We start from the raw sequence: 57,277 nt of genomic DNA on the forward strand, positions 1-57,277 counted from the left end.
GCTACGCTACATTGACATCTCTTTTAAGAACTTATCGACCGTTAACCTCGCGGTTGGTCTTTTTATATATCTTCAAACTTCAGTTCGTTTAAGTCTTATTCGTCTTAAACATGTTTTCGTTTGTTTCAATCTTTTTTCGTTATCTTTCCGACATCCGCCGTTCCGATTTTCCCACTTCCTTTCGGTTGGGAGTGCAAAGGTAAGGATCTTTTTTAAACTTCCAAATAAAATAAATTTTATTTTCTCAGCCCCATTTTTTCACTCTTACCCTTATTTCAATAAGCTRATTTTATTCAGCTTYCCGTTCTTCCGAACCGGGCTGCAAAGGTAGYAATCTTTTCCACTYSCGCAATATTTATTTAAAATAAATCTCGCTCTCTTATCGCTCACGCCATCCTTTCAACAAAAACCCTTCCTCCGAAGCGGGATGCAAAAGTAGGAATTTTTAACACACAAGCAAAGCTTTTTTCCAGATTACCGAAGAACTTAACGTAAGTAGATGGTTTACAACTAGAAAAAATAATACAACAGGCAAAACTTTTTGTTATAATAGGTGTTAAAGCGGCCCAGCCATTTAGACTTCCGAAGTTTCCCAGGCTCCCCGCCCCTGAAAACTTCGGAAGTTTATGCCACCTAAACCCGACAGCAGTGGCAGCCCACGGTTTTTCTACTGGGGCTACAGCGAATTATAGGAATAACCCGTGTGCCCTGAATGGACTTCTGAAGACTCATGTGCAATTGGCAAGCATCTTATCGAAATTTTGAACAATAATTAATACTTTTATAGCTTTATTAAACCATCCATATAAATGAAGTTGATGCTCAAACTATACCTTTCTCTGCTATTTATCGGCATAGCAGAAATCGGTTATGCGCAAAATTATAAGAATGAGCTTGTTGTGATTTCTGAGAATGATGCTTATATCGATATTACGAGCGATCGTTATTATACAAATGGCGCTTTTATCAAATATAGGCATGCACTAAATGGAGAAAATTTAAAAGCAGGGAGAAGCAAAGAGATTATCGGTTTTGAACTTGGTCAAAAAATATACAATCCATACTATAGTTTTTTACCAAACCCCGCCCTACACGACCGCCCTTTTACAGCATATCTTTACGGCGAAGCAAATTATAGCCGTTTTTATACAAACAAACAAATGCTAAAGGTTTCTGCACAAATAGGACTTACGGGAAAAGACGCTTTGGGCGAAGAGTTTCAAAAAGCATTTCATAAACTGGTTGGTCAAAACCAGATTGAAGGATGGGAATACGGTTTAAACAGCGAACCAACATTAAGCCTAGGTGCAGAATACAATAAGCTTTTAGTGAGCACCAACAATAAAATATTCGATATTACAGGAACAACTTCTGCGGCAATTGGCAACGTGATTACGAAAGCAAATCTTGCTGCAATGTTCCGTCTGGGCAGATTTAATGATATGGATGGTTCCTCGGCTTTTAATAGCTTGGTGAGCAATAACAATACGAACAAAGCACAGCGCAAATACGAACTTTTTCTTTCGGTTAGCCCGCAGCTACATGCTGTTGCGTTCGACTCGAGTTTGCAGGGAGGATTATTTTTGAACAATAAAGGGCCAATCACCTTTAAGCCCAAACCGATTGTTTTTACCACTCAGGTGGGTTTAACTTTCGCCATTGCACGCTGGACAGCCAATTATACCGCCACTTTTACTTCGAACGAGGTTAAAAATAGTGCCACTGGCTACCGTTATGCCTTTTATAGTCTTGCTTACCGTTTTAGTAAAAGCTAATGAAAAAACAACTACTCTCTTTTATTCTCGTTATCATGGGTTGCACATTTGCTAAGGCTCAAATAGCTCCAGAAAATCATTCGATTATTTTTAAGCCTATTTTTGGCACACATATAAATAACGATCAGGGACACTTATTCCATGATCAGATTACAGGATTTGACGCTGCCTATTTCAAGGACATCAGCCAGAACAGCGATAAGTGGATCGGATTTAGTGGTGCCAAATCTTACGGGATCGGTTTTATTTTTAGAAATCTGAGCAAACTGAAAGGGACGCAAGATACCTCGACCAATGCATTTGGACAGGTATATGGATTAGTGGCACAAATGGATTTTCAGCTATTTAAAGTGGGGAAAGCCAAATTTAACTTTACACCAGGAGTAGGGTTAGGCTATACGAATAAATACTATTACAATAACACCAAAAATAGGTTTCTGGGAAGTCCGATTAATGAAACCATTAAAGCCGATTTAGGAATGGAGCTGCCAATGAGTAAATATGCGGATCTATTAGTAGGTTTCGGTTTTCTACATATATCTAACGGAGGCGCCACTGTTCCAAATGGAGGACTGAATACCGGAAACATTTATGTCGGGCTTAAACTCAATAATCCAAAAACATTAACTACAGAGCGAAAAAGCACCTACACCACTTTACAGCGTAATTCAATTGAACTTAGTGCGGGTTTAGGCGCAAGAGGTGTATTTGGAAATAGAACGAAAAGTTTATACAAAAGTGGTTTATATGCCGGCTACAACTTTTACCTGAATGATGTAATGTCGCTTAAGGCAGGGGCGGATGCGGTTTATTACTTTACCACCTTCGATCCAAACAACTATGGAGAAACCTTCCAGAATTATGGTAGTTCTTATGATAAGTGGCGGACAGGAATTAGCATTGGTGCCGATATCAATTTATGGCGTGTAACTGTTGCGGCACAGATTGGGAAATACATCCACTACAACAGGTTGATGGACAAAGCTTCCTGGTACTGGACATTCGGACCTACTTTTAACATTACTCCGCACATTGGTTTACAGGCAAAAACATATATGCACTTTGCACAGGCAGATTATGTAAACTGGGGCGTAGTTTACAGATTCTAATACTGACCAGTACTTAACAATACTAAAGTACAGGCTTCAACGGGTTCGATGTTGTGTTGTTCCAATAATTTTTCGAGCTTGTAGTTTTCAGTTCCTGGATTGAAAATTACACGTTTGGGTTTTGTTTCCAGGATATAATCGTGGTATTGAACCTGTAAGGATGGGCCAATGTATAAAGTTATGGTATCTATATCGGTATGAATCTGAACCGGTTTTTCAATTTCTACGCCTGCAACCTCTCCTGTTTTTATGCCCACGTTAACAATTTCGTGATTGAAGCGCTTGAGCATATTAGCCGCCTTATAGGCATATCTTGATGGGTTTGGCGATGCGCCGATAATAAGTGTCTTCTTCATAAAGTTGATTCCAAAAATTTATTAGACAGTTTAATTACTAAAATTTAGAAAGCAAAGCGATTTGACCAGAGTGATAAGCGTGGTGCTGTGCCAAACCACTTAAAAGCTCTACATTAGTTACCCCTGTTCCCAAAGCCGGATCTCGCTCACTCTTTACCTCATCATCCCATTGGTTATTTTTGATGGTTTCACAAAGCCGGATGAGTTCTTCATTTGCAATTTTAAAATTAAAAATAATACGCTCCCAAGCCTGGGGTGTCCCACTTTCGGGCACTGGCCAATCGCCCATTGCGGGTTCTGCTGCAGGTTTCCCACTCAGTCTTGAGGTAACCTCTTCTGTCCAGGCAGTTAAATGCATAGCAATTTCGGCAATAGAATGCGCACCTGGCACAAAGTGGCTAAACGCACTTTCAGGGTTAACGTTATTTAGTGTTTGCATTACATGGTTCCCATGCCAGGCATCTCCGTTAAATGCCTTTTTAATTTCGTTAGTGATATTAAACATACCAAAACAACAATTGGGGCAATATAAAGTTTGTTAAGATGCGTTTAATATTGCATTCGCACAGTTAATTCCATCTATGGCTGCCGATACAATTCCGCCGGCATAACCTGCGCCTTCTGCGCAAGGATACAAGCCCTTTACTTGAGGGTGCTGGTAAGTTTCTTTATCTCTCGGAATTCTGACAGGAGAGGAAGTCCTGCTCTCTACTCCTACCAGAATAGCTTCATTTGTATAATAACCTTTAATCTTTTTTCCAAACAGTGGTAATGCTGCGCGTAAGCTATCGGATACAAAATCGGGTAAAATATTATCCAGCATCGAACTTTTGGTACCAGGTAAATAGGAATTCTTCGGCAGATCGATAGATAACTTATTGTTCACAAAATCTACCATTCTTTGTGCAGGTGCTACCAAGTTTCCACCGCCGGCCTCAAAAGCCATTTTTTCAATTTCAGATTGAAAGTGCAACATTCTGAGCGGATCGTAACCTTGAACATCGTTTAAAGTAACCTGTACCACTGTTCCAGAATTGGCGTAAGGATTATTCCTTTTAGATGGCGACCAGCCATTTACCACAATTTCATTTTCCCCAGTTGAGCATGGCGCTATGATACCACCCGGACACATGCAAAAAGAAAATACCCCACGAGCACCAACCTGCTCAACCAAACTATAATATGCTGGCGGTAAAAACTCCGATCGGATATCGCAGTGGTACTGTGCGGAATCAATAATTCCCTGAGGATGTTCAATCCGCACGCCTAAAGCAAATGGTTTTGCCTCAATGAGGATATTTTTACTGTTCAACAATTCGTACACATCCCTTGCGGAATGTCCTGTTGCCAAGATAGCATCATCAGCGAACAACTTTTCTTCAAAATTTATCTCAATTCCTTTTACTTTCCCGAATTCGATTAAAATATCAGTCATCCGACTATCGAACATCACTTCGCCCCCAGCATTCAGGATCGTATCTTTTATAGAAGTGATAATATGTGGAAGTTTATTTGTACCAATATGTGGACGGGCATCGATAGCTATATCAGCTTCCGCCCCATGGTTCACAAAAACCTGAAGCACCTTATTAATATCACCCCTTTTATTGGATCTAGTATACAATTTACCATCCGAATAGGTACCCGCACCACCTTCTCCATAACAATAATTAGATTCGGTATTTACCAAACCCTGCTTATTTATGGCAGCCAAATCTCTCCGGCGTTGCTTTACATCTTTACCACGTTCGATAATAATGGGCTTTAATCCATTTTCAATACATTGTAACGCTGCAAATAACCCAGCTGGGCCAGCCCCGATAATAATTACGGGTTTAGCATCACTTACATTTTTATAGTTAATAGTGTATACTTCGGGAATGGCTTCCTCATCGACAAAAACTTTTACCTGAAGCCTGAATATCACTTTTCTCGAGCGGGCATCTATCGATCGCTTCAGGATTTCATAACCTTTAATTCTCGATCCAGGTAATTTTAAGGTTTCGGCCAGCTTCTGGTTAATTACCTCAGTTTGCTCTACCTCGTGTGGGAGCAGTGTAATTTCGATGTCTTTTTGCATATCATGTCAGGTTTTTATCCCGAACACTACAAAGATAAGTAACTATCAAGAATAATTAATAAGATTTACCTTTCTGCTGACACCATATGATAAAATTTATTTGTACACTCAGAAAGCAATTGCAGTATTACATAGGTCTTTTTCGTCCCGCTCTACCTCCTGCCCAGATAAAAACCTGTGAAACAAGCAAGCACACTATAGAATAATAAAAAAGCAGTGCTTAATCGGGGACATCCGTTCGATCTGGTTTAATTAGGTTATTTCTGTACCCCTATGTCGGTTTTCTGTGCCGCAACCCAGAGTACCTAGCCCCGATCGGAGCGGGCATCCCGATTTTTTCTATCGGGATAAGCGGAGAGCGGGACCAGCATAAAAAAAAGCGAAAAGTACTGCGCTCCAAAACAAAAAAACACCAATTAATCTCATTAAATTCAATGAGTAGCTTGTCAACCTGTCATATAATCATTCAAAGTGTAACATAGGCATGCAATTTGATATCTAATTCGTAAATTGACCATAAATCAATTCTATTAAAAAGACAAAAACCATAAAGATGAAAAGATTAATATTTGGAATTTTAGCTGCAGTTATTGCAGTGAGCACTTTAAGTTCATGCGGATATAACAGCATGGTTAAACTTGATGAGAACGTTAAATCGAAATGGGGAACTGTGCAAACCCAGTATCAAAGAAGAGCGGACCTCATTCCGAACTTGGTGGCTACTGTAAAAGGAGCTGCTAAATTTGAGCAGGGTACTTTAACTGCCGTAACCGAAGCACGTGCAAAAGCCACGCAGATGACGGTTAAAGCTGATGAATTGACTCCTGAAAACATCCAGAAATACCAGGCTGCTCAAGGACAATTGAGTCAGGCTTTGGGTAAATTATTATCGATCACAGAAAATTATCCTGAACTAAGGGCTACACAGCAATTCAGTGATTTATCGGCACAATTAGAAAGTACCGAAAATAGAATCACTGTTGCCCGTAAAGACTTTAACGATGCAGTACAAGAGTATAATGGCAAAATCAGATCGTTCCCTACCAATTTAACTGCTGGTATGTTCGGCTTTAAAGCTAAAGGATATTTTGAGGCCGATGCTACTGCAAAAGATGCCCCGAAAGTAGAATTTTAATATTCTCAACACAATATTTAAGGGTAGTGAATGTTTAGTAACTAAGCATTTATTACCCTTTTTACTTCATACAAAATAAGCACATGTCGTTATTTTCAGATATTGAACAAGAAAAAATAGCAAAAGCGATCTCAGATGCAGAAAGAGCAACTTCTGGAGAAATTAGAATTGCTATTGACAAACATTGCGCAGGCGATCCATACGAGAAAGCTATCGAGTATTTTACCAAGCTGGATATGGACAAAACAGCCAAGAGAAATGGGGTACTGATTTACCTGGCGCATGCCGATCATAAATTTGCCATTATTGGCGATGTAGGCATTAACCAGGTAGTACCTAAAAATTTTTGGGAAACAACCAAAATAGCAATGACTGCGCACTTTGCTAAAGGCGATTTAGCCGATGGCATTATTGCAGGGGTAGCATTGGCCGGAGAAAAACTAGCCTTATTCTTCCCCCCTCAAAAAGGCGACATTAATGAATTGCCAAATGATATCATTTTTATGGATAACCTAGAGCACAAATAAGCGATGAAGAAAATATTCCTTTTCTCGTTACTGAGTTTATTATTCACATTCGCCTTTGCACAGGATTTTCCAGAGAAGCCCAATACTTTGGTTAATGATTATTCGAATGTGCTGTCTGCCGATCAAAAGCAGCAATTGGAAACTAAATTGGTGGCTTTTAATGATTCGTCATCAACACAGATTGCTATAGCGATACTAAAATCAGTCGGCGATTATGATATTAACGAATACGCTGTAGAACTGGGCAGAAAATGGGGAGTTGGCCAAAGTGGCAAAAACAACGGTATCATGATTGTTGTGGCTGTTGGCGATCGGAAAATCTCTATCCAAACAGGTTATGGCTTGGAAGGCGCACTGCCTGATATTTATGCCAAGCGTATTATTGATAACGATATTAAACCCAATTTTAGAGCAGGAAATTATTATGCCGGCCTAGATGAAGCTACTACTTCAATTATAAAATATACCAGGGGCGAATATAAAAATGATAATCCAAAAGCTTCTTCAAAGAAAGGCGGCGGAGGTGGCAGTATTGTGATTATTATCATTATTGTAATCGTAATCATCATCTTTATGAGAAAAGGTGGCGGAGGCGGCAGTGAAGTAATTGGCGGTCGGGGTGCATCTAACGCTTTGTTCTGGGCCATGCTTTTTGGAAGCGGTGGCGGTGGCCGAAGCAGCGGTGGCTGGGGAGGCGGTTCTTCAGGCGGAGGAGGAGGCGGATTCGGTGGTTTTGGCGGAGGAAGCTTTGGTGGTGGTGGTTCTAGCGGAAGCTGGTAACTTTAGTCTTTAGTCTTTAGTCTTTAGTTCGGAACCGTTTTCATTTTGAACATTACACAACAATACAACTTTCCAACAGATTAAACATTACAACAATAATGTACAGAAGAGATTTAATTACAGCAGAAATACAGAAACTCGCACAGGTTTTGGCCCGTATTATGGGGCTAAAGTTAGAAGGTAAGTTGACTGAAGCCAATCAACTTTTTGACGAGACAATGGAAGGCGGCTTTCAATTGCCGAAAGAAATTCTGAAAAATGAAGATATGGCTGTTTTTGAAAACTGGTTAACTGAGGGTAACCTTCCTCCAGAAAAACTCGACTCGCTGAGCGAATTCCTATATTATGAATTAGGCATAAGTCCAGATAGAAACCAAATGATTGCTCCAAAGCTGAATTTAGTCTATCAACACCTGTCAGATCGACACAAGATTGTACATTTGGTAAACCTGCACCGTCAGAAAACTATACAGCAATATTTACGCTAAACACCACGCGCATGGCGCTAAACAAAATAATATAAATAAATGATTATAGAAAAGTGGCAAAAGCTTGCCTCTAAATACTTAGTAAGGGAAAAGTGGGCTACCTTGAGGGTAGACGAAGTTAAACTCCCCGATGGCATTATAAAAGACGATTATTATGTTTTAGAGTATCCGAACTGGGTTAATGCAATTGCAATAACCACTGAAGGAAAAATAATTATGGTTCGCCAGTACCGCCATGCGGCCGATATTGTTTCGCTTGAAGTTCCGGGCGGAGTGATTGACGGCGATGAAGCACCTGAGTTTGCTGTTAAACGTGAACTTTTAGAAGAAACCGGCTACAGTTTTAAAACCTGCAAACTTATTGCCGAGCTTTACCCTAACCCTGCAACATCGAACAATAAAACTTTTACCTATTTCTTAACAGGTGGGATTAAAACGCATGAGCAGCATTTAGATGAACATGAAATATTAAATGTTGAAGAATATACTGTTGAGGAGGTAAGGCAACTGGTTAAGGAAAATAAAATAGCACAGGCATTACACGTTGCTGCTTTACTCTATGGCTTAGCTGAACTGGAAAAGCTTTAATTTATGCTTAACAGAAAACTATACAATAAAGGCCAGATAAAATACCTGGCCTTTATTGTTAACGCATAAACTTTTGGACATGAACGAAAGATTTTATTTAAACCCTTCTATCTTTCTGTTCCTGAACTTAGTTTAGCTCATTTTTAATTTCTTTTGGATATCGTGTACGTAAGCTTTAAACTTTTTATCCGTATCAATTAAATCTTCTACGGTTTGGCAAGCATAAATCACTGTACTGTGATCGCGGCCACCAAAGAAAGCACCAATTGTTTTCAATGATGATTTAGTATGACTTTTAGAAAGGTACATCGAAATCTGACGTGCCTGAACAATTTCGCGTTTACGTGTTTGGGATTTTACCATATCAACAGGAACCTCGAAATACTCGCAAACCAATTTCTGGATGTATTCCATTGAAATTTCTTTAGATGTATTTTTAATGAAGTTCTTCAACATCTGCTTAGCAAGGGCTAAATCGATTTCTTTTTTATTCAAAGTGGCCTGTGCCAAAAGAGATACCATAGCACCCTCTAACTCACGCACATTGTTATCAATGTTGTGTGCCACATATTCTACCACCTCGCCTGGTAACTCAATACCATCAGCATACATTTTCTTTCTTAAAATAGCAATACGCGTTTCCAGATCAGGAATCTGCAGATCTGCAGATAAGCCCCATTTAAAACGGCTTAACAAACGCTCTTCCAAACCAGCTAAATCTTTCGGTGCTTTATCAGATGTTAAGATTACCTGTTTGCCCGATTGGTGTAGGTGGTTAAAGATGTGGAAGAAAATATCCTGTGTTTTTTCTTTACCGGCAAAGTTGTGTACATCATCCATAATGATCACATCCATCGCCTGATAAAAGTTAACGAAATCGTTAATGGTGTTGTTTTTTAATGAATCTACAAACTGTTGGCAGAATTTCTCACAGCTTACATAGATCACCAATTTATCTGGCATGCTGCGTTTAATCTCGTTACCGATCGCCTGTGCCAAGTGCGTTTTACCCAAACCTACTCCACCGTAAATCATTAAAGGGTTAAAAGATGTACCACCTGGTTTAGCCGCTACAGCGTAACCTGCAGAACGCGCCAAGCGGTTGCAATCTCCCTCAATATAATTTTCGAAAGTATAGTTAGAGTTTAATTGTGGATCAACATTTAATTTTTTTAATCCAGGGATAATAAAAGGGTTTTTAATATCCTTATTAATGGAAACCGGAATCGGCATCGATTGTACCTTTGCCTCCGCACCATTTCCATTTGAGGGCATATTGGTAGTATAAGGATTACCGCTGTTTGATGATTTATCTACAACGATGTTATATTCCAACCTGCCATCCTCTCCAAGTTGTTTTTTTACAGTCTTGCGTAGCAAGCCTACATAATGTTCTTCAAGCCATTCGTAAAAGAACAAACTTGGCACCTGTATAGTTAAAACCTTACCTTCCAATTTAAGGGCTGTTATTGGCTCGAACCAAGTTTTGAAACTTTGACTCGGAATGTTATCCTTAATAATTTGAAGACAGTTCTTCCATACTTCTGTACAAGTTTTTTCCATTGCGATTTCTATAATTTATTGGTTTACAGTGCCTATTCGAATTAAAGGGATGGTCCGTTTAGGGACTACGAATATTGAGAAAATTATCAACATTTTAAACAAAAATTTCAAATAAATCGTAACGTACTGATAAGGAATATAGTAGCCCACTTAACCTCAATTTTTTATGTTGATAACTATTTATTAACACTGGTTATCCACATTAACTATTATTTAACATCATCATCCTCTCATCACTTCGAATCGCTGTTGAAAAAGCAAAATCTAAGCCATTTCAGACACTAGTTAAGCGTTTTAGTCTTTTTTAATTTCGAATAAACTGAAAATCAAAGCTATAAGATAAATAAATTAATATTAATTTAAGACCATCGTTTAAATTGATTTTAGATTATTTCATAACCCTTTGTTCTTGTATGAATTTTACGACAGTTTTGCCCATTATTCTAAGATCAATGAACGAGGTATTTGTTCATTTTATTATCGTTTCATTAAAAGCAGAATTCCATTAATTTTAAACTGGAATAAAGCGCAAAATCAGTGTACTTAAACTTCCTTAATAAACGCCAAAAGTACTCCTAAACACATCTGCAATTTCGCCCAGTGTAGCATACTTTTCAACCGCATCTATAATCAATGGCATCAAATTGTCTTCGCCTTTAGCGGCTTCATGCAATCTTTGCAATGCTTTTTCTACAGCATCATTATCGCGGGTTGTTTTTAAATGTTCCAGTTTTTCAGATTGCAGCTTCCGGATAGAATCATCTACATTAAAAACCTCCGTCAGGCCTTCTTCCGCTTGGGTAAACTTATTTACACCTACCGAGATCCTTTCTCCGTTTTCGATCTCTTTTTGATATTGATAAGATGCACCAGCAATCTCATTTTGCATGTAGTCGCTTTCGATGGCATTAACCGAGCCACCCATAACATCTATCCGATCGATATAAGCCCAGGCAGCAGCTTCGACTTCATCGGTTAAGCTTTCTACAAAGAATGATCCAGCCAATGGATCTACAGTATCGGTAACACCACTCTCGAAGGCAATGATCTGCTGGGTACGTAAAGCAATTTTTGCAGCCGATTCGGTTGGCAATGAAAGTGCTTCATCATAACCATTGGTATGCAAGGACTGGGTTCCGCCTAAAACTGCAGCCATAGCCTGGTTGCTTACCCTGATTACGTTGTTTAAAGGTTGTTGTGCAGTTAAAGTTGAGCCTCCGGTTTGGGTATGAAATCTTAGCATTTGGGCTTTTTCGTCTGTAGCACCCAAATCTTTGGTAATCTTGGCCCACATCCGCCTTGCGGCTCTAAATTTTGCTATCTCTTCGAAGAAATTATTATGGCAATTAAAGAAGAACGATAAGCGTTTTGCAAACACATTAATATCTAAACCTTTATCTAGCGCTGCTTTCAGGTAGGTTTTTCCGTTGGCCAATGTAAAAGCAAGTTCTTGTACGGCGGTTGATCCAGCTTCTCGAATGTGGTAGCCAGATATAGAAATGGTATTCCACTTCGGCACCTCTTTGCTGCAGAACTCAAAAATATCGGTGATCAAACGCATCGATTGCTTTGGCGGATAGATATATGTCCCCCTCGCCGCATATTCTTTTAAAATATCATTCTGAATGGTTCCCGAAATCTGTTTTAAATCTGCTCCTTGTTTTTTAGCCAGCGCAATATACATGGCCAATAAAATTGAAGCCGTTGCATTGATCGTCATCGAAGTGGTGATGTCTTTCAGCTCAATACCATCAAATAAAATTTCAATATCCTTTAACGAATCGATAGCCACGCCCACCTTACCCACCTCTCCATCGGCCATTTCATGATCAGAATCGTAACCAATTTGCGTTGGAAGATCAAAAGCAACAGATAAGCCCGTTGTTCCTTGGGCCAATAAATAATGATAACGCTTGTTCGATTCTTCAGCGGTCGAAAAGCCAGCGTACTGTCGCATCGTCCATAAGCGGCCCCGGTACATATCCTTCTGGATCCCCCTGGTAAAAGGAAATTCGCCCGGCAGCTCTTCCATTGCTTTCGCTTTGGTATATAGCGCTTTTATTTCAATGCCTGAAGTGGTGGTGTGCTTTTTTTCGCTCATAATTGGTTAGTTCATTAGTTCAATGATCATTGGTGCATTAGTCAAGCTAAGTTGGTTAATTGTGTATATTTTGCAGATCAATCTAAAACAATTAACCGATTTAAACGACTAAACAGTTAACCCCTTTAGAACAATTAACCGGTTAGCCTTAAAACAGCCTATGGATATCTTTCTTGATCAGTTCGATCGTTAAATCGTAAGGATTTTCATCAATGCTGGCCATGTGCTGTAAAATTGCTTTACTCAGTTCAATCCCATTTGCATCAGCAGGCAAACCTTGTACTGCATTATTAATCATAGCAATGGTATCGTCTTTTAATTTTCGCACCACGCCCCAGGTTACACTATCTACATACAACTGCTGGGTAATATTATGTTGATACTCCGATCTGATTTCATTTAAGACACCAGCTTGCAAGGTAGCTATGGCGATTCCCTGCTGGTGCAGGCGAACAAGTAAATTAGGAGGATTAATACGATCGATAAATATAATTAAACGTTCATGTGCCTGTAAGCGCAAAGGCAAAATATGCGCCCGGCTTTCTTTGTTCAGTTCGATGGTTTTTAAGTTAAAGAAACGTTGGATATCGTTCTTTAAAATATAATAAACAGCCATTAATGCAGCGAAAATGCCTGCAAATAAGATCACTATATCAACTAAAATTTGTTGGGTATTCATAAGTATTGTTTAATTACGGTAATATTAACAGACCGTTAAAAGCAAAAATGTGCATTATTATTTATATTTGTAACAGATAAAATTTAAATAACATGAGCACAACAATTGATACAGCATTTGCACCAGTTACTTTTTCTGAAGGAGCAGCCAAAGAGTTATATAAATTAAAGGATCAGCAGGAGATTAGTGAAGATTACGGATTACGTGTTGGCGTAGAGGGTGGCGGTTGCGCTGGTATGAATTACATTTTAGGTTTCGATCAGAGAAAAGAAGGCGATCAGGAGTATTTAATTGATGGCATTAAGGTTTTCATGAACAAAGCGCACCAGATGTACTTAATGGGCATGATGATCGATTGGCAAGATGGATTAAATTCACGTGGTTTTACCTTCGTTAATCCTAATGCAACCAGCACTTGTGGCTGTGGCACGAGTTTCTCGGCATAAATAAAATATTATTGTAACATATAGTGCAGTCCCCTTGTCTAAACATCGGGACTTTTTTTATTTTTACCCATAGAGGTTGAAGGCAAAAGGTATGGGGTATAAGTAATCCATCTTAATACTTGATACTCAATACTTGATCCGATACTTGATACTTACTATAAATGAATTACAGAGAAAACGTCAGACTGGCATTAGAATCTATTAAAGCGAACCGCTTGCGTACTATGCTTACCGCCCTAATTATTGCCATTGGTTTAATGGCTTTGGTAGGGATTTTAACCACTCTTGATGCTGTAAAGAAAAGTATGACCGATGCTTTTAGTAGCATGGGGGCCAACTCTTTTACCATCAGAAACCGCGGTACAGGAATTAGAATTGGAAATGGTAAACGTCCAAAACCTTTTAAAGCCATCCGCTATGAAGATGCCGTTAAATTTAAAGATAGCCTGAATACCCCCGCAACTGTTGCCGTAAGTGTTTTTGCAAGTGGTGGTTCTACCATAAAATACGGCAGTTTAAAAACAAATCCAAACATCAACGTTCAAGGTATAGATGAAAATGGTTTAGCCTCTCAAGGTTTAAATTTATCACAAGGAAGAAATTTTAGTGTTTCTGAAATACAACTCGGTAGCAACGTTTGTATCGTTGGCGGCGAAGTGGTTGAAAAGCTTTTCAAAGATTCAGATCCCTTGGACAAACTGATCAACGTAGGTAATAACCGTTTTAAAATTGTTGGGATATTAGAGAAAAAAGGATCGAGTATGGGCTTTAGTGGCGATAGGGCTGTTTATGTTCCATTGTTAAAGGCTAAGCAGATTAATGCCAATGCCAACCCATCTTACACCATAACAGTAATGGTACCAAGCAATGAGATGCAGGAAAACATTATTGGCGAATCTACTGCACTATTCAGAAATATCCGCAAGGTAAAGGTGAACGAAACCAATAATTTCGAGATTACCAAAAGTGATGCCATTGCTCAAACATTATTCGAAAATCTGGCCTTTGTGGCTATTGGTGGTGTTTCCATCGGAATAATTACCTTAATTGGAGCCTCAATAGGCTTAATGAATATTATGCTGGTTTCAGTTACCGAACGTACACGCGAAATTGGTATCCGTAAAGCGATCGGCGCAAACCCGAAGGTAATTCGTCGCCAATTTTTAATCGAGGCTGTAGTAATCTGTTTAATGGGTGGTGCCTTGGGTATTTTTCTGGGAATAGTTTTAGGAAACCTGATCTCCCTCGCAATGGGTGGTGCATTCTTAATCCCTTGGCTGTTTATTATTGGCGGCTTTATATTATGTGTATTTGTAGGAATTTTATCTGGATATTATCCTGCTAAAAAAGCATCAAAACTAGATCCTGTAGAGGCACTGAGGTACGAATAAGCCAGCGTCCAAAAGAAGAATTTGATACAAGTTATCTGAATTTTAATCTTGGTATTGTTTGGAGCGCAATTATATACAACTAATAAGGATTATTCCTGATTTCCGTTTACTTTGTCTGCAGCTATTCACTTCATCCGATAGCTATCGGATCGGGTCTATGTGGCTCGTTAGGTAGTGCTATTTTTGGCTGGGTGCTTGTCCTACACAACCCTTTGTTTATAAACCCGGTAGCAGCGGCAGCCTCCGATTTTTTCATCGGAGCTAAAGCGGATAACGGGACTGCTGTTTCCGAAGCAGTACTGAATATTCATTTTCAGGATAAAGATTATAAAATAATTAGGAGAGCAGTTTTCTGCAACTATATGAGTTTCCTCCCGCTTTCCGTTTTACTTTGCATGCGGCTTCGTGTTCACTCCAATCAGGTCTAGGTGGCTTGGTAAGTGTTGCTATTTTTGATTGGATGCTTACCTGTAAAAAAACCGCCCATAATCTTAAAATTCATATTATAAATCGGCGCTAAAGCAATGCATTATTCAATTGAGGTTGGGTAAGCAGTTGTTGCATTAATGGTGTGCTAAGGCTATCTTCGAGCGCCGCAGCATGTCTTAAATGGTGCATATCGCTGCCTACAAAATCGATCATGTGGTTTTCTACCATTTCTCCTGTTACTTTTTTTGCGCCAGCGCCATAATAACCTGTTAAAGCAATACCGTTTACCTGCAACAGGCAACCGGTTTCTCTAATCTGATGATAGCTTTCAAAAGAGTTGTAGTAATACGGATACCGCTCAGGATGGGCCAACACAGGCTTATATCCAGCATCCTGCATCATCTTTATAAAATCGATCAGGTTCTGAGGGGCATTTATATAGGATAATTCAAATAAAAGATAATTATTCCCAAATGTTAACACCTCTTTTTGTTTGATCTTTTTTTCCAGGGTTTCATCCAGGTAATATTCGGCAGCGGCATCAACTTCGAGGTCCAGTTCTATTTCTAGTAAGCCTTTTCTCAAAGTATCTAAGCCACGGTTAATGGTATCGGGCGTATTGCGGAAATAATCGGCCATGATGTGCGGGGTAGCAATCAGCTTCTTATAACCTAAAGCTTTAAATTTTTTGGCCAGGAGAAAAGAATCTTTCAGGGTCTGGGCACCATCATCAATTCCTGGAATAATGTGCGAGTGCATATCTGTTCCGATACCAGAGAAATTAAATTCGGGTGCTATTTTTTTCTTTTTAAATAATCCGAACATAATGGTAGTTCATAGCTTTAACTTATCTCTTTTGGCAAATTGCTTGCCTCTGCTGCACCAGCTAATTTAGAGGAATAGATTTTATCGAGCAAATTATTTAAGTCTTCACTTAAATCGAACTGCAGGTCTTCGTGTAGTTTTTTGAATTTATTTAGGGTTACCGCGACAGTTTTCAAGTAAAATATACTAAAAAGCATCATAAAATCGCGGTAACCAAAAATTGATTTCTTATAATCAAAAGGGATGGCATTGAGGATAAACAGTTTTAACTCTACCTCTCCAACCGGATCTTTTGTTACCTTATAAAAATGATTAACCGAGGTAATCATCTTCCGAAGTTTTACCAAAGCTTCTTTAGCATTCAGTTTTTTCAGTTCCAGAACCTGCTCGTCCACATCGGCTTTAATCCTTTCTTTCCGATCTTCTAAATCGGCTGCATCTTCTAATAATTTGTAATGAAGATGTTCTGTAAGCACTTTATCTTTGGCCACCAAACGCAGCAATAGCTTGTCTTTTTCTTTGACAGGCAATTCTATTATGGCAGTTTTTAAATCTTTGTGCTCCGATAACTTCATTTAAAAAGGGTTAGCCTTGATGTATTTTTCCCACTCCCATGCAGAGCGCATCATCTCATTAATATCAAGACTGGCTTTCCAGCCCAGTTCACTGTTCGATTTTTGTACATCGCCATAAATCTGAACAATATCACCTGCTCTTCTTGGTCCGATTTTATATTCAAGTTTTTCTCCGTTCACTTTTTCGAAAGCTGCAATGATTTCTAAAACTGAAGAACCTTTACCCGTACCGATATTGAAAACATCGTAATTACCATTAGGATTTCCACCTTCTAATTTTTTGATGGCGGCAACGTGTGCTTTTGCCAGATCAACCACATGGATATAATCGCGGATGGCAGAACCATCAGGGGTATTGTAATCATCACCGTAAACCGTAATCGGACCTCGTTTGCCAATAGCCGACTGCGTAATGAAAGGAACTAGGTTTGCAGGTATACCATTTGGTAGCTCGCCAATCAAAGCGGTTTCGTGTGCACCAACCGGGTTAAAATAACGCAAAGCAATAATATTTAACGCCGGTGTTACTGATGCAGTTTCTGCTAATATTTCTTCGGCAATCTGTTTGGTATTTCCGTAAGGAGATTCAGCTTTCTGTACTGGTGCAGCCTCGGTTACAGGTAAAGTTTCTGGTTGGCCATAAACGGTACAAGATGAAGAAAATACAAAATTAATTTTCCTGTTAAACGAGGTTAATAAGTTAATTAAACCGTAGAAATTGTTTTTATAATATTTTAGAGGTTGTTCTACCGATTCGCCAACAGCTTTTGATGCTGCAAAGTGAATAATTCCATCAATATCGGTATGGTTTTCTGCAAATTCCTGAACAGCTCTATCATCTTGCAGATCGATTTCATGAAAATCGAACCATTTGCCAGTGATAGCATGAAGCTGGGATAAAATTTTGATATTCGAGTTAGAAAGGTTATCAATAATAACAACTTCGTATCCTGCGTTGTGTAACTCTACTGCTGTGTGCGAACCTATGTATCCTGTTCCACCAGTAACTAATATTTTTGCCATTTTAACGGTTAAATGTGGTAAAATCTTTATGATCTATCTTCTCCAAAGCCTCTGCAGGCAATGATTTAAAATATTCGTATGTAATTTTCAATCCTTCAGCACGGCCTACTTTTGGCTCCCATCCCAATATCGCTCTCGCCTTGGTTATATCCGGTCTGCGCTGTTTAGGATCATCCTGTGGAAGTTCTTTATAAACGATTTTCTGCGTAGTGCCTGTAAGCTTGATAATTTCCTCACAAAACTGTTTGATGGTGATTTCATCTGGATTACCAATGTTTACCGGCTGAGCATAGTCGCTCATCAATAAACGGTAAATCCCTTCTATCAGGTCATCAACATAACAAAAAGAACGTGTCTGACTTCCGTCACCAAAGATAGTTAAATCTTCACCTCTTAAAGCCTGCCCGATAAAAGCAGGTAAAACACGTCCATCATTCAGGCGCATTCGCGGCCCATAAGTATTAAAAATCCGAATAATTCTGGTTTCTACGCCATGGAAAGTATGGTAGGCCATGGTAATGGCTTCCTGAAAGCGTTTCGCCTCGTCGTAAACACCACGTGGACCAACCGGATTTACATTGCCCCAATATTCCTCTGGTTGAGGGTTTACATTTGGATCGCCATATACTTCAGAAGTTGATGCAATCAGCATCCTCGCATTTTTATTCCGGGCAAGGCCTAAAAGATTATGTGTACCCAATGAACCTACTTTAAGCGTCTGTATCGGAATTTTAAGGTAATCGATTGGACTTGCCGGTGAAGCAAAGTGTAAAATGTAATGAAGTTTGCCTGGAATGTGTACAAATTTGGAAACATCGTGGTTGTAAAACTCGAAATTCTCCAGCTTGAACAAGTGTTCGATATTTGCCATATCGCCCGTAATCAGGTTATCCATTCCGATAACGTAATAGCCCTCTTTCACAAAACGATCACAAAGGTGCGAACCTAAAAATCCCGCTGCACCTGTAATCAATATTCTCTTTCTACCCCCTAAATCCCCTAAAGGGGACTTTTCCTTTCTTTCGTTCATATTCTTTTTTTTAAACACTCCCCATACTCCTGCACATTGTGCTTAGTCTCCCCTTCAGGGGGCTTAGGGGGTTAATAGTTTTCTGCCTATGCTGTTATAATAATAGCCAAGATCGATCATTTTTTGCAAATCATACAAATTTCGACCGTCGAAAACCACTTTATTTTTCAGAATGTTATCAATTTTTTCAAAATCAGGGTTACGAAAAACCGACCACTCTGTTGCAATCAACAGCGCATCAGCACCTTCTAAAGCTTCGTATTGGTTTTTAGCGTAGTTTACCTGATCGCCAATAACATTTTTAACATTTGCCATCGCCTCCGGATCGAATACGGTAACGGTAGCGCCGTTCTTAACCAGCGCATCAATAATATATAAGGCAGGTGCCTCACGGATATCGTCGGTTTCTGGCTTAAAAGCTAATCCCCAAAGGGCAAAATGTTTACCTTTAATATCACCCTTGTAATATTTTAACACCTTATCAACCAGGATTGTTTTTTGTCTTTCGTTAACCTCCATCACCGATTTCAGAATCTGAAAATCGTAAGCATAATCATCAGATGATTTTACCAGTGCCTGAACATCTTTCGGAAAACATGAACCGCCATACCCTACGCCCGGAAAAAGGAAACGTTTACCGATACGGTCGTCGGAACCTATGCCCCTTCTTACCGAATCAACATCAGCACCTACCAGTTCGCAAAGGTTGGCAACCTCGTTCATAAAGGTAATTTTGGTGGCAAGGAAAGAGTTTGCAGCATACTTAGTCAGTTCAGAAGAACGTTCATCCATAAAAAGAATTGGATTCCCCTGGCGTACGTAAGGACCATATAATTCAGTCATCAGCTTTTTCGCTCTTTCGCTTTTAGTTCCTAAAACCACGCGGTCTGGTTTCATAAAATCATCAACAGCTACACCCTCCCTTAAAAATTCGGGATTGGATACCACATCTACTTCAATAGAAGTATTTTCGGCAAAAACAGCCTTTACTTTATCAGCCGTTCCAACCGGAACAGTTGATTTATTTACGATGACCTTATATTCGGTAATCAGTTTGGAAATATCTTTTGCGGCACCCAGAATATAAGAAAGATCGGCTGCACCATCTCCACCTGGAGGCGTTGGCAAAGCCATGAAAATAATCTGCGCATCCTTTACGGCATCTGCAAGGTTTGTCGTAAAAGTTAACCTTTCCTGTTCTATATTTCTATGGAACAAAAGGTCTAAACCAGGCTCATAAATCGGCACTTCGCCTGCCTGCATTTGTTTTACCTTCGCTTCATTAATGTCAACACATATTACATCATTTCCTGTTTCTGCTAAACAGGTTCCGGTAACTAAACCTACGTATCCGGTACCAATAACGGCTATCTTCATCTGTTAATTTATTAAACAATTAAATTGTTTTTCATCGGTTTTTAATGAGCTCGCTAGCTCGGTTATTTTAGCTGCAATGGGGGTAATCATAATCTGTCTATTTATTGCATTGAATGATAGGCCAAATCGTGAGGACTCCATATATTTTTAAGCTTTTTAAATATATTCGTTTTATCTTGGCACGAAGATATGAAATTACACTAATGCTTTTGCTTTACATAATCGGAATTCGGCTTTACACTTTGCTTATCAGGATATTTTCATTATTTAATCCTAAAGCTAAGCTGTTTATAAATGGCCGTAAAAATAGTTATACACAAATTGCTCAGAAAATTAATCCGGGCGAAAAACATATATGGTTTCATTTTGCATCTTTGGGAGAATTTGAGCAGGGGCGGCCAGTTTTAGAAAAACTAAAAACCCTTTATCCTGCAAAAAAAATTGTAGTTACTTTTTTTTCTCCTTCGGGATATGAAATCAGGAAAAATTATGCCCTGGCAGATGTATTTTATCTGCCTATTGATACGGCGGCCAACGCAAAACGTTTTATAGCAGGTATTAATCCTGAAATGGCCATTTTTACCAAATACGAATTTTGGCATTTCTATTTTAAGGAATTAAAAGATCAGGGTATTCCTTTATATGTGATTTCTGGAATTTTTAGAGAAAGTCAGGCTTTTTTTAAATGGTATGGTGGCTTTTACCGCAATATTTTAAAATCTGTCACTTACTTTTTTGTACAAAATGAAGAAAGTGAAAATCTTTTAAAATCAATCGGGTTAAATAATGTAACCATAAATGGAGATACCCGTTTCGACCGTGTTTATGAAAATGCGCAATCGCCCAAACAGCTTAGCCTTATCGAAAGCTTTATTGGCAGCTCCCCTACATTAATTTGCGGAAGTACCTGGCCTGAAGATGAAAAAATATTATCGGCTTTGCCTGAAAAATACCCCAGCTGGAAGTTTATCATCGCCCCGCACGAGATTCACGAAAGCCATATCGAAAGTATCGAGAAACAGTTTCCAGTAGGCAGTTTGCGGTTTTCAGTTTTCAGTTCCGCTGATCAAACGCTAAACGCCGAACACCAAACGCTCATCATCGATAACATCGGCATGCTGTCTTCTCTTTACCAATATGGAAAAGTAGCTTATATCGGCGGTGGTTTTGGAACGGGAATACACAACACTTTAGAAGCCGCAGCATTTGGATTACCTGTAATTTTCGGCCCGAAATACGATAAATTTCAGGAAGCAAAAGACTTAATTGCCATTGGAGCAGCGAAAAGTATTTCCTCAACCGAAGATTTAATTAATGCTTTTGAAGGCTTTGTAGAAAATAAAAATGCTGCAAACCAGGCTAAAAGATATGTAGCAGATAAAAAAGGTGCAACCGATCAGATTATTTCGATGATTACAAAATCAGATCGGCCTTAGCAATCTCTTCAACAATTTCGGGAATACTTTGATCTATTGATACGCTTACTACATCTTGCTCATCAGCCTGTGGCTCTTCTAATGTTTCAAACTGGCTTTTTAATAAACTAGAAGGCATGTACTGATGGGAACGTTTAGCAATTCGATCGTGGATTAAATCGAAACTTCCTTTTAAATAAACAAACCGGATTGATGGATTATCTGTTCTCAGCAAATTTCGGTAAGATCTCTTCAGTGCAGAACAAGCAATAATGCAGGTTGTGCCGTGGGCAACATGTTCACGACCCACTTTAGCAATCAGTTGCAGCCAATCTAAACGGTCGGCATCTGTTAATGGAATCCCGGCAGCCATTTTATCTACATTCTGTTGCGAATGGAGATTATCACCATCGATGAATTCGGCATTTATTTTAGGTGCCAAAGCTTTCCCGATAACGGTTTTACCACTTCCAGAAACGCCCATTAAGATGATAAAACTTGCCATGCTTAAGCTATTTAACCATTCCGGCCAAAGCCTCGATAAATACAGGACTATCGTTTAAACTTTCTATCAACTGAACATGTTCGCCACCTAAAGCCTTAAACTCTTCGTGGTACTCTACCGTGATTTCGTAAAGCGTTTCCAGGCAATCGGCCACAAAAGCAGGACTAAAAACCAAAAGTCGTTTTTTGCCTTCGGCAGCCAATTTCTTCAACACATCAGTAGTATAGGGCTGTACCCATGGCTCTTTACCTAAGCGCGATTGGAAACAAACGGTATATTTATCTCTGGATAAGTTTAATTCTTTGGCTATTAACCTGGCGGTATCATGTCCTTGAGCAGAATAGCAGAATTTATTGGTATCATTTAATGTCTGACAGCAATCGGCACTTTTTAAGCAGTAACTTCCGGTATGATCGCATTTTAACAGTTGACGCTCAGGTAATCCATGGAAGCTGAACAACACATGATCATAACTTTCTACGTTATGCTTTTTGGCATTTTCTGCAAAAAGTTTAATCATCAATTCGTTATCATGGAATGAATTAACAAACGAGATTGGTGGAACTGTTGGCCACTTGCTCACTAACTCCATTACCAGCTGCATTACCGAGCCTGTACTGGCAGAAGCATATTGTGGAAACATTGGTATTACCTGTATACTTTCTACTAAGCCTGCTTTTAAATTTGCTAATGCTGATTCTACTGAAGGGCTTTGGTAACGCATGGCTAGCTCTACATGATAATCGCCACCCAATCTTTCTTGCAGCATTTTAGCCTGCAATTTACTGTAGTACAACAGCGGGGAGCCATTTTCATTCCAGATTTCTTTATATAATTTAGCTGTTTTTGGGCTACGGAATGGAACAATAATTCCTTTAACCAATAATGTTCTGTTCAGTTTAGGAATGTCAATTACCCGCTCGTCCATCAAAAATTGATCTAAATATTTTCTCACATCAGCCGTTGCCGGACTATCAGGTGTTCCTAAATTTACCAGTAAAATTCCCTTTTTGCTCATCTATACAAGAATATGTTTCGTGGCGCAAATATCGCTTTTTTATTGTTTTTTCCCTATGCTTAAAATGTGATTGCCGACATTTTTTAGTCAAAAATTGTTATTTCATACTTCCAAAGGCTATCGAGCAGTAGCGTGTGAATTCATAATGAAAGCTTCCTGCCGTACGCAGCAACTAATCATAAGCAATTATTAAAATTGGTCTTTAAATCGCATCAGCGTGGTGTCAGATGTAACCATCTGACAGTTTAAACGAGCAACCCTTCTTCGAAAAATCAGAAGAGGGTTTTATTTAGTTTCAAATGGCAACATCTAACACCACGATCAGCACTACCCCTTCGTTTTATACAGTTGCCACCAAGGCATACGTGGTTCTTGATGATGTTCTAAATGATAACCAAAAAAGTAACATGTTATGAATGCAACAAGATGATTTTTCTGCAAAGTAGATGAATGGTATTCGTTATCATGCTCTCCTTTGTGTGGCAGGTATGTTCCAAAATAAAACAACTGAAAAGTGCTTAACAATGATGGAAGCACCCAAAACAAGAGCAAATTCCTTTCATCAACCCAGATTTTCAAAACATTGTAAGCAATTGCCATAATTACCAATTGGATTACCGTAACATAATTTAGCATGAAACGGAAATACCATTTCCAAAAACCATGTGGTGCAAAATCAGGATCTTCTTTGGTATGTACATAACTGTGGTGCTGGTGATGTTTTGCATACAGACGGTTGTAAAAGAAACCTGCGTAAAGAAAAACAGATAGATAGCCGATAAAATTATTTGTTTTTTTGTTTGCCGATATTGTTCCGTGCATGGCATCGTGAGCAGTGATAAACAAACCGGTGTACAAATGCATTTGTACTAAAACCATCAGATAAACTAAAGGATTATTCCATGCGAAATCCCATGCTAACAACAAATAAAGAGAAATAAACCAACAAGTAATTACGGTTAACGCAACCAGAATTCCGGTATATGGGTTTATAGTTTTCAATTTACAGTTTTGTTGAGCCAATAACCTTGGTTCTTAAGCAAACAAATTAAGCAGCTCCTTAGTTTTTACAACTCGAATTTTAAAGTTTGTTGGAGTCATTTCGCTCCAGATCCAACTGTAATGTTCAATCACTTTTGGAGCACTTAAATGAGGTCTATCTGCAGTGGTATGCGCATCTTCCACAACAGTTACATTATAATCTTTACTAACAGCTGATTTTACTGTTGTATCGATACAAAAATCCGTAGCACAGCCCGTTATAAATAATTCTGTAATGTTATTTTCAATTAGCGTATTCTGTAAATCAGTATTATAAAATGAATCATTAGCTGATTTTGACACGATATAATCAGTAGGATTCTTGATTAATTCTGGCAAGAGCTCCCAATCAATAGTATTTGGTAAAAATATGTTTTCCTTTGAACCATCATGCTGGACGAAAATCACCTTATCATGATTAGCCCTAAAATAATCTGATAATTTATTTATTCGCTCAATTACGCCCAAAGTGTCGTGACGCAAAGCGTAGGGTTTAAAACTACCAACTTGCATATCTATTATTAACAATGCTTTCACTTAATAATAAATATTAATGATCGATTATGGGATTAGCGTTTTTCCAAAGCGGCTTTAACCTTTTCCATTAGCCACATTGGTGTAGAAGTTGCACCGCAGATACCAACTTTATCATTTTCAATAAACCAGGTTTGATCTAATTCCTCCACATTGGAAATAAAGTAAGAATTATCGTTGTATTTTTTACAAACATCGTAAAGTACTTTTCCGTTCGATGATTTCTTTCCTGAAACAAAAACAATCTTATCATAATGACTTACAAAATCTTCCAGTTCTTCATATCGGTTAGATACCTGCCTGCAAATGGTATCGTTAGCCTTAACTTCGTAACCACGGCTCAATAATTCGTCTTTAATGTGATAGAATTTATCGGTGCTCTTAGTGGTTTGGCTGTATAAGGTAAACTTAGCAGGTAATTCTACATTGTCCAGTTCAGCTAAATCCTGAAAAACAATTGCTTTACCATCGGTTTGTCCTTGTAGTCCGATTACTTCAGCATGGCCATGTTTGCCAAAAATAAGTACCTGCTCATCCTCGTCATGAGAGTTTTTAATCCTGTTTTGCAATTTCAGCACAACAGGGCAAGAAGCATCTATTAAAGTCAGGTTATTTTCTAAAGCCAGTTGATAAGTTGAAGGCGCTTCGCCATGTGCCCTGATCAAAACCTTTTCGTCTCTTAAGTTTTTTAATACTTCGTGATCGATAATTTTTAATCCGCGATTGGTTAAACGTTCTACTTCTTCGTCATTGTGTACAATATCGCCAAGGCAATATAAATAACCTTCTTTATCCAGAATATCTTCGGCCATTTCTATGGCATACACTACGCCAAAGCAAAAGCCTGATGATTTATCGATGTTGACCTGTAAGTTGTAACCCATTGCAGTACAAAATTAAGCAAAAATATTTGTTCCAGTTGTCATATATAAAACAACAAAAAAGATTAGCTGTGAAACGAACATTACAGTACCAATATATTTCTGTTGCTTTAGCCCCAGAGCATAGTAAAACTTTAACAAAATTACTGAAACAATAAACCAGGCCACATAATTTTGAACAGGAATTTCATGCCAGTCCCACTGCCAATAGTTAAATTTCATGGCTACAGGCTCTAAAAAGAAATCGAAACCTACAAGTATAAGAGCACCGATAACCGAAGCTAAAATGCTGTGCCTGATTTTCATACTTTTCATCATTTGCCCCACACTGAAAATAAGGATTACCCAATTTACGCCCATTAGTAATGGAACCGCAGCAACTTTGTAGCCCAATGTATCGCCATAATAATAGCTACCAAATATTTTTCCGGTATGCACGCCCAATACCTCGACTAGAAAGCCACAGAGAAATACACCCGAAACCAGTAATAACAAACGTTTTACATCTGCATTGTACGAAAAAACAATTATGGCGAACATGAGCAACAAGTGAAAGGGAACAAGTTTGATAAAATAAGGCTGGGCAGCTGGAATTAAGAAGCCAAGCAAGCCAACCACATGAAAAACGATAATTATTGCTAATGCAATCCTTTTAATCTTTAAATCGTTTTGATCGTTCTGCCCTTCCATGTGCTCGTTTTAAAAATATGTTTTTTTATAGAAATGAATGAAATGATTAAGAAGAACAACATCTGTAAGGGATGTAAAATCAGATTTACCAAAACATTTTGTCCTGACAAATAGGAGATCATTATTCTACTTAACACTATTAAAGTTAATGGTAATACAAGTGAAGCAACATTAAAGTTTAAGATTAAAATTACTGGCCCTATGGTTACCAAAAGCTGGTAAAGTAATAATATTATGATGTTATTACCAAAACCTGCCAGTAAATTTTTACTAAAACCGTTTAAGCTTTCACCTAAATTCTTGTACATCCTGCAATAAATCAGTCCATTGGCTAAAAGTGCTTCAGCATTAAATTTTTCTTGTTTTACCAACTTCATAATCTCCACATCTTCTACAACCTGGTGTTTAACCCGCTCATGCCAATGGTTTTCTTTGTAATTATTGGCATTAAAAAACATACATTGTCCACTTGCCCCGGCAAATGCCGGATTTTTTGAAAGCTTAACCAAACGCAAAGGCAACAAATTCAATAGAATGAAATGCATTAAGGGCACCGTTAACCACTCACCTATCGATTTTATAGTTTGATTGGTAAAAACGCTTAGCAATGCCAGGTTTCCTATTTCCATCCGGTTGATCAGGCTATTAATCAATCCTCTTTTAATTGATTCATCTGCATCAATAAACAAAAGGTATTTCCCGGTAGCCAGTTCGCTAAGCTGGTGGCAGGCATAGTTTTTTCCAAGCCAGTTTTGAGGCAACTCTTCACCGCTCACCACTTTGAATTGTGAATTTGCAAGACAAAATTTTTCGACGACCTCAAAAGTATTATCCTCGCTGTTATCATCCAAAACAATAACCTCATAATTGGTGTAATCCTGATTTTTTATCGAAACAAGCAATTCTAAAATATCCGCTGCTTCATTTCTAGCGGGGATTAGGATCGAAACCTTATCGTGATAGTGTTTAACCACTCTCGACAACTTTGGGTTAGAAAGGAAATTGAAAACAGTAACCGAAAACCTGATGACCAGGAAAATTAAAACCGCGTAAATAAAAATTGTCATTCAATGATCTGAGTTTGTTTAACAACCGATTGATCGTAATGTTTATTATAGGCTCTTTTTAGTAATTGTAAGCTCACATATTCTTCATTTTCCCAATGCTGTAAATAATTATAAACTGATGGTTTTCTTTTAGCAAAATAATCGATAAAGGTGGCGGCAAAAATAATACTGATTTTTTTCTGACTGGCATTAATCATTTGCATCACTCCTTTTTCGAAACCGACATTCTTTAAATGGTTCGAATATAATTTGCCCTGAGGGAATACAAGCACCAAATTTGCGGGGTTATCTAACAGCTTGCCGGCATAATTAAGGGTTTCCAAAACATCTTTACCTTTATTTTCGGCTGCAAAAGCACCAAGATATTTCAAGAAACCTACTTTATTGTAATTTTCGGCATTCACCAAAACGTGAAATTGTTTCTTAAATACTTTTTTGTTGATATAAAAGAGGAAAAAGCCATCCCACCAGCTAAAATGATTGGCTAAAATCAGTATAGAAGCATCTGGATTGGTTTCCACTTCATCATAGGTAAAAGCCGAAAAATCTTTTTTGATGATAAACTGGATGTACCACGAGAAAAAGTTGAAAATCAAATTATTTTTTCTGGGCTGATACATTTCGGGAAATTGCAAAAAATTGGGGTGAATTGCAAATGTGGTTTTCTTTAAAACGGTTATAGTCCTCGTTTGCAATGAAAACGATATAAGACAAATATATAGATTTCTCCACTTCGGTCGAAATGACGAATCACGCGACTAAATCAATTCCATCATCCATCTTACCTCTTCCATTTTACATCCTCACTTAGCTCAAATAAACCCTATCTTCTTCTCCTTCTACATCCATCACCACATCTACATGTTCTTTTAAGATGGTAGCCAGTTCAAGGCCAACAAAATCGGTGGCAATAGGGAAAATTTTATGGCTTCGATCAACCAAAACTACCGTTCGGATTTTTTTATGCGGCGTATTTAAGAAAACGCCCAAGCCATAAGCTAGGGTTTTACCGCTGTTCAATACATCATCAACAATAATAATCACCTTGTTTTTCCAATGGCTTTCATCCAGATCTGTTGAAGCAACCAATTTGCTACTTTCTTTCTGCAGGTCGATACGCAGTAAGGTTATTTTAAAGCCCGAAATCTTTTTAAGCACTTTTTCTAACCTTAGCGCTAATTTGTAACCACGGTCCCAAATACCAGCAAGCACCACTTCTTTTTCATTCAGGTTATCTTCTAAAATCTGATAAGCGATACGATCTATTTTCTGCTGAATTTGTTTCTTGTTAAGAATAAGTAATTGCGATGCCATTGTATGAAAAGGATTGAATACAAAAAGAACGATTTTAAGGGTGAAATTCAAACTATTTGAAAAATAATTTCGATTGTTTGCAACGTTTTCACCAGAGATGCGTCTAATCTATAACCAAAACACAAAATCAAAGCCCTCGTTCCACAAATACCGTGTAATGATCGCTTCAGAATCATTTAACAAAAAAACGACTATGAAAATCCTTATCAAATCATCCGCCATTTTATTTATAGTGGTAACCAGCTATATGGCTAAAGCACAGGAAACTAAAAGTTTCACAGTTAAAAATTTTAATAGCATTGGGGTAAGCAGCGGTATCGATTTGTACCTAACCCAAGGTGGCAGCGAAAGTGTGAGTATAAAATCGGATTCAGAAACATTAAAAGATATTGTTGTAGAGCAGAGTGGCAGCAATGTTACCATAAAGTTTAAAGATGGCATCAATTGGAGCGGCATGTTTAAAAATCGTTCTATTAAAGCTTATGTAAGTTTTAAAACCCTAAATGCAATTGCAGCATCTGGAGGTTCGGATGTTTTTACACAAAACCAGATCAAGACAGATAAACTTGCCATTCGCTCTTCAGGAGGATCGGATTTAAAATTAACTGTTGTTTGTAACGATCTATCTATTCAATCAAGCGGGGGCAGCGACCTCGATTTAAAAGGTAAAGCAGAAAATATGACCATTCAATCAAGCGGAGGTAGCGATATCGACGCTTATGAATTAATTACAGATTATGCAAAGGTGCAGGCTTCTGGTGGTTCTGATGTAAGTATTTATGTAAACAAAGGTCTAGAAGCAAGTGCAAGCGGCGGCGGCGATGTAAGCTACAAAGGAAATGCTTCACTTAAGAAAACATCTAGCTCAAAAAGCGGAGATGTTCACCACGTGAATTAAAAGTTTAGTTTAGTTAATAATAACCGCTGCTTTGTGGATGCAAAGCGGCGTTTTTTTTTTATGGGTGATTGCACAGATTAATAGATTACACAGATTATGGTCATTAAAGACTATAGTAAGAAACCTTAAATCCTCAGTCTTTCTACCCTCTACCTTTTTTATACGGATAATAAATAAAGTTGGCACCTTCAGGAACAATCACAAATACGCACATAAAATCTTCCGGTTTTTTATAAACTTTTAAGAATGGCTCTTTTTTCTCCTTACTAATGATTCCTTTTTCTACAAATTCTTCTAATGTAGAAGCTTGTATAGTCCAATCAGTATTGAGTTCCTCTTTATTTAAAATAAGTTCACCGATGTTTACTTCGTGCTGATGAGCAATAAAAATTGGATGGGCAGAAATGCCTTCAACCATAATTTCAATAGCAACTTCCCTAACAGCTTCAGCGTAAAACTCAAGATCTTTCTCTAAACTTACCAGCGGGCTTTCTTGTTTTTGTGGTGCTCCACTATCTTCGGGTGTTGCACTTAATAATTCTTCTCTATCCATTTTAAGGTAAAAGGTTTATGGTTGAAGGTGTAGGGTTTAATATGACAATATTTGATTTTAAGGTTATAGCCTTACACCTTTAACCTTAATAATACTACATTCTCTACATGCTGCGTGTGCGGAAACATATCTACAGGTTTAATGCGCACCACATCGTATTTATCTTTCAATAACTCCAAGTCTCGTGCTTGCGTGGCTGCATTACAGCTTACATAAACAATTTTATCAGATTCCATTTCCAATAATCTTTGTACCACATCGGCATGCATTCCGGCACGTGGTGGATCGGTAATAACCACATCTGGTTTGCCATGTGCCAGGATAAATTCTGAAGTAAGAATATCTTTCATATCTCCAGCATAGAAAATCGTATTATCGATGCCATTTAATGCTGAGTTAAACTTTGCATCTTCAATAGCGGTTGGTACATATTCTACCCCAACTACTTGTTTTACGTTTTTGGCAATAAAATTTGCAATTGTTCCGGCGCCTGTGTATAAATCATAAACCAGTTCATCACCTTTAAATCCGGCAAAATCTCTGGTGATTTTATATAGTTCGAAGGCTTGTTCAGAATTGGTCTGATAAAAAGATTTCACCCCAATTTTAAAACGGATGCCGTCCATTTCTTCGAAAATATGATCGCGACCAGAGAATACTTCTACATCCTGATCAAAAATAGTGTCGTTTTTCTTTTGGTTAACGATATACAACAACGAAGTTATCTGTGGAAATTCAGTTTTCAGGAAATTCATCAACCCATCAACCTGCTCCTGCTCTGGATAAGCGAAAACTACCGCTACCATTACTTCTCCAGTGGTAGACGTACGGATAATCAGGTTACGTAAAACACCTTCGTGGTTGCGCAAATCATAAAACGACAAATCATTTTCTGAAGCATATTTACGAACCGAGTTTCTGATGGAATTAGAAGGCTCATCTTGTAGATAACAATGCTCTATATCTAAAATTTTATCGAAACGCAATGGTACGTGAAAACCCAGCGCATTCATATCAAAATCTTCATCGCGTTCTACATCAGTTTTTTCCAACCAACGTTTGTTCGAAAAAGTAAATTCTAATTTATTACGGTAATACCTGTTTTTTGCTGAGCCTAAAATCGGTTCAGTTCCTGAGGTATCTATTTTACCTAAGCGCTGTAAAGCTGCCTCTACATTTTTCTGTTTAAATTTTAATTGAGCATCGTACCCCATGTGCTGCCATTTACAACCGCCACAAGTTCCGAAATGAGGACAAAAAGGATCGGTTCTTAAAGCTGATTTTTCATGAAGCTGATCAATGATTGCTTCAGCAAAATTCTTTTTCTTTTTTGTCAACCGAACATCCACCACATCACCAGGAACGGCCTTATCAACAAAAATGACCAATTCGTCAGCCTTGCCAACACCTTTTCCTTCTTCAGCAATATCGATTATATGTACGTTTGGAACAATAGTTACCGTACCAGGTTTTCTTCTACTCATTATTTTGCAAATATAGAAAAAAGAGGTTAAAGGTTAAGGGCAGAAAGGTAGAGGGTTGAAAAGCCTACTAATCAAAATATTGGGCGTAATAATCCTATTCGAACAAGAACAGTTCGGCAATGAAAACTTCGATTTTAAAAATTATTTTCCAAAAAATTTAAATGCAGCGCCCCAAAAGCCATCTAACCAATTAAATTTTAGGTCAAATTTTTCATCTACTTGTACAGAAAACTCTAATATTTCTTTGCTCATGATAAAAAACCTATCTATTTAAGCAATAATACTAAATTCATACCAAAAACCGAAACGGTATAAATTAATTTTATGTTAATTTTACATCAGCTGGTTAAAAACAACGCTACAAAGCAAATTATAGATTAATTGCTTTAAAATATGGCTTGTCCTTTTCAAAATATGGTGTGTTAATAAAACTAAATGTGTTTATTTCAAATTTAACCGTAGCCGTGACATTCTTTAAATGTTGGCCAAAATATATTTTGTTCATATGGAATTAAAAAAAATGGTCTATTTTTAACGCAGAAAAATGCACTTATAATGTGAATGAAATTGCATTTACAATACAGATTATCTTTTGGGGCAAAACCCCAAAAGATTTAGACCACAAAGATATTTGGATTGAATAATCCTAACATAATACCTATAAACTACATAAATGCATCCATGATCCACATAGGATTCCAAAACTCACGATAGCATGAAATTTTACCTTCCTTAAGTGTAACTCGTCCAATATAGAGTTGACGGTAAGATTTTCCAGTAGCGATCACATTAGCACTACCTTCAAATTCTACAAATATTGTTTCCGGATCAGATGTAGTTGAGAACTCGAAGTTTCTAAAGTCCCAGTCGGTTGCACCATTTACAACGTTCGATATGTATTCTGTGATGGCATCACGACCTAATACTTCTTTAGCATAAGGTGCGGGTGCAAACGGATACTGCTGAACTGCATCTTCCGTGAATAAATCAGCATAGGCTTCGCGAGTCATATCTGGATTGGTAAATTTAGCAAGATGCGAACGAAATAAACGTTCTGCAAGTGTAGTTTTTGTTATAGTATCCATAATTTATACTTAAAATAATTTTATAATGTAATTTATGCGACAAAAATATTAACGTAATCTTATACCTTCGCTATGGGTTACATAAAGGATACCATCCAATAATAAAATATTATAATGAATAAAGATCGTTGTCTCAAGCCTGCCACCGATGAAGAATGCAGGAAGGCATGGCTAACGCTTAAGGATACTATGGATATAGTAGGGGGCAAATGGAAGTTGGTGCTAATCTCAATTTTGAGAGGCGGCAAATTCAAATTTCGTGAACTTGCAAAAGAAGCAGAAATTTCACCTCGGATTCTATCCAAAGAGCTAAAGGAACTTGAGATGAATGGCTTGATAAGCAGAACGGTACTGGATACGAGACCAATTACTGTTGAGTATCAACTTACACCCTATAGTGTTTCGCTTAATGAGCTAATATCGGCCATGTATGATTGGGGAAAAATACATCGCCAGAAGATAACAGGCAAACCATAATTATCAATGATAGCGGATACCGAAAAAACTTTCAACAGTTAAGCGCAATGCTTAGCTCATTCTAAATTGTTACTCAAATTCTATTTCAAAAAATAATTTTTTGTTTAGGTCATTACATAAATATGGATGCTGAGTAATACTATCTGTTCTTTTTTCAAAACATCAACTATACACTAAAATCATATTTTGTTTTGGACAAACCATGATTGATTTTCAACTCTTTATTTGACAAATCAATATAAATCCGTAACTTAATATATCATTCACATAAAAATGGAGGTTCATTATGAACGTTATCCGTAAAATTGAACATTGGGGAGATGTTCATCAATCAAAATGGCTAGATTATCTTCGGATTGTACTTGGCCTGATCATTTTTGGAAAAGGTGTTTCTTTTGTTAGCGACACTTCGGTTCTTCAGAATATGATTACACAAAACAACGTATTTGGTTTTTCGGGCATGCTGATCAGTGTTGCTATTCACGTTGTTGCATTTGCACATTTGGTTGGGGGTGTTTTAATTACATTAGGTTTAGTTACCCGCTTTGCCGTTGTAATTCAGATTCCAATCTTATTGTTTGCTGTATTTTTCGTTAACCTTACCCCGGGTTTCTCCACACCGAATTCGGAATTGTGGTTTTCGGTACTGGTATTATTTCTGCTCATTATGTTTTGGGTAGTAGGTTCTGGCCCCTTATCGGTTGATGAAGGGTTGAAAAACAAAAAGGGAAGACGTTACGCATAGCTTATAAGCTTTTGCATTAATGAGTCCAGTGGTAGTGCTATCGCTCCGCCCTGCATTGTAAAGGTATCATTACCTGCATAAACAACAAAGCTACTACTGGGTTTTACTTCTTCACAAGCAAAGTAAAACCCCTTTGATAATGAAGGCGCAGAACTTCTTTTAATTTCTATTGCCCATTTTTCGGTATTTGAAAATTCCAGAATTAAATCTATTTCTGCGCCTCCGGGTGTTCCATAGTAGTATGTTTGTACTCCAGATGGAATTACAGACATAATATTTTCGATCACAAACCCCTCCCAACTTCCACCTACTACCGGATGACCAAGTAGTTCATTATAACTTTTTATATTGAGCAAGGCATGAGTGAGGCCGCTATCTCTTACATATATTTTTGGTGATCGCACAAGTCGTTTTCCAACATTAACTGTATATGGCTTTAGTCGCCTAACCAATAACAAATCCACCATCAAATCCAAATACCTCGCTATAGTTACCCCTGTAACCTCAATATTGCGGGCTAAGTGGGCTGCGTTTAGCACACTACCTTGATTGTGGGCGAGCATTGTCCAAAAACGTTCGAGCGTTTCTGCAGGAATGCGAGGCCCCAGTTGAGGAATATCTCTTTCTAAATACGTTCGGATAAAGTCCTTTCTCCATATCAAACTATTTTTCTCCGATGCAGCTAATAAACTCTCTGGAAATCCACCTCTCAACCAAAGGTCGTTAACCTTAGCTAAATCTTCTTGCGCATATTCTCTAACATTTACCGGAAAAAGCTCCAGATAAGTAATTCTTCCAGCTAACGATTCGCTGGATTGTTTTAATAAATCTAAAGATGCTGATCCCAAAAACAGAAATTGTCCAGTCTTATTTCCTCTTCTACGCTCTTTATCTACAATTCCCCTTATTTGTGAAAATATTTCAGGCAAACGTTGAACTTCATCAAGAATTAAGAGTGATTTTTTGTTACTTTGATGGAAAGCACTTATATCCCTAACCTTTTCTAGATCTAAACGATCTTCCAAATCTAAATATATAGCATTCACCTCATCTATTAGGCCGATGGCTAATGTAGTTTTACCAACTTGACGGGGGCCTAATAGCACAACCACAGGGCTTCGCTGTAAAGCTTCTTTAAGAATTGGTTCTAAATTTCGGAGAATCATGTATGCAAATGTAATATTAAATATTACATTTGCATACTTAATATCTTATTCAAATCAAGAAAAGAATCAAATGCTATTGTTATCTTTCGCTTTTTACTAACGATCATGAAAACAAAGATACTTTTTGTACTGCTTTTTGCCGGATTGGGATGTTTCGCACAAAATTCAACGGATGAATATTTCAAACTCACAAGGGCTGGTTTCATAGAAAAAAACGCCTACAAAACAACTGCTTTTGTAGAAAAATACTTTCGTGTACCTGGCAATACAGGCTTTACTGCTAGTATTTATTATGTAGAAAATATCCTTAAAAAAGCTGGCTTTGTAGAACAGAAACAAAATGAATTTGAGGCTCCTTTAACCTATCGCATCGAAAAAAGAGCGATGAAAAACAATACTTGGGAGCCTGTTGATGCCAACATCGATATTATTGGTGAATCACAACCCCTCATTTCTTATAAAACTAACCGCAACATGATCCCGATCAATTGTGGTTCAACACCATTAGGAGGCGCTACAGCAAATGTGGTTTTCATTGCCAACGCAACACCTGCCGAAATAGAAAAGATAGACCTTAAGGGTAAAATTTTATTCTCAGAGAGCAATCCTTCACGTTTACTTCAGATTGCTACTAAGGCGGGAGCCATTGGTGTGTTGGGCTATTCAATGCCAAAGTATACACAACCAGAAGTTCACCAGACTTCTATCCAGTTTGGGAGTATGAAGGCTAATAGCGAAGTATGGACTTTACTTTTATCCTATGCCGCCAAAGAAAAATTAAAAGCAGCCTGCTTAAAAGGCGAGACCAAATTAAAGGTTAATATTCAGACCAAAATTTATCCTTCAGAAGAATTAACTATTGTAGCTAACGTTAAAGGAAGTGTTAGCCCAACAGAGCGCTTTGTATTCAGTGCCCATGTTCAGGAACCGGGTGCAAATGATAATGCCAGTGGTGTTGGCACATTAGCAGAAATGGCAAGATTAACCGCTGAATTATACCAAGCAAAAAAGATCAGTCCGAAGCGTACTTTAACCTTTTTATGGGGTGATGAAATTGTATCAACAAGAAGGTATATTACCGAAGATACCAAACGCGCAAAAGGCATTATGTGGGGAATGAGTTTGGATATGGTTGGTGAGGACACTAAAAAAACCGGCGGCTCTTTCCTTATTGAAAAAATGCCGGATCCATCTGCCATCTGGACAAGGGGAGCAGATAAACATACAGAATGGGGTGCTGGGGATGTTTCCGAAAATGATCTTTTCCCTCACTATTTTAACGATTTCATTTTCGACATCTGCAAAACACAGGGCAAATTTGCCAACTGGACAGTTAACTACAATCCATTTGAGGGCGGTAGCGATCATACACCATTCTTGCAAAATAAAATTCCAGGGTTATTGATGTGGCACTTTACCGATGTATTTTACCACACCGATAATGATAGAATTGATAAAGTTTCGCCTAAAGAAATGAAAAATGTAGGGGTAAGTGGATTAACCGCAGCTTATACGCTTATTTCAGCAGATGAAAATACCGCTATAGCTACCGTTTCGCAGGTCAAAACTGATGCTTTAACCCGTTTAAAAACAGAATTTGAACTAAGTAAGAAAGCAATCGCAGATGGCAAAGTTGTGACCGATGAAAAACATATTATTGAAGTTTGGGCCAAATGGTATGTAGATGCCCTAACAACGGTTAATAAAATGCCTGTAAAATCTGAAACGACAAGAGTGGGGTCAGCGATTAAATTTGCAACCAATGAGATCGAAAAGCAAACAAAAGTATATTTAGAAGCGTTGAAGTAGATTGATGCCTAAACCAAAAGCAATAGTTATCGGTGCAGGAATTGCAGGAATTGCGTCTGCAATTCGTTTTACCATGAAGGGTTATGAAGTTGATGTTTTCGAAGCCAGTTCAAAACCCGGGGGGAAACTGGCAGAAATAAAAATGAACGGTTTCAGGTTTGATGCCGGACCGAGCCTTTTTACCATGCCCCAATATGTGGATGAACTTTTTAAACTGGCAGGCAAAAACCCTAAAGATTATTTCGAATACATTAAGCTGAAAGAGATTTGCCGTTATTTCTACGAAGATGGTTTAAGATTAAATGCCAGTACAGATCTGGATAAATTTGCAAAAGAAATTGAAGATAAAACCCAATCAACGGCAAAAGAGATTGATCGGTACCTAAACAAAAGCAAAACCATTTACGAAGTTACACACCGTGTATTTTTAGAAAGAAGTTTGCACAAACTTAAAAGCTACCTGCATTGGGATACCTTAAAATCTATATTCCGTTTTGGTCAGATTGATGCTTTTAGAACACAGGCAAAAGCAAATAGATCTTTCTTTAAGGACGATAGAGTAGCGCAACTTTTTAACCGTTACGCTACCTATAACGGCTCTAATCCTTATCAGGCACCGGCCACATTGAATGTAATTCCACATTTCGAGTACCACTACGGAGCCTACCTTCCAAAAAACGGGATGTACAGTATTGTTACAGCTTTAGTAAAACTAGCAGAAGAGTTAGGCGTAAGGTTTCATTACAACCAAAAGGCTGAAGAAATCTTATATTCGAGTGAACGCAAACCCAAAGTACAAGGCATAAAAGTTAACGATAAAACCTACAAGGCAGATGTTGTTATTTCTAACCTTGATATCTGGTTTACCTATAAAAATTTGCTCAGTGGAATACTGCAACCAAAAAAACTCCTTAATCAGGAACGCAGCAGTTCGGCTTTGATATTTTATTGGGGCATGGATGGGAATTACAGCGATATGGGTTTACACAACATCTTTTTCACTGAGGATTATCAAAAGGAATTTAGTGCGATGTGGAAAGATAAAACCATTAGCAACGACCCTACTGTTTACATTAATATCAGTGCTAAACACATTAGAGGGGATGCACCCACAGATAGCGAAAACTGGTTTGTAATGATAAACGTTCCTGCCAATAACGGTCAAAACTGGGACCTGTTGATTAAAGAGGCCCGAGCAAATATTATCAAAAAGATCAGCCGTTTGTTAAACAGAAATATTGAAAAAGATATTATTTGCGAACAGATTCTCGATCCCAGAAGCATTGAAGTTAAAACCGGTTCCTATCAAGGCTCTCTGTACGGTAACAGTTCTAATAATCAGTTTTCTGCCTTCTTAAGACATTCTAATTTCAGTTCGAAAGTTAAAAGTTTATATTTCTGTGGAGGCAGCGTACATCCGGGTGGGGGAATCCCTCTTGCATTGTTATCGGCTAAGATAATTGATGATGAGATTTAGGGTTTAGGGTTTAGGGTTTAGGGTTTAGGGTTTAGGGGAAATCTTATCTAAAGCAAATTGTTTTTGTTGGCAAAAGAAAAATCTAATGATTATTCTTAACGGCCTCCTCTAGTTTTTCACCGTCCAGATCAAATGCATCTACAATCAATTTGGCTTTAGTATAAAAAGGATCACGCTCCTGAAGTTTTATTTTGATAAATTCTAAAAGCTGTTCATCATCTAAATCTTTAATCAATGGACGTTTTTGGCGGTTATGTAATCGTGATACCAAAGCAGCTGGCTCCATTTGCAAATAAACAGTTTCACCATTTGCATTCATCCATTCCATATTATCAAAGAAACATGGTAATCCACCACCAGTAGCCACCACACAGGTTTCTGGATAATCGAAGGTTTTAAGCATTTCGCTCTCATAATCTCTGAAACCACTTTCTCCATGTTCTGCAAAGTATTCGGCAATGCTTTTACCTGTTTTTGAAACAATTTCGGCATCCAAATCTATCACAGGGCAATCTAAACGATGTGCCAACTGTTTAGCTTTTGTACTTTTGCCGCAGCCCATATACCCGATAAGGAAAATCTTCATGTGTGTTTCTATTTTAACCGACCTACAATAAATGGTCGCGTTTTAACATAATATAATCGGTTACAGGCGGCGTAAAGCCTTCCTTTTTTAATAAAGTTACAACCTGTCCGCGATGATAGGTAGAATGGTTAAATAAATGAAATAAAATTTCATCCAATCGGTTTTCGTACTGAACGCCTTGTGTAGTTGTATACAGAATGCGTTTATCCAAAGCAGTATTTTTTAATGCTTCCCTGATCGATTTAAAATTATCTGCAGCGATGCTTTCAAATTTTTCTTTAGCATGAAGATCCCAAACACCGTAAAGTGGTTTCTTGCCAGAAATCCGTTGTGCCCATATATGCTGTGCATTGAGCACATGACTAAACAATCGCTCTGCATCGGGCATCTCGATTGTTGCAATCTTAAATATTTCGATGATGCGTTGATCGGCAAGCTCGGTATAATTTATAATTTCTTCTTCGCGCATGGTTTAACTTAATTTAACCCTAGGATCAACATAGGCATATAAAATATCAACCAGGATATTTATAACTACAAATACGAAAGCGATAAAAAGAATAGACCCCATTACAACAGGAAAATCAGACATTTCCAATGCGGTTACCGTTGTTCTTCCCAATCCGTTGTAGCCAAAAATGTACTCTACAAAAAAAGAACCGGCCAGCAACGAGGCAAACCATCCTGAAATGGCTGTAATTACCGGATTCATCGCATTTTTTAAAGCATGTTTGTAAATTATCGCATTTCTGCTTAAACCTTTAGCCCTGGCAGTCCTGATGTAATCCTGCGCCAAAACATCTAGCATCGCACTTCTGGTTAACTGAACAATAATCGCCAAAGGCCTTAAACCAAGGGTAATCATCGGCAGCCATAAGTTTCGCAAGGTTAACACTTCACCATTAAAAGGATCGTAAGAATATAAACTCCCACTCATTTTCAGTCCAGTGTAATTGCTCAGCACAAATCCGAACAGCCAGGCAATAATAATCCCGGCAAAAAAAGAAGGAGCCGATATGCCTAAAATAGCAAAGGCATTGGCCGATTTATCAATCCATGAGTCTTTATAAACGGCAGATATAACACCCAAAAACACACCAATTATGGTGGCGAAAATCATCGCCGTTAATGCAAGAATGAAAGTATTCGGTACGGTTTCAGAGAGTATAGCAGTAACATCGCGTTTAGTCTGGTAAGAACTGCGCAGGTAAGGCCATTTTATCACCAGTGCCTTTTTATCAAAAGCCATCAGTTTTGCGTAGTGGTATTTCTGTTGAGTGATACTGTCGTTATCTAAAATACTAACGGGCGATAAATCGTTGATGTATAAAATAAACTGAACAGGTTTGGATCGATCTAAACCAAATTCTTTACGAACGGCCTCAAGTGATTGTACATCTGCCCTTTGACCCATCGTCATCCGTGCAGGGTCGCCTGGTAAAATATTAAACAGCACAAAAACAACCAGTATTACACCGCCCATTACCAGCAGCCCATACATCAGTTTTTTTAGTGCGTATCCGATCATGTTATTTATCGAAATATTTTCTACTGAGCTGATCAAAAGTAGGTACGTTATGAAAATGCCATTTATTGATCACCACCCCATTTTTCATCAATAAAACACCCGGATTAGCCCTCACCATACTTTTCAAGGGTACCGCATCAGCATAAAAAACCTCTGAAAACAAGTTGTTCTTTTTGATAAAAGCCTGTGCATCTTGTGCAGAATTAGAAGTAAGCAATACCGTGCGGATATTAAACTGCTGTGTAGCGTTTAAAGCCAAGGCGTTTAGTTTACCAATAGCAGCCTCGTTTGTAGCATGAAGATCATAAGCTACAAAGATCAAATTATAATAAGGGTTTTCGATCAGTTCTTTCGTATAATCTGTACCCGAAGCATCAGTAATATTTAGGTCCTTAATTTTTGGCTCAAAACCTTTTTTAACCAATCTTTTTATGGGTTCGCCTATAATCTCCCAATTGTTATCCTTCCAGATTTCTGTTTTAAGATAGGCCTTATCGCTCATATCTTTCTCTTCATTGGTTTTCTTGTTCTTTAAATGGTACATGATCTCAAATTCATCTGGTTTTTCTCCCGGAGGAATAACCATTAATGATGGAAGATGTGCACCAACTTTATAAGGCAAGAAATCGATAATAGGCAGCACGTTATAAGTATACAACCCAAAACCTAAAGATATAACCGTTACTGCAATAGCAATATTTCTTTGAGTGGTTTCTTTTTTAAATAAAGGCTGAATGAGGTTCTTATTTAAGAAAATAATGATGATTAACGCTAAAAGGAACAGATCTTTACTGAACGATTGCCAAGGCGTAAGTGGAATGGCATCGCCAAAACAGCCACAGCTGGTAACCACTTTAAAAGCGGCAGAGATAAATGTTAATAGGGTAAAGAAGATGATCAACAGTAATAAACCCCAGGCAACTTTTTTACTCCAGAAACCCAATAGCAATAACGCACCAAGAACAATCTCTAAGGTACACAGTAAAATAGCAATACCAGTGGCCATTCCGCTAAGGAAATTCATGTGAAAAACTTCAAAATATTCTTGAAGTTTATAGCCAAAGCCAAGCGGATCGTTAGCTTTGATCAATCCTGAAAATATGAATAAAGCACCGACAAAAATCCTGGAGAATCTTAAAAGTATATTTCGCATCTGTATGTATCTATTTTTTAAAAGCTATTATACTATTTATTTAACGCCGAGTTTGATCAGTGCGAAAACAGAATAATTCAACATATCCTGATAATTCGCTTTAACACCTTCCGAAGCCAAGGTTTGCCCTTCGTTATCTTCTATCTGTTTAACCCTGAAAATTTTCATCAAAATCAGATCGGTTAAGGAGCTGATACGCATATCGCGCCAAGCCTCGCCATAATCGTGATTTTTGGCAAACATTAAATCTTTGGTTTCTGTTACCTTTTCTTCAAACTGTTTTTCAACTTCTGCATAAGGCATTTCGTTCGGATCGCTATCAGCCAGTTCGAGTTGCATCATGGCAATAATGCAATAGTTTACAATTCCGATATATTCCGATATAACACCCTCTCCCACCATACTCACTTTTTTTTCTTCGAGGGTACGGATGCGCTGTGCTTTGATAAAAATCTGATCGGTTATCGAACTTGGTCTTAATATCCGCCATGCAGTGCCGTAATCTTTAGTTTTTTTTAAAAATAATGATCTGCAAACTGCAATCACTTCATCAAATTCGGTAGAGGTATTTGTTTGTGCCAAAGCCAATAATTATTTAGTTTTTAGTGTATTTTTGTCGTGAAAAAACAAAAGCTAAAGATACATTTTTAAAGCGAAACCCAAATCCCGAAAGGGTTTATTATGGCAGAAAAAAACTTTTTTGAGCCCAAACAAAGCTTAAACATAAAAGGCAAACTTATCGACCTAAGCAGCCCAAAAGTGATGGGGATTTTAAATGTCACACCTGATTCTTTTTACAGCAGCAGCCGCACAAAATCGATAGACGAAGCTTTAACCAAAGCAGCCCAATTCCTGAATGAAGGCGCTACATTTATTGATGTAGGCGGATACTCATCAAGACCTGGCGCCAAAGATATTGCTATGAATGAGGAAATAGACCGACTGGTTCCTGTGGTAGAAAGTTTAGCTAAAGCCTTCCCAGATGCGGTTATTTCTATTGATACCTTTAGGGCAAAAGTGGCCGAGGAAACCATTTTGGCCGGCGCCCATATCATTAACGATATTGCCGCTGGAGATATGGACGAACAGATGTTCGAAACGGTAGCCAAACTACAAGTGCCCTATATGATTATGCACATGCAGGGCAACCCTCAAAATATGCAGCAAAATCCGTTTTATGACAATGTTTTGTTAGATGTAATTGATTATCTGGCGAAAAAAGTTGCAGCACTTAAGGCGCTGCATATTCATGATGTAATTATTGACCCTGGTTTTGGGTTCGGAAAAACAATCGAACACAATTATGAACTGCTTAAGCAGATGGAGGCCTTTAAAATTTTTAAACTTCCAATTCTGGCAGGCTTTTCCCGCAAAGGAATGATCTACAAAACACTTGGCACTTCGGCAGCAGAGGCTCTGAACGGAACTTCTGTGCTTAATACTATTGCACTACAGAAAGGTGCAGGTATTTTAAGGGTGCACGATGTTAAGGAAGCGGTAGAGTGTGTGAAGTTAGTTGGGATGTTGGGCTAAGCGTTTGGCGCTAGGCGTTCTTAGTTTATCTTGCTAATTCATCTATAATTAAACAGTTAACCTAGTATTGTAAACTGAAAACCGTTTTGCTATCTTGCCATTGATGAAAGGATTAGATTTTGATTTCGTAAAATTCACCATTACCGATGTGGTAGATATTGTGCTTGTGGCACTTTTAATCTATTACGTTTACACCCTAATCCGCAATACCTTAGCCGTTAATTTACTGGTTGGGATGCTGATTATCGCTATATTCTATCGTATTGTTGATGCTTTGCACATGAAGCTGCTTACAGCTATCATCGAGAAATTTATGAGTGTGGGAATCATTGCTTTGATTGTAATCTTCCACCCGGAGATCAGGCGTTTCCTCTTACTGATTGGAAAAAATGCTTTTTTACAAAAAAATAAAGCTTGGTGGGGGTATTTATTTGGCAGAAAAGAGATTGAAAGGAATAATTTAACCCGCATAAAACCCATTATTGATGCTTGTAAAAGCATGAAGAAAACGCGTACAGGAGCATTAATGGTATTTGTTAAATTTTACGATGAGCAATTTTTCGCCAATAGCTGCGAACTTGTTGATGCTAAAATATCGAAACGTTTGCTGGAAAGTATCTTTCAGAAAAACAGTCCGCTGCATGATGGTGCTGTAGTTATTTCTGAAAACAAGATTAAAAGTGCGAGCTGTATTTTGCCTTTAACGGATAACGACCAGTTACCCTCGCAATTTGGTTTGAGGCACCGTGCAGGTATTGGTGTTTCTGAAACAACTGATGCTGTTGCGGTAATTATATCAGAAGAAACCGGAGAAATATCATATGCCAAACAAGGCAGGGTAAGAATGAATGTTTCTTTCGGGGAGTTAGAGAAATTGCTCAATAAGGATTTTTAGAGCACGGATTAAGGGATTTTAGGTGACTACACAGATTTAGGAATTGTCATCCTGAGAATGATCGTCATTCCCGCGCAGGCGGGAATCTTAAAGCTTATTGCATTACGATTCCCAATCAAGTTGGGAATGACGAACCGCCAAAACCTACCATTGCAGCTCCAATCTTTTTCGGTTAAAAACTTAGTTCTCAGGATCGCAAACCGAGAAGAGTATTCCGTGCTTTCCAGGCCTACCTTGCTAAACAATCCCTGAACAACACCCATTAAACGCAAAATGGTGAATGTTGCCACTCACCATTTCATATCACTTAAATCCCTTTCTTATCGGTGTAATCCAATAATCTGTGTAATCAACCTTTAACAGTATTGTTCAAAAGCACCGATCAGGTTATCAGCGATCATTTGTGCTGGTCTGCCTTCAATCTGGTGACGTTCGATCATGTGAACCAATTTACCATCTTTAAATAACGCCATTGCCGGAGAAGATGGAGGAAAAGGCATCATATAATTTCTTGCCTGATCTACCGCTTCTTTTTCCATTCCCGCAAAAACAGTAACCAATTTATCAGGATGTTTTTCGTGTGCTGCTGCTGCTCTAGCCGCCGGACGTGCATTTGCTGCTGCGCAACCACAAACAGAGTTTACCACTACCAACACAGTTCCTTCGCCTTTAATAGCTTGATCTACGTCTTCTGCGTTTTTTAATTCTTGAAAACCTACGTTAGTTAATTCCTTACGCATTGGCTCTACTAAATATTCTGGATACATTATCTTAGTTTTTTATTTACAATTTCAATGGTACAAAAATAAGAAAATCGAATGGCATGCACCATTCGATTTATATTTTTAAGGTAAAATTAAATTTAGCTTATCTTAGATCTCTTAAAAAATTTTCAAACATATTTGGATTTGCAACCACACCTACAATGATGAGTATAAACATAACCACCATCAGTGCACTTAAAATCGTTGCAATCATTCCACAGATCTTACCTGCTTTAGCATTTTTGTATGATGATTCAGTGTATAAACTTGGATTAAGCTGATATTTTTTCATATCACCTGCTCCTAATACCCAAGCAATTACGCCAAAAATTAATCCAAATATCCCATAAAAGCAACATGCAGGTATAGCCAAAATACCTAGTACAAGAGAAGCTGTAGAGTTTGGTAAGTTCTGCTGACCAAAACCTCCACCTCCAAATTGCCCAAATGGCGGTGGTTGCTGAAATGGTGGCGGGGTTACCGGACCATTACCTAATGGCTGAAATGGCGCAGGTTCTGGATTTTTATCTTTTGAAAGATCAATAGGTTTATTTTCTTGAGGTGTTTCCTGTTCTTCTGACATAGCTATATTTAGATCAATTGGTGAGTGTATATTTTGTAAATGTAATTGATTAAAATAATTACTGCAACTCCTGCGAAAACGATTTTTATCAGCTGTGCTCCAAACTTAAAATCTACCTTAAGATGAACAATGGTAAATACCACAACAAAAATGAGCGGAATTGTTGCAGGATAAAACTTAAACGATGCGATTAAATCGCCCCGAAATAAAGCCAGAACCGAACGCTGCAAACCACAGCCGGGACAATCGAACCCAAAATGCGCTTTAAAAGGACAATTGAAAAGATGCTCTCCTATCCAATCGAGAAAGCTATGTTGCGGTTGAGCCATCTATATCACCAATAAATTTCACTTGCCCATCTTTCCATGTTTTATATTTCTCCAGATCTTTAAGCACCTGCCTATACACCAGATTTAAAATGTATATATCGTCAACAAAGCCTAAAACTGGCACAAAATCAGGGATTACATCTACAGGCGATAGAAAATAAATCAGCCCTCCTAAAATGGCAATAATAGATCTTTTGGGAATTTCGGTATAATCGCCGTTCACATAATCTTTTGATACAGCAAACAACAATATCAGCTTGGCCCAAACACCTTCCAGATCACCTTTATTAGTTACCGCCTTGCCCAGTGCATCTTTAATCGCATTGCTGGCTTTGGTCTTATCACTTAAGATTACCGAAGCTTTGCTTTGCGATTTCTTAAAGAACCCTAATATTTTCTCCCTGTTCAATTTCATAATTAATACTTTACAAAGTAACGGCCAAAAGCATCATAATTGTATTCGGCATAATTTTGAGAAATTGATCTGTTAGTTATGCAGATTTTATCATCTCCAAAATATCATCAACGTATTTACGCTCGTTGGCCAAGCGTGGCACCTTATGTTGCCCACCCAGTTTATCTTTGGCCTTTAACCAATTATAAAAAGTATTAGCAGGTGCATTGTGTACCTTAGGGCGCGCCAAAGCCATATCCTTAAAACGTTTGGCATCGTAATCGGAATTCACCTCACGTAATGTGTTGTCCATAATATCTACAAACTTTTCAAAATCATTTGGTTGTTTATCAAATTCTATGATCCATTCGTGTCCGCCAGCTTTTTCATCTTTAAAGTAAATCGGCCCAGCGGTATAGTCTTTAATTTCTGCTCCTGTTTCCTTGCAGGCTTTGGTTAAGGCCTGTTCGGCATTATCAATAATCACCTCCTCACCAAAGGCATTGATAAAATGTTTGGTACGTCCGGTAATTTTAATGCGATAGGGAGAAAGTGAGGTGAATTGGATAGTATCGCCGATCATATAACGCCATAAACCACCATTGGTAGAGATAACGATGGCGTAATTTTTATGCAGCTCCACTTCGCCAAGTAATAATGCTTTAGGGCTTTCTTCACAGATATTCTCCATCGGCACAAACTCATAGAAAATACCATAATCGAGCATCAGCAACATCTCTTCTGAATGATCCTGATCCTGAATCCCGAAAAATCCTTCGGAAGCATTATAAGTTTCCAGATAATACATTTCATCGGATGGGATGAGCTGTTTAAACTGTTCGCGGTATGGTGCAAAATTTACTGCACCATGGATATACAGCTCAAGATTTGGCCAAACTTCCAATAAATTCTGTTTTCCGGTAAGTTCGAGCACCTTTTTGGCCAGTACGATGGTCCATGTGGGTACACCGGAAATGCTGGTTACATTTTCATTGATGGTGGCTTCTGCCATTCTATCCATCTTAATTTCATAATTGTCCATCAAAGCGATAGACATATCGGGTGTACGGTAATATTCGGCCCAGATAGGCAGGTTTTTGATCAGCACGGCAGATAAATCGCCATAAAAACAATCTTCGTTTAACTGATTAACCTGATGGCTTCCACCTAAAACCAAACCTTTCCCGGTAAACATCTGGTTATCGGGGCGGTTATTGCAGTAAATGGAAAGCATATCCTTACCACCCTTAAAATGGCACTCTTCTAACGATTCTTGAGAAACCGGGATAAACTTACTTCTATCACTCGTGGTACCTGATGATTTTGCAAACCATTTAATATCAGACGGCCAAAGAATATTCTGTTCGCCATTAAGCATGCGCTCAATGTAAGGCTTCAGCGTATCGTAGTTTTGGATCGGAACACGCTCCTGATATTGTTGCGGGGTTAAGATTGATTTATAATCATACAGTTTGCCCCATTCGGTATTTTCGGCACTATCAATCAAAGTATGGAACCACTCTTGCTGAACGTCGTATGGATATTTCATGAAAAGCTCGATCTGGTGGATCCGCTTTTTCATTAACCAGGTAAAAATTGAATTTACAAATGCCATATTAAAAAATAAACAGCTGATTTTTACCACAGATGTTGACAGATAAACACAAATACTGTTGTTTTTGTTGCAACAATAATCCGTTCTCTTTACCTGAAATAGTTTTATGTGTGTTTATCATCTTTATTACCGAAACCCGGGATAAGAATTGGTTAATATTAAACATCAAATTTCTTACGTTTCAGCACAAAGTTCGATCCCAGATAAACTTTTCTTACCATCTCGTTCTCAGCCAAAACCTCTGGAACACCTTGTTCTAAAATTTTCCCTTCAAAAAGCAGGTATGCCCTATCCGTAATGGAAAGTGTTTCCTGTACGTTGTGGTCGGTAATTAAAATGCCTATATTTTTATGCTTCAGTTTGGCAACAATACTTTGGATTTCTTCTACCGCAATCGGATCTACCCCGGCAAAAGGTTCGTCCAATAAAATAAAGTTAGGATTTGCGGCCAAAGCACGGGCAATTTCGGTACGGCGGCGTTCACCTCCCGATAATAAATCGCCACGGTTTTTACGCACTTTATGTAAACTAAACTCATTAATCAACTCCTCAAGTTTATCTTTCTGCTCCTCTTTGCTCATTTTGCTCATTTCCAAAATGGCAAGAATATTATCTTCTACAGTAAGTTTTCTAAAAACCGATGCCTCCTGAGCCAGATAGCCAATACCTTTTTGTGCCCTGCGGTACATCGGATCTTCGGTAATATCTTCTTCCTCTAAAAAGATGCGCCCCTCATTTGGTTTGATTAGCCCCACAATCATGTAAAAGGAAGTTGTTTTTCCGGCCCCATTTGGGCCTAAAAGACCAACAATTTCTCCCTGGCTTACATTAAAGGAAACATTATTTACAACAGTACGCTGTTTATATTTTTTAACGAGATTTTCGGCTCTTAATATCATATATCGATCTATCCGTCATCCTGAATTTAGTTCAGGATCTTTCTTAATTAGATGCTGAACCAAGTTCAGCATGACGATTTATTTTATAATTAATTAACTTTTATTCCTTTAATATTTAGCTGCAAGCGTTTCTTCTCTCTCCACACGTTTTCTTCTAACGTATAACAAACCGAAAATGGCACTTTTGGTTGTAAAAGATTTTGAAATTCGGCCAACCCAAATGCAATGCCTTCAAAAATAGGCGAATTTTGTTGTTTTATATTAATTTTTAAATGATTTTGCCCCACTGCCATGGCATGTTGTGCGAGGTATACATTATGTGTAACAAATATTGGCGCCATATTCTCAGGTCCGAATGGCCCCATCTGCGATAGCACCCTGTAAAACTTACCATCAATCTGTGCCAGTTCGATTTCGGCATCAATCCTGAGCATCGGTGTAAGCAGCTCTTCTGTGATACTAGCCGATACAATCTCTTCAAATTTATCAGCAAAGGCATCTACATTATGTTGTTGCATGGTTAAACCCGCAGCAAATTTATGTCCACCGTATTGATCCAATAAATCGGCACAACCGCTTAAAGCTTCGTATAAATCAAAACCAACTACCGATCTGCAAGAACCCGCTACATATCCGTTAGATTTAGTTAATACAATTGTTGGGCGATAATATTTTTCAGTTAAGCGCGAAGCTACGATTCCGATTACCCCTTTATGCCAGTTTTCGTTAAATACAACGGTAGTTTTTTTGTTGATCAGGATATCACTTTCGCCAATTAAAGCCAAAGCCTCGCGGGTAATGTCCTGATCGTAAGTTTTACGTTCAGTATTTTTAAGGTTTATGAGTTCGCTTTGCTCTAATGCATTTCCATCTACCTGGCAAAGCAACATGGCTACAGCATGTTTAGCATGGTCTATCCTTCCGGCGGCATTAATGCGCGGACCTAATGTAAAAACCACATCTGTAATGCTATAATTTTCGGTTTTGCCTGATACTTCCATCAATGCACGTAAGCCTTCGCAAGGATTGGAGTTTAATTTTTTTAATCCATAATAAGCCAGGATTCTATTCTCGCCAACAACGGGAACAATATCTGCGGCAATACTTACCATCACCAGATCTAAGTATTGGAGGTAAGTTTCTTTGGCAAGTTCATGTTTTTGTGCGTAAGCTTGCGCAAGTTTAAAACCGATACCGCAGCCTGCAAGTTCTTTAAAAGGATATGGGCAATCTGAGCGTTTAGGATCTAAAACCGCAATGGCTTGAGGTAATTCGTCTCCTGGCAAATGGTGATCACAGATAATAAAATCGACCCCCAAAGTGTTGGCATAATCAATTTTATCGATCGATTTTATGCCACAATCCAATGCAATAATCAATGAGAATCCATTTTCACTCGCATAATCAATTCCTGCGGTAGAAATTCCGTAACCTTCCAAATATCGGTCTGGAATGTAATATTCTATATTTTTGGTGAGCTGCGAAAAGAAACTAAAAGCAAGGGCAACTGAGGTTGTACCATCTACATCGTAATCGCCATAAATCAATATTTTCTCTTGGGTGGCCAATGCAGCTTCAATACGGGCAATAGCAACATCCATATCTTTCATAATAAAAGGATCGTGCAGATGCCCCAGATCTGGCCTAAAGAAATCTTTCGCCTGATCGAAATCACAAATATTCCGCTGTACCAGTATTTGCGCAAGCGAGCGATCTATATTAAGTTGTTCGGCTATTTTTGTAACCGTGGCATCATCACAATCTGATGCCAGCACCCATCTTTTTTCCATTTATTCTGTCTCCGAACAGTAAATATACATTTTAATTGGATATGATGGTGGCGATCTTTAATGTGATGACGAACAAAACCTTCTAAAACAAAAAGTTAAATTTTACTTGGAATTTCCGGGATATGCCTCGTAAAGCTTTATCAAATGTGCTTTCTGATCAGCATATTTTGCATCATCAATTAAGTTTACACGCTCTGCCGGATCCCATGATAAATTGTAAAGCTCGCTAAGTTCTTTATTGTCCTTTTTAGTGACCCTTAATTTCCAATCGCCATCTTTTACCCCTTCTAAAACATAATTGTGGTAATAGATCGGGCGGTGAGGTTTTGTATAGTTTTTATTGGTTAGCAAAGCTGAAACCGATTCTCCGTCGTACACTTTTTGAGGCAATTTGCTTTTGGTCCACTCGGCCAGTGTAGGAAAAATATCCAAATTTGAAATGGGTTTGGTTAACTGGATATTGTTAAGGGTATGACCCTTCCAGTACACAATAAAAGGTACCCGGTGGCCACCTTCGTAAGAGATTCCTTTAGAGCCTCTAAAAACTCCAGCCGAACCGACATGGTAAAACCTGGTAAAACCATCGTCGTACATTCGCTGTGGCGCATTAATCCACGGACCGTTATCGCTGGTGAAGATAAAAATGGTATTATCTGCCTGTCCTGAAGCTACTACCTGTTTCCAGATCTCAGCCAAACCTGCATCCATATCTTCGATTACATCGCCCAGTTCGCCACCAGCAGAAGGTATTTTTCTACTTTTTTGTGCGGCAAAAGCTACAGGCAGGTGAGGCATATTTTGCGCCAGGTAAAGAAAAAACGGTTTCTTGGCTGCAGCACTTTGTTTAATAAATTTGATCGATTCGCGGGTATAAGAACTGGTTAAAATACTATCGTGTGGCTTGTAGATCTCTGGCTTGGTATTTCTGAAAATTTTGATTGTGGTGTCGGTTTTTACGTAAGGTGCTCTATAATCGTGGCTATATAAAAGACCATAAAATTCATCAAAACCCTTTTTATTTGGTAGCGAAACACCATGATCGCCCAAATGCCATTTTCCAACCAAAGCGGTAGCGTAGCCTGATTGTTTAAGCATCTGGGCAATGGTAATTTCATCTTCAGGAATTCCACGTTTATCGCCGGGACCAATTGGCCATGGTAAATCCATCCTGCTGCAATACCTACCTGTTAGTAAAGATGCCCTTGATGGCGTACAGGTTGGGGAGGTAGTGACAAAGTTTGTGGCTTTTATACCCTTTGCAGCCATTCCATCTAAAAAAGGCGTTTTAATCAACGGACTTCCATAACATGAAATATCGGCATAGCCCATATCATCGGCCAGTACAATAATTACATTTGGTTTTTGCTGCGCTTTTAACTGTAAAACAAAACTGAAGGCAAACAGGAAAATAAAAACTCGGAGATTCATGCCCGAAATTTAAGCATGATATTTTACAAAAAAAGGAAGTATCCAAGCTTTTACCAAAACAAATACTAATGATTAGATTGTTACCTTTGTAGAAACATTAAAGATCTACATTTTGCAAGTTCACACCCTATTCGAAGGCACCTATTCTGTTGATGCAACAAAGAAATTTGTTCCTTTCGACCCCGCCATACATCATTTTAAAGACAGACCCGCATCGCTATTCATCAATGTTCAGCCATTTTTAGTTGAACTGAAGAATGATTTGATTCTTTTTGACACTGGTTTAGGATTTAGTGATGACCATGGCGAACTGATTTTACACAAAAACATCCGCAATGCAGGGTTCGATCCTACTGATGTAACCAAGGTATTAATGTCGCACTTACATTACGACCATTCTGGCGGCATGATCCACAAACAAGGCAATGATAAGGTTGAACTGAGTTTCCCTGATGCAGAATATGTAATTAACCGTGGCGAATGGGAAACAGCATTTAGCAGCACTTCGTCTTCTTACCATACCGATATTTTCGATTTTGTTCAGCGTAACGCGCAATTGAAGTTTGTTGAGGGCGATGGCGCATTGGATGAAACCATTGCTTACGAATTTACTGGCGCACACTGCCCCAACCACCAGGTTTTCCTTTTAACTGAAGGTAAGCAAAAGATATTTTTTGGTGGCGATGTACTGCCTGAACCAGAAGAACTGGTTAAAAACTTCATCGCCAAATACGATTTCGATGGCCGCAAGGCGATGGAATTACGCAAAGAGTTTGGCAAAAGAGCTGCTGAAGAAAACTGGGAATGTTTATTTTATCATGGCAAAAGCGCCGCTACAGGATTTGTTGATGTTATTGAGGGCGGGTTTAGGATAAGATAAGTTTAGGGTTTAGGGTTTAGGGTTTAGGGTTTAGGGAAAAACAGATCTATAGGGTTTTAATATTAAAATCAATATATTTTATCTTGGTCTGTACCTTAATTGCATCGTCATCTCGACCGTAGTGTTCCAAAGGAACTCCTTCGGAGGAGAGATCTTTAAACCTTACTCCGCCGCCTTGCAACCTTCGTTTATTGCATAGCCCTGAGTCTTTAAATCCGATCGTAGCGGTATCCTTTTGGCTTTGGTTCTGAGCGTAGCGAAGAACAGCCAAAAGATTTAGCGGAGAGCGGGAATCCCCATTAACTATTGTACAGGGATTGCTTTTCTAAATCATGGAAAGCTTTCATTTCAAAAAATATCTTCTCCTTTTTTTACCACAAAGGTCACAGAGAAAGAACGCAAAGTTAGATGCACATTCGAGATTCCTAATAACCCAGTGCATTCTGTGTTTCCGTGGCTAAAAATATTAACCACAAAAAAGCCCCGACAAACGCCGGGGCTTTCCTTTTTCCGAAACAGAAATAATTATTTCTTAGCTACTAATTTAACCGCTAATTCAAAGTTATCATCAATTGCTTTGTCGCCAATGCTATCGAAGAAAGATTTAGAACCGTAACGGATATCATATTTAGTTCTATCAACAGTGATTTTTCCAGCTAAAGCCGAAGCTGTACCATCTGCATTAACTGTTACAGTTGCAGGGAAGCTTAATGGTTTAGTAATGCCTTTGATGGTTAAGTTACCTGTTACTGTTATGTTTGCTCCTGAACCAGCAACTTTAGTAATTACAAAAGTTGAAGTTGGGAATTTAGCAGAACCGAAGAAATCGTCTGCTTTTAAGTGACCTTCTAATTTAGCACTGCCATCAGCATCTTTAATTGAAGTCATATCGATAACAAAAGTACCACCAGTTACGTTTTTACCGTTAACGGCTAAACTACCTGATTGTAAAGCGATTGTTCCGTTGTGAGAACCTGTTACTTTTTTACCAACCCAAGTAATGGTCGATTTTGCTGCATCTACAGTATAAGTTACTGGTTTAGTAGGGTTTTTAAAAGCTGACAATGCTATAACTGCCACTAATAAAAAAATTGAGCTAATTTTTAATTTCATTTTCTGGTTTTTTAAAATTTGATACAAATATAGATTAACTCCCGATCTCCTGTTGTTGACCTATGTTAAGTTTTTTCAAAAATAATCGGATTTATTTAAAATCATTCTATTGACTGCAGAATTGTAGTAAAGGTTTAATTTGTTTACTTTTTAATGTGAATCTTTTTGAAGGTAGAGGATTAAAAAAGGTGGAGGGCAGAAGGTTTAAGGCATAGGGTTTCCTTCCATTGCATAAAAAATGTGAATAATTAGTATTTATTTATAAGGCTTAATTATAGTTCCCATTATTTATGGAAAAATAAAATTCTATATTTAAAAAATAATCTTTAATCATTCATGAAAAATAAAATTTACGCTCCGCTATATCTATTATGCCTATTATTTGCTTTAACCAGTTGCAACTTTAACAGCACTTACATAAACCGTGAAGAAGATAAAAAAGATGCTGAAAAAGTAGCCAACGAGTTTTATAAACTGCTCGAGAAAAAAGAGTATAATAAGATAGATCCATTTTTCAGCACCCAGTTTAAAGCGGTTACCAACCTAGGGAAGCTGAAAAAATTTTTAAGTGCTACCTCAGATAAACTCGGCGAAATAAAAAGCGAGAAGCTTGATCACTGGGAATCGAAAGTGATAAGAGGTTCGAATGCATCGGCACACTATGTACTTTATTATATCGTAGAAAGGGCAAAATTTCAAGCAAAAGAAACAGTGACGTTAACTGCAGAAAACGATCAGATTAAGATTTTGGGCTATAATGTTAATTCTGAAGGATTTTATAAATAATGAGTTACTTTATGTTACCCTCAATAATATTCACTAAAGAATTTACAATTCTTATAAATGATTAATCCTAAAATAATATCACCCTTCAAATATAAATTTTCAACTGTAATTAACCGACCCATTAACGAAAATGGATATGCAAAAGAAATTCAGGTAGTAAAAGAATATATAGACGAAAGAAAGGGAAACATTATTTTAAAAAATAATTACGAACTTACTTTTAGGGGTAGTTATTCTAAATGGAGGGGGAATATTTGTTCTACTGTAAAAACTGGCAGATTTATTATAGATGAAAAAGAGGGGAAACTAAGTCTTATTTATCACATTCAAATAGATTCACTCTTAGTCTACCTTACCGCTATTGGTTTAACGATTGCGATTATATTTCATCAAACTTGGTTTATTGGTATGCCCTTTATTTGGGTTGGAGGAATGAATTGGATTACCGCTTTAACAAGAAATAATTCTATGATGTACAATATCGCTTTTGAGATCGACAAACTAAGCAAAGATATAAACCAAGAATCGTTAACATAACTCAAAATGCCAAAGAAAAACTTACCCGATAATTTAAAAAATGGCATTGAAGCTTTATCAGGCATTTCGCTGGATGATGTGAAAGTGCACTTCAATTCTGATAAACCTGCACAATTGGCTGCTTCAGCCTATTCAAAAGGAACTGATATTCATTTAGCACCAGGCCAGGAAGAACATTTACCGCACGAAGCATGGCATGTAGTGCAACAAAAACAAGGCAGGGTTAAACCAACAGCACAATTAAAATCCGACACAATGGTTAATGATGACCCTGACTTGGAAAAAGAAGCAGATGAAATGGGAGCAAAAGCAGCCGACCTTTAAATGCGGGTGTTCTAGTTGCTTATAGCTACCACACAGTTGGTTTAGGCTTCAGCCCTTCATTCCTAAACCTGACAGCAGCGAAAATCCTTTTTGTCTGCACTTAAAGTAAAAGATTGCTTCGTCGTTCCTCCCCGCAATGACGACAATGAAGAGCAATACCACAAAAAGATTGAAGCGAATGGCAGGGCTGCGCTCCCCGAAAAAAAACCGACATTCATTTCCAAAAAAAATCTGCAAGCTTTATGAAACTAATTCATAAAACTTGCAGATCAATATGTTCGTGAGGACACGAACCTAGGCATTTGATAATTTATCTAAATAGATTGCCACGTTGTTCCTCCTCGCAATGACGAAAAGGGAACTTAAGGAACGATCTCTTCTAAATAACTCTCAATTGGCGGACAAGCACAGATTAATGCTCTATCACCATGACTATCGTTAACACGACCAACTGAAGGCCAGAACTTGCGCTCTAACACATAAGGAAGCGGGAATGCAGCTGTTTGACGGCTATAAGCATGATCCCATTCATTAGCAGTAATTACCGATACCGTATGAGGTGCATTTTTTAATGGGTTATCTACTTTATCTAAAGTACCGTTTTCTACCTCGGTGATTTCGTTCTTAATTGCAATCAATGCATCACAGAAACGATCTAACTCATGTTTAGGCTCCGATTCAGTTGGCTCAACCATCAAGGTACCCGCAACCGGGAACGAAACTGTTGGTGCGTGGAAACCGTAATCCATTAAACGTTTTGCAATATCGGTTACTTCAATTCCGAAAGCTTTGAACGAACGGCAATCTAAGATCATCTCGTGTGCACAACGGCCCTGAGCGCCCGAATAAAGCACTGGATAGTGTTGCTCTAAACGTGCTTTCATATAGTTTGCGTTTAAAATCGCATATTTAGTGGCATTGGTTAAACCTTCAGCACCCATCATCGCAATATAAGCGTGAGAGATAATCAGGATCGAAGCCGAACCCCATGGTGCAGATGAAACTGCAGAAATTGATTTCCCTTTATCGATATCAACCACAGCATGACCAGGAAGATAAGGAACTAAGTGTTTTGCAACACCAATTGGGCCCATACCCGGACCGCCACCACCATGAGGGATACAGAATGTTTTGTGCAAATTTAAGTGACAAACATCGGCACCAATATTGGCCGGGCTTGTTAATCCAACCTGTGCATTCATGTTTGCACCATCCATATAAACCTGTCCGCCGTTAGCGTGGATGGTTTCACAAATTTCGATAATGCTTTCTTCAAATACTCCGTGGGTAGATGGATAGGTTACCATCAAACACGACAGGTTATCTTTGTGTAATTCTGCTTTTGCTTTTAAATCTTCAACATCGATATTACCGTTTTCTAAAGATTTAACCACAACAATTTTCATGTCGGCCATTGCAGCAGAAGCAGGGTTTGTTCCGTGTGCCGAAGCTGGAATTAATGCTACGTTGCGGTGGAAATCACCTCTATCGTGATGATAAGCACGGATAACCATTAGACCGGCATATTCGCCTTGAGCCCCAGCATTTGGCTGTAAACTCATTGCCGCGAAACCCGTAATTTCACTTAACCATTTATCCAATTCGTTAAAAACCGAATAGTAACCCAATACCTGATCTGCAGGAGCAAACGGATGGATGCGACCAAAGTGAGACCAGGTAACCGGAATCATCTCTGCCGTAGCA

The 57,277-nt window shown here is 38.2% G+C and carries 61 protein-coding genes (1 of these 61 cut by a window edge); 21 read left to right on the forward strand and 40 right to left on the reverse strand.

What is annotated here, in order from left to right; genetic code table 11:
• Positions 1-809: 809 nt before the first annotated feature.
• Both EZ456_RS18930 and EZ456_RS18935 read left to right on the forward strand, forming a co-directional pair.
• A complete protein-coding gene (locus tag EZ456_RS18930) occupies positions 810-1,775 on the forward strand; it encodes a lipid A deacylase LpxR family protein (RefSeq protein ID WP_131532851.1) in 966 nt (321 codons plus the stop codon).
• Complete coding sequence (locus EZ456_RS18935) at positions 1,775-2,884, forward strand: acyloxyacyl hydrolase (RefSeq protein WP_131532853.1); 1,110 nt, start codon at positions 1,775-1,777, stop codon at positions 2,882-2,884. Before EZ456_RS18930 ends, EZ456_RS18935 begins: the two co-directional genes overlap by 1 nt.
• Here the strand turns inward: EZ456_RS18935 and EZ456_RS18940 are convergent.
• Genes EZ456_RS18940 through EZ456_RS18950 form a run of 3 tightly spaced genes read right to left on the reverse strand, consistent with a single transcriptional unit; the run spans position 2,881 to position 5,320 of the window.
• Complete coding sequence (locus EZ456_RS18940) at positions 2,881-3,240, reverse strand: CoA-binding protein (protein WP_131532855.1); 360 nt, start codon at positions 3,238-3,240, stop codon at positions 2,881-2,883. The two genes, EZ456_RS18935 and EZ456_RS18940, sit on opposite strands and share 4 nt — an antisense overlap.
• 37 nt (positions 3,241-3,277) lie before the next feature.
• A complete protein-coding gene (locus tag EZ456_RS18945; RefSeq protein ID WP_131532857.1) occupies positions 3,278-3,745 on the reverse strand; it encodes a DinB family protein in 468 nt (155 codons plus the stop codon).
• Positions 3,746-3,778: 33 nt separating this feature from the next.
• The gene (locus tag EZ456_RS18950; RefSeq protein WP_131532859.1) at positions 3,779-5,320 is read right to left on the reverse strand and encodes an NAD(P)/FAD-dependent oxidoreductase; all 1,542 of its coding nucleotides are present in this window, start codon (positions 5,318-5,320) and stop codon (positions 3,779-3,781) included.
• Between the two features lie 553 nt (positions 5,321-5,873).
• Between EZ456_RS18950 and EZ456_RS18955 the strand changes: the two genes are divergently transcribed.
• The 5 genes from EZ456_RS18955 to EZ456_RS18975 all read left to right on the forward strand — a co-directional run bounded on the left by EZ456_RS18955 (position 5,874) and on the right by EZ456_RS18975 (position 8,838).
• The gene (locus tag EZ456_RS18955) at positions 5,874-6,455 is read left to right on the forward strand and encodes a LemA family protein (protein WP_029275651.1); all 582 of its coding nucleotides are present in this window, start codon (positions 5,874-5,876) and stop codon (positions 6,453-6,455) included.
• 83 nt (positions 6,456-6,538) lie between these two features.
• Positions 6,539-6,982, forward strand: a complete 444-nt coding sequence (locus EZ456_RS18960) for a TPM domain-containing protein (RefSeq protein WP_131532861.1) — start codon at positions 6,539-6,541, stop codon at positions 6,980-6,982.
• A gap of 3 nt (positions 6,983-6,985) precedes the next feature.
• On the forward strand, positions 6,986-7,762 hold the full coding sequence (locus EZ456_RS18965; RefSeq protein WP_131532863.1) for a TPM domain-containing protein: 777 nt from the start codon (positions 6,986-6,988) through the stop codon (positions 7,760-7,762).
• 98 nt (positions 7,763-7,860) lie between these two features.
• Positions 7,861-8,250, forward strand: a complete 390-nt coding sequence (locus EZ456_RS18970) for a hypothetical protein (RefSeq protein ID WP_131532865.1) — start codon at positions 7,861-7,863, stop codon at positions 8,248-8,250.
• Between the two features lie 39 nt (positions 8,251-8,289).
• Positions 8,290-8,838 (forward strand): NUDIX hydrolase, encoded by a 549-nt coding sequence (locus EZ456_RS18975; protein ID WP_205945133.1) that lies wholly within the window; start codon positions 8,290-8,292, stop codon positions 8,836-8,838.
• 132 nt (positions 8,839-8,970) lie between these two features.
• Here the strand turns inward: EZ456_RS18975 and dnaA are convergent, their stop codons facing one another.
• From dnaA to EZ456_RS18990, 3 genes are all read right to left on the reverse strand, one after another.
• Positions 8,971-10,401 (reverse strand): chromosomal replication initiator protein DnaA, encoded by a 1,431-nt coding sequence (gene dnaA / locus EZ456_RS18980; protein WP_029275646.1) that lies wholly within the window; start codon positions 10,399-10,401, stop codon positions 8,971-8,973.
• 553 nt (positions 10,402-10,954) lie between these two features.
• Positions 10,955-12,502: an acyl-CoA mutase large subunit family protein gene (locus tag EZ456_RS18985; RefSeq protein WP_131532867.1), complete on the reverse strand. Its 1,548-nt coding sequence runs from the start codon at positions 12,500-12,502 to the stop codon at positions 10,955-10,957.
• Between the two features lie 148 nt (positions 12,503-12,650).
• Positions 12,651-13,181, reverse strand: a complete 531-nt coding sequence (locus tag EZ456_RS18990) for a DUF7935 family protein (RefSeq protein WP_131532869.1) — start codon at positions 13,179-13,181, stop codon at positions 12,651-12,653.
• Positions 13,182-13,273: 92 nt separating this feature from the next.
• On the opposite strand from EZ456_RS18990, the gene EZ456_RS18995 reads away from it, so the two are divergent.
• Entirely contained in the window at positions 13,274-13,627 is a 354-nt protein-coding gene (locus EZ456_RS18995; RefSeq protein WP_131532871.1) for a HesB/IscA family protein, read from the forward strand.
• A gap of 161 nt (positions 13,628-13,788) precedes the next feature.
• The gene (locus EZ456_RS19000; protein ID WP_131532873.1) at positions 13,789-15,018 is read left to right on the forward strand and encodes an ABC transporter permease; all 1,230 of its coding nucleotides are present in this window, start codon (positions 13,789-13,791) and stop codon (positions 15,016-15,018) included.
• A gap of 516 nt (positions 15,019-15,534) precedes the next feature.
• Here the strand turns inward: EZ456_RS19000 and EZ456_RS19005 are convergent.
• From EZ456_RS19005 to EZ456_RS19025, 5 genes are all read right to left on the reverse strand, one after another.
• Entirely contained in the window at positions 15,535-16,272 is a 738-nt protein-coding gene (locus EZ456_RS19005) for a tyrosine-protein phosphatase (protein ID WP_131532875.1), read from the reverse strand.
• A gap of 17 nt (positions 16,273-16,289) precedes the next feature.
• The gene (locus EZ456_RS19010; RefSeq protein ID WP_131532877.1) at positions 16,290-16,847 is read right to left on the reverse strand and encodes a hypothetical protein; all 558 of its coding nucleotides are present in this window, start codon (positions 16,845-16,847) and stop codon (positions 16,290-16,292) included.
• A complete protein-coding gene (gene galE / locus EZ456_RS19015) occupies positions 16,848-17,870 on the reverse strand; it encodes a UDP-glucose 4-epimerase GalE (RefSeq protein WP_131532879.1) in 1,023 nt (340 codons plus the stop codon).
• A 1-nt stretch (position 17,871) separates the two neighbouring features.
• Positions 17,872-18,900 carry a UDP-glucuronic acid decarboxylase family protein gene (locus EZ456_RS19020; protein WP_131532881.1) on the reverse strand — a complete coding sequence of 343 codons (1,029 nt, stop codon included), beginning with the start codon at positions 18,898-18,900 and terminating at the stop codon, positions 17,872-17,874.
• Between the two features lie 63 nt (positions 18,901-18,963).
• A complete protein-coding gene (locus EZ456_RS19025; RefSeq protein WP_131532883.1) occupies positions 18,964-20,277 on the reverse strand; it encodes a UDP-glucose dehydrogenase family protein in 1,314 nt (437 codons plus the stop codon).
• A 203-nt stretch (positions 20,278-20,480) separates the two neighbouring features.
• On the opposite strand from EZ456_RS19025, the gene EZ456_RS19030 reads away from it, so the two are divergent.
• Positions 20,481-21,713, forward strand: a complete 1,233-nt coding sequence (locus EZ456_RS19030; protein ID WP_131532885.1) for a 3-deoxy-D-manno-octulosonic acid transferase — start codon at positions 20,481-20,483, stop codon at positions 21,711-21,713.
• Here EZ456_RS19030 and EZ456_RS19035 read toward each other — a convergent pair.
• The 9 genes from EZ456_RS19035 to EZ456_RS19075 form a co-directional block, all read right to left on the reverse strand.
• A complete protein-coding gene (locus EZ456_RS19035) occupies positions 21,691-22,197 on the reverse strand; it encodes a gluconokinase (RefSeq protein ID WP_131532887.1) in 507 nt (168 codons plus the stop codon). The two genes, EZ456_RS19030 and EZ456_RS19035, sit on opposite strands and share 23 nt — an antisense overlap.
• Before the next feature lie 7 nt (positions 22,198-22,204).
• Entirely contained in the window at positions 22,205-23,215 is a 1,011-nt protein-coding gene (hemH, locus tag EZ456_RS19040; RefSeq protein ID WP_131532889.1) for a ferrochelatase, read from the reverse strand.
• 327 nt (positions 23,216-23,542) lie between these two features.
• Positions 23,543-24,217: a fatty acid desaturase gene (locus EZ456_RS19045; protein WP_131532891.1), complete on the reverse strand. Its 675-nt coding sequence runs from the start codon at positions 24,215-24,217 to the stop codon at positions 23,543-23,545.
• Positions 24,218-24,250: 33 nt separating this feature from the next.
• Positions 24,251-24,793: a cysteine hydrolase family protein gene (locus EZ456_RS19050; RefSeq protein WP_205945134.1), complete on the reverse strand. Its 543-nt coding sequence runs from the start codon at positions 24,791-24,793 to the stop codon at positions 24,251-24,253.
• Between the two features lie 32 nt (positions 24,794-24,825).
• Positions 24,826-25,674 carry a 4-hydroxy-3-methylbut-2-enyl diphosphate reductase gene (locus tag EZ456_RS19055; protein WP_131532893.1) on the reverse strand — a complete coding sequence of 283 codons (849 nt, stop codon included), beginning with the start codon at positions 25,672-25,674 and terminating at the stop codon, positions 24,826-24,828.
• 12 nt (positions 25,675-25,686) lie between these two features.
• Entirely contained in the window at positions 25,687-26,361 is a 675-nt protein-coding gene (locus EZ456_RS19060) for a carotenoid biosynthesis protein (RefSeq protein ID WP_131532895.1), read from the reverse strand.
• Positions 26,331-27,428, reverse strand: coding sequence for a glycosyltransferase (locus tag EZ456_RS19065; RefSeq protein WP_131532896.1), 1,098 nt, complete (start codon positions 27,426-27,428; stop codon positions 26,331-26,333). The genes EZ456_RS19060 and EZ456_RS19065 overlap by 31 nt, the downstream gene beginning before the upstream one ends.
• Positions 27,425-28,024 carry a 1-acyl-sn-glycerol-3-phosphate acyltransferase gene (locus EZ456_RS19070; RefSeq protein ID WP_225876575.1) on the reverse strand — a complete coding sequence of 200 codons (600 nt, stop codon included), beginning with the start codon at positions 28,022-28,024 and terminating at the stop codon, positions 27,425-27,427. Before EZ456_RS19070 ends, EZ456_RS19065 begins: the two co-directional genes overlap by 4 nt.
• Positions 28,025-28,235: 211 nt before the next feature.
• On the reverse strand, positions 28,236-28,742 hold the full coding sequence (locus tag EZ456_RS19075) for a phosphoribosyltransferase family protein (protein ID WP_131532897.1): 507 nt from the start codon (positions 28,740-28,742) through the stop codon (positions 28,236-28,238).
• A gap of 193 nt (positions 28,743-28,935) precedes the next feature.
• Here EZ456_RS19075 and EZ456_RS19080 point away from each other — a divergent pair, with 193 nt between their 5' ends.
• Positions 28,936-29,640 (forward strand): head GIN domain-containing protein, encoded by a 705-nt coding sequence (locus EZ456_RS19080; RefSeq protein ID WP_131532899.1) that lies wholly within the window; start codon positions 28,936-28,938, stop codon positions 29,638-29,640.
• A 142-nt stretch (positions 29,641-29,782) separates the two neighbouring features.
• Here the strand turns inward: EZ456_RS19080 and EZ456_RS19085 are convergent, their stop codons facing one another.
• The 4 genes from EZ456_RS19085 to EZ456_RS19100 form a co-directional block, all read right to left on the reverse strand.
• Positions 29,783-30,193: a hypothetical protein gene (locus tag EZ456_RS19085; RefSeq protein ID WP_131532901.1), complete on the reverse strand. Its 411-nt coding sequence runs from the start codon at positions 30,191-30,193 to the stop codon at positions 29,783-29,785.
• A 71-nt stretch (positions 30,194-30,264) separates the two neighbouring features.
• Positions 30,265-31,677 carry a 23S rRNA (uracil(1939)-C(5))-methyltransferase RlmD gene (gene rlmD, locus EZ456_RS19090; RefSeq protein ID WP_131532903.1) on the reverse strand — a complete coding sequence of 471 codons (1,413 nt, stop codon included), beginning with the start codon at positions 31,675-31,677 and terminating at the stop codon, positions 30,265-30,267.
• A 141-nt stretch (positions 31,678-31,818) separates the two neighbouring features.
• Entirely contained in the window at positions 31,819-31,929 is a 111-nt protein-coding gene (locus EZ456_RS19095) for a hypothetical protein (protein ID WP_025145553.1), read from the reverse strand.
• Positions 31,930-32,342: 413 nt separating this feature from the next.
• Complete coding sequence (locus tag EZ456_RS19100) at positions 32,343-32,762, reverse strand: nuclear transport factor 2 family protein (RefSeq protein ID WP_131532905.1); 420 nt, start codon at positions 32,760-32,762, stop codon at positions 32,343-32,345.
• 114 nt (positions 32,763-32,876) lie between these two features.
• On the opposite strand from EZ456_RS19100, the gene EZ456_RS19105 reads away from it, so the two are divergent.
• Together EZ456_RS19105 and EZ456_RS19110 are read left to right on the forward strand one after the other, a co-directional pair.
• Complete coding sequence (locus EZ456_RS19105) at positions 32,877-33,239, forward strand: winged helix-turn-helix transcriptional regulator (RefSeq protein ID WP_131532907.1); 363 nt, start codon at positions 32,877-32,879, stop codon at positions 33,237-33,239.
• Positions 33,240-33,525: 286 nt separating this feature from the next.
• A complete protein-coding gene (locus tag EZ456_RS19110; RefSeq protein WP_131532909.1) occupies positions 33,526-33,984 on the forward strand; it encodes a DoxX family protein in 459 nt (152 codons plus the stop codon).
• Here EZ456_RS19110 and EZ456_RS19115 read toward each other — a convergent pair.
• Positions 33,975-35,150: an ATP-binding protein gene (locus tag EZ456_RS19115; RefSeq protein ID WP_131532911.1), complete on the reverse strand. Its 1,176-nt coding sequence runs from the start codon at positions 35,148-35,150 to the stop codon at positions 33,975-33,977. The genes EZ456_RS19110 and EZ456_RS19115 overlap by 10 nt on opposite strands.
• A gap of 105 nt (positions 35,151-35,255) precedes the next feature.
• On the opposite strand from EZ456_RS19115, the gene EZ456_RS19120 reads away from it, so the two are divergent.
• Both EZ456_RS19120 and crtD read left to right on the forward strand, forming a co-directional pair.
• The gene (locus EZ456_RS19120; protein ID WP_131532913.1) at positions 35,256-36,959 is read left to right on the forward strand and encodes a M28 family peptidase; all 1,704 of its coding nucleotides are present in this window, start codon (positions 35,256-35,258) and stop codon (positions 36,957-36,959) included.
• A gap of 4 nt (positions 36,960-36,963) precedes the next feature.
• The gene (crtD, locus tag EZ456_RS19125; protein ID WP_131532915.1) at positions 36,964-38,436 is read left to right on the forward strand and encodes a 1-hydroxycarotenoid 3,4-desaturase CrtD; all 1,473 of its coding nucleotides are present in this window, start codon (positions 36,964-36,966) and stop codon (positions 38,434-38,436) included.
• 82 nt (positions 38,437-38,518) lie between these two features.
• Here crtD and EZ456_RS19130 read toward each other — a convergent pair whose 3' ends face one another.
• The 5 genes from EZ456_RS19130 to EZ456_RS19150 are packed head-to-tail and all read right to left on the reverse strand — an operon-like array spanning position 38,519 to position 42,285.
• A complete protein-coding gene (locus tag EZ456_RS19130) occupies positions 38,519-39,022 on the reverse strand; it encodes a shikimate kinase (RefSeq protein ID WP_131532917.1) in 504 nt (167 codons plus the stop codon).
• Between the two features lie 22 nt (positions 39,023-39,044).
• Positions 39,045-39,491, reverse strand: a complete 447-nt coding sequence (locus EZ456_RS19135; protein ID WP_131532919.1) for a DinB family protein — start codon at positions 39,489-39,491, stop codon at positions 39,045-39,047.
• Positions 39,492-39,494: 3 nt separating this feature from the next.
• Positions 39,495-40,550, reverse strand: a complete 1,056-nt coding sequence (locus EZ456_RS19140; RefSeq protein WP_131532920.1) for an ABC transporter permease — start codon at positions 40,548-40,550, stop codon at positions 39,495-39,497.
• 1 nt (position 40,551) lies between these two features.
• A complete protein-coding gene (locus tag EZ456_RS19145; protein ID WP_131532922.1) occupies positions 40,552-41,703 on the reverse strand; it encodes a BT_3928 family protein in 1,152 nt (383 codons plus the stop codon).
• Positions 41,704-41,739: 36 nt separating this feature from the next.
• Positions 41,740-42,285, reverse strand: a complete 546-nt coding sequence (locus EZ456_RS19150; RefSeq protein ID WP_131532923.1) for a DUF1599 domain-containing protein — start codon at positions 42,283-42,285, stop codon at positions 41,740-41,742.
• 99 nt (positions 42,286-42,384) lie between these two features.
• Here EZ456_RS19150 and folP point away from each other — a divergent pair, with 99 nt between their 5' ends.
• Both folP and cdaA read left to right on the forward strand, forming a co-directional pair.
• On the forward strand, positions 42,385-43,236 hold the full coding sequence (gene folP, locus EZ456_RS19155; RefSeq protein ID WP_131532924.1) for a dihydropteroate synthase: 852 nt from the start codon (positions 42,385-42,387) through the stop codon (positions 43,234-43,236).
• Between the two features lie 103 nt (positions 43,237-43,339).
• Entirely contained in the window at positions 43,340-44,131 is a 792-nt protein-coding gene (gene cdaA / locus EZ456_RS19160; RefSeq protein ID WP_131532925.1) for a diadenylate cyclase CdaA, read from the forward strand.
• A 356-nt stretch (positions 44,132-44,487) separates the two neighbouring features.
• Here the strand turns inward: cdaA and EZ456_RS19165 are convergent, their stop codons facing one another.
• The 8 genes from EZ456_RS19165 to EZ456_RS19200 all read right to left on the reverse strand — a co-directional run bounded on the left by EZ456_RS19165 (position 44,488) and on the right by EZ456_RS19200 (position 51,933).
• The gene (locus EZ456_RS19165; RefSeq protein ID WP_029275606.1) at positions 44,488-44,898 is read right to left on the reverse strand and encodes a BrxA/BrxB family bacilliredoxin; all 411 of its coding nucleotides are present in this window, start codon (positions 44,896-44,898) and stop codon (positions 44,488-44,490) included.
• A gap of 100 nt (positions 44,899-44,998) precedes the next feature.
• Entirely contained in the window at positions 44,999-45,478 is a 480-nt protein-coding gene (locus EZ456_RS25395) for a CCC motif membrane protein (RefSeq protein ID WP_205945135.1), read from the reverse strand.
• Positions 45,479-45,486: 8 nt separating this feature from the next.
• Complete coding sequence (locus tag EZ456_RS19175; RefSeq protein ID WP_131532926.1) at positions 45,487-45,807, reverse strand: DUF2752 domain-containing protein; 321 nt, start codon at positions 45,805-45,807, stop codon at positions 45,487-45,489.
• Positions 45,788-46,222: a YkvA family protein gene (locus tag EZ456_RS19180; protein WP_131532928.1), complete on the reverse strand. Its 435-nt coding sequence runs from the start codon at positions 46,220-46,222 to the stop codon at positions 45,788-45,790. The genes EZ456_RS19175 and EZ456_RS19180 overlap by 20 nt, the downstream gene beginning before the upstream one ends.
• Before the next feature lie 76 nt (positions 46,223-46,298).
• Positions 46,299-47,816, reverse strand: a complete 1,518-nt coding sequence (locus tag EZ456_RS19185) for a GH3 auxin-responsive promoter family protein (RefSeq protein ID WP_131532929.1) — start codon at positions 47,814-47,816, stop codon at positions 46,299-46,301.
• Positions 47,817-47,974: 158 nt separating this feature from the next.
• Positions 47,975-48,715, reverse strand: coding sequence for an LPS export ABC transporter ATP-binding protein (gene lptB, locus EZ456_RS19190; protein ID WP_131532931.1), 741 nt, complete (start codon positions 48,713-48,715; stop codon positions 47,975-47,977).
• Between the two features lie 89 nt (positions 48,716-48,804).
• Positions 48,805-50,505 carry a single-stranded-DNA-specific exonuclease RecJ gene (recJ, locus tag EZ456_RS19195; RefSeq protein ID WP_131532933.1) on the reverse strand — a complete coding sequence of 567 codons (1,701 nt, stop codon included), beginning with the start codon at positions 50,503-50,505 and terminating at the stop codon, positions 48,805-48,807.
• Positions 50,506-50,607: 102 nt separating this feature from the next.
• A complete protein-coding gene (locus EZ456_RS19200) occupies positions 50,608-51,933 on the reverse strand; it encodes a sulfatase-like hydrolase/transferase (RefSeq protein WP_131532935.1) in 1,326 nt (441 codons plus the stop codon).
• A 112-nt stretch (positions 51,934-52,045) separates the two neighbouring features.
• Between EZ456_RS19200 and EZ456_RS19205 the strand changes: the two genes are divergently transcribed.
• Positions 52,046-52,813 (forward strand): MBL fold metallo-hydrolase, encoded by a 768-nt coding sequence (locus tag EZ456_RS19205; RefSeq protein ID WP_205945136.1) that lies wholly within the window; start codon positions 52,046-52,048, stop codon positions 52,811-52,813.
• Positions 52,814-53,338: 525 nt separating this feature from the next.
• Here the strand turns inward: EZ456_RS19205 and EZ456_RS19210 are convergent.
• Positions 53,339-53,926 (reverse strand): YceI family protein, encoded by a 588-nt coding sequence (locus EZ456_RS19210; protein WP_131532939.1) that lies wholly within the window; start codon positions 53,924-53,926, stop codon positions 53,339-53,341.
• Between the two features lie 336 nt (positions 53,927-54,262).
• Between EZ456_RS19210 and EZ456_RS19215 the strand changes: the two genes are divergently transcribed.
• From EZ456_RS19215 to EZ456_RS19225, 3 genes are read left to right on the forward strand one after another with little or no spacing between them, the layout of a single operon-like run.
• A complete protein-coding gene (locus tag EZ456_RS19215) occupies positions 54,263-54,712 on the forward strand; it encodes a hypothetical protein (RefSeq protein ID WP_131532941.1) in 450 nt (149 codons plus the stop codon).
• 57 nt (positions 54,713-54,769) lie between these two features.
• Positions 54,770-55,249, forward strand: coding sequence for a hypothetical protein (locus EZ456_RS19220; RefSeq protein WP_131532943.1), 480 nt, complete (start codon positions 54,770-54,772; stop codon positions 55,247-55,249).
• 6 nt (positions 55,250-55,255) lie between these two features.
• On the forward strand, positions 55,256-55,573 hold the full coding sequence (locus tag EZ456_RS19225) for an eCIS core domain-containing protein (RefSeq protein WP_131532945.1): 318 nt from the start codon (positions 55,256-55,258) through the stop codon (positions 55,571-55,573).
• Between the two features lie 362 nt (positions 55,574-55,935).
• Here the strand turns inward: EZ456_RS19225 and gcvP are convergent, their stop codons facing one another.
• Positions 55,936-57,277: the final stretch of an aminomethyl-transferring glycine dehydrogenase gene (gene gcvP / locus EZ456_RS19230; RefSeq protein ID WP_131532947.1), read on the reverse strand. It continues 1,535 nt past the right edge of the window; the window shows 1,342 of its 2,877 coding nt (coding positions 1,536-2,877); the start codon falls outside the window, past its right edge; it ends in the stop codon at positions 55,936-55,938.

Origin of the sequence: Pedobacter psychrodurus, from assembly GCF_004331735.1 — a bacterium.
Taxonomy (GTDB): Bacteria; Bacteroidota; Bacteroidia; order Sphingobacteriales; family Sphingobacteriaceae; genus Pedobacter; species Pedobacter psychrodurus.

Bases quoted from the DNA above. Each gene is read 5' to 3' on its own strand.
- EZ456_RS18935 (WP_131532853.1), top strand. From the start codon at position 1,775: ATGAAAAAACAACTACTCTCTTTTATTCTCGTTATCATGGGTTGCACA.
- EZ456_RS18950 (WP_131532859.1), bottom strand. From the start codon at position 5,320: ATGCAAAAAGACATCGAAATTACACTGCTCCCACACGAGGTAGAGCAA.
- EZ456_RS18945 (WP_131532857.1), bottom strand. From the start codon at position 3,745: ATGTTTAATATCACTAACGAAATTAAAAAGGCATTTAACGGAGATGCC.
- EZ456_RS18970 (WP_131532865.1), top strand. From the start codon at position 7,861: ATGTACAGAAGAGATTTAATTACAGCAGAAATACAGAAACTCGCACAG.
- EZ456_RS19185 (WP_131532929.1), bottom strand. From the start codon at position 47,816: ATGGCATTTGTAAATTCAATTTTTACCTGGTTAATGAAAAAGCGGATC.
- EZ456_RS18955 (WP_029275651.1), top strand. From the start codon at position 5,874: ATGAAAAGATTAATATTTGGAATTTTAGCTGCAGTTATTGCAGTGAGC.
- EZ456_RS18990 (WP_131532869.1), bottom strand. From the start codon at position 13,181: ATGAATACCCAACAAATTTTAGTTGATATAGTGATCTTATTTGCAGGC.
- EZ456_RS19080 (WP_131532899.1), top strand. From the start codon at position 28,936: ATGAAAATCCTTATCAAATCATCCGCCATTTTATTTATAGTGGTAACC.
- EZ456_RS19180 (WP_131532928.1), bottom strand. From the start codon at position 46,222: ATGAAATTGAACAGGGAGAAAATATTAGGGTTCTTTAAGAAATCGCAA.
- recJ (WP_131532933.1), bottom strand. From the start codon at position 50,505: ATGGAAAAAAGATGGGTGCTGGCATCAGATTGTGATGATGCCACGGTT.
- EZ456_RS19030 (WP_131532885.1), top strand. From the start codon at position 20,481: ATGCTTTTGCTTTACATAATCGGAATTCGGCTTTACACTTTGCTTATC.
- EZ456_RS19010 (WP_131532877.1), bottom strand. From the start codon at position 16,847: ATGAAGTTATCGGAGCACAAAGATTTAAAAACTGCCATAATAGAATTG.
- crtD (WP_131532915.1), top strand. From the start codon at position 36,964: ATGCCTAAACCAAAAGCAATAGTTATCGGTGCAGGAATTGCAGGAATT.
- EZ456_RS19120 (WP_131532913.1), top strand. From the start codon at position 35,256: ATGAAAACAAAGATACTTTTTGTACTGCTTTTTGCCGGATTGGGATGT.
- galE (WP_131532879.1), bottom strand. From the start codon at position 17,870: ATGGCAAAAATATTAGTTACTGGTGGAACAGGATACATAGGTTCGCAC.
- EZ456_RS19210 (WP_131532939.1), bottom strand. From the start codon at position 53,926: ATGAAATTAAAAATTAGCTCAATTTTTTTATTAGTGGCAGTTATAGCA.
- EZ456_RS19085 (WP_131532901.1), bottom strand. From the start codon at position 30,193: ATGGATAGAGAAGAATTATTAAGTGCAACACCCGAAGATAGTGGAGCA.
- EZ456_RS19175 (WP_131532926.1), bottom strand. From the start codon at position 45,807: ATGGCTCAACCGCAACATAGCTTTCTCGATTGGATAGGAGAGCATCTT.
- EZ456_RS19020 (WP_131532881.1), bottom strand. From the start codon at position 18,900: ATGAACGAAAGAAAGGAAAAGTCCCCTTTAGGGGATTTAGGGGGTAGA.
- dnaA (WP_029275646.1), bottom strand. From the start codon at position 10,401: ATGGAAAAAACTTGTACAGAAGTATGGAAGAACTGTCTTCAAATTATT.
- EZ456_RS18975 (WP_205945133.1), top strand. From the start codon at position 8,290: ATGATTATAGAAAAGTGGCAAAAGCTTGCCTCTAAATACTTAGTAAGG.
- EZ456_RS19200 (WP_131532935.1), bottom strand. From the start codon at position 51,933: ATGAATCTCCGAGTTTTTATTTTCCTGTTTGCCTTCAGTTTTGTTTTA.
- EZ456_RS19055 (WP_131532893.1), bottom strand. From the start codon at position 25,674: ATGGGTTACAACTTACAGGTCAACATCGATAAATCATCAGGCTTTTGC.
- EZ456_RS19095 (WP_025145553.1), bottom strand. From the start codon at position 31,929: ATGAGCAAAGAAATATTAGAGTTTTCTGTACAAGTAGATGAAAAATTT.
- EZ456_RS18965 (WP_131532863.1), top strand. From the start codon at position 6,986: ATGAAGAAAATATTCCTTTTCTCGTTACTGAGTTTATTATTCACATTC.
- EZ456_RS18960 (WP_131532861.1), top strand. From the start codon at position 6,539: ATGTCGTTATTTTCAGATATTGAACAAGAAAAAATAGCAAAAGCGATC.
- EZ456_RS19165 (WP_029275606.1), bottom strand. From the start codon at position 44,898: ATGTATCCAGAATATTTAGTAGAGCCAATGCGTAAGGAATTAACTAAC.
- EZ456_RS19140 (WP_131532920.1), bottom strand. From the start codon at position 40,550: ATGATCGGATACGCACTAAAAAAACTGATGTATGGGCTGCTGGTAATG.
- EZ456_RS19225 (WP_131532945.1), top strand. From the start codon at position 55,256: ATGCCAAAGAAAAACTTACCCGATAATTTAAAAAATGGCATTGAAGCT.
- EZ456_RS19215 (WP_131532941.1), top strand. From the start codon at position 54,263: ATGAAAAATAAAATTTACGCTCCGCTATATCTATTATGCCTATTATTT.
- folP (WP_131532924.1), top strand. From the start codon at position 42,385: ATGGCAGAAAAAAACTTTTTTGAGCCCAAACAAAGCTTAAACATAAAA.
- EZ456_RS19075 (WP_131532897.1), bottom strand. From the start codon at position 28,742: ATGGCATCGCAATTACTTATTCTTAACAAGAAACAAATTCAGCAGAAA.
- EZ456_RS18940 (WP_131532855.1), bottom strand. From the start codon at position 3,240: ATGAAGAAGACACTTATTATCGGCGCATCGCCAAACCCATCAAGATAT.
- EZ456_RS19110 (WP_131532909.1), top strand. From the start codon at position 33,526: ATGAACGTTATCCGTAAAATTGAACATTGGGGAGATGTTCATCAATCA.
- EZ456_RS19115 (WP_131532911.1), bottom strand. From the start codon at position 35,150: ATGATTCTCCGAAATTTAGAACCAATTCTTAAAGAAGCTTTACAGCGA.
- EZ456_RS19100 (WP_131532905.1), bottom strand. From the start codon at position 32,762: ATGGATACTATAACAAAAACTACACTTGCAGAACGTTTATTTCGTTCG.
- EZ456_RS19035 (WP_131532887.1), bottom strand. From the start codon at position 22,197: ATGGCAAGTTTTATCATCTTAATGGGCGTTTCTGGAAGTGGTAAAACC.
- EZ456_RS19145 (WP_131532922.1), bottom strand. From the start codon at position 41,703: ATGCGAAATATACTTTTAAGATTCTCCAGGATTTTTGTCGGTGCTTTA.
- cdaA (WP_131532925.1), top strand. From the start codon at position 43,340: ATGAAAGGATTAGATTTTGATTTCGTAAAATTCACCATTACCGATGTG.
- EZ456_RS25395 (WP_205945135.1), bottom strand. From the start codon at position 45,478: ATGTCAGAAGAACAGGAAACACCTCAAGAAAATAAACCTATTGATCTT.
- EZ456_RS18930 (WP_131532851.1), top strand. From the start codon at position 810: ATGAAGTTGATGCTCAAACTATACCTTTCTCTGCTATTTATCGGCATA.
- EZ456_RS19105 (WP_131532907.1), top strand. From the start codon at position 32,877: ATGAATAAAGATCGTTGTCTCAAGCCTGCCACCGATGAAGAATGCAGG.
- EZ456_RS19065 (WP_131532896.1), bottom strand. From the start codon at position 27,428: ATGACAATTTTTATTTACGCGGTTTTAATTTTCCTGGTCATCAGGTTT.
- EZ456_RS19220 (WP_131532943.1), top strand. From the start codon at position 54,770: ATGATTAATCCTAAAATAATATCACCCTTCAAATATAAATTTTCAACT.
- EZ456_RS19000 (WP_131532873.1), top strand. From the start codon at position 13,789: ATGAATTACAGAGAAAACGTCAGACTGGCATTAGAATCTATTAAAGCG.
- EZ456_RS19025 (WP_131532883.1), bottom strand. From the start codon at position 20,277: ATGAAGATAGCCGTTATTGGTACCGGATACGTAGGTTTAGTTACCGGA.
- EZ456_RS19005 (WP_131532875.1), bottom strand. From the start codon at position 16,272: ATGTTCGGATTATTTAAAAAGAAAAAAATAGCACCCGAATTTAATTTC.
- EZ456_RS18985 (WP_131532867.1), bottom strand. From the start codon at position 12,502: ATGAGCGAAAAAAAGCACACCACCACTTCAGGCATTGAAATAAAAGCG.
- hemH (WP_131532889.1), bottom strand. From the start codon at position 23,215: ATGAGCAAAAAGGGAATTTTACTGGTAAATTTAGGAACACCTGATAGT.
- EZ456_RS19130 (WP_131532917.1), bottom strand. From the start codon at position 39,022: ATGAAGATTTTCCTTATCGGGTATATGGGCTGCGGCAAAAGTACAAAA.
- rlmD (WP_131532903.1), bottom strand. From the start codon at position 31,677: ATGAGTAGAAGAAAACCTGGTACGGTAACTATTGTTCCAAACGTACAT.
- EZ456_RS19135 (WP_131532919.1), bottom strand. From the start codon at position 39,491: ATGCGCGAAGAAGAAATTATAAATTATACCGAGCTTGCCGATCAACGC.
- EZ456_RS19060 (WP_131532895.1), bottom strand. From the start codon at position 26,361: ATGGAAGGGCAGAACGATCAAAACGATTTAAAGATTAAAAGGATTGCA.
- lptB (WP_131532931.1), bottom strand. From the start codon at position 48,715: ATGATATTAAGAGCCGAAAATCTCGTTAAAAAATATAAACAGCGTACT.
- EZ456_RS18995 (WP_131532871.1), top strand. From the start codon at position 13,274: ATGAGCACAACAATTGATACAGCATTTGCACCAGTTACTTTTTCTGAA.